Annotated in this window: 45 protein-coding genes and 2 tRNA genes (1 of these 47 running past the window's edge); 32 read left to right on the forward strand and 15 right to left on the reverse strand. The window is 72.0% G+C overall.

Annotated elements, in window-relative coordinates; all coding sequences use genetic code 11:
- Positions 1-173: 173 nt before the first annotated feature.
- A complete protein-coding gene (locus ACZ7JZ_RS02760) occupies positions 174-668 on the reverse strand; it encodes a MarR family winged helix-turn-helix transcriptional regulator (protein WP_470932475.1) in 495 nt (164 codons plus the stop codon).
- Between the two features lie 106 nt (positions 669-774).
- Between ACZ7JZ_RS02760 and ACZ7JZ_RS02765 the strand changes: the two genes are divergently transcribed.
- From ACZ7JZ_RS02765 to ACZ7JZ_RS02780, 4 genes are all read left to right on the forward strand, one after another.
- Positions 775-2,169 carry an MFS transporter gene (locus ACZ7JZ_RS02765; RefSeq protein ID WP_470932477.1) on the forward strand — a complete coding sequence of 465 codons (1,395 nt, stop codon included), beginning with the start codon at positions 775-777 and terminating at the stop codon, positions 2,167-2,169.
- A gap of 47 nt (positions 2,170-2,216) precedes the next feature.
- Positions 2,217-3,152: an EamA family transporter gene (locus ACZ7JZ_RS02770; RefSeq protein ID WP_470932478.1), complete on the forward strand. Its 936-nt coding sequence runs from the start codon at positions 2,217-2,219 to the stop codon at positions 3,150-3,152.
- Positions 3,153-3,214: 62 nt separating this feature from the next.
- The gene (locus tag ACZ7JZ_RS02775) at positions 3,215-4,156 is read left to right on the forward strand and encodes a DMT family transporter (RefSeq protein WP_470932480.1); all 942 of its coding nucleotides are present in this window, start codon (positions 3,215-3,217) and stop codon (positions 4,154-4,156) included.
- A 27-nt stretch (positions 4,157-4,183) separates the two neighbouring features.
- Entirely contained in the window at positions 4,184-5,128 is a 945-nt protein-coding gene (locus ACZ7JZ_RS02780) for a LysR family transcriptional regulator (protein WP_470932482.1), read from the forward strand.
- A 282-nt stretch (positions 5,129-5,410) separates the two neighbouring features.
- On the opposite strand, the gene pepN (ACZ7JZ_RS02785) is transcribed toward ACZ7JZ_RS02780, so the two are convergent.
- On the reverse strand, positions 5,411-8,002 hold the full coding sequence (pepN, locus tag ACZ7JZ_RS02785; RefSeq protein WP_470932484.1) for an aminopeptidase N: 2,592 nt from the start codon (positions 8,000-8,002) through the stop codon (positions 5,411-5,413).
- Positions 8,003-8,205: 203 nt separating this feature from the next.
- The gene (locus ACZ7JZ_RS02790) at positions 8,206-9,234 is read right to left on the reverse strand and encodes an aspartate-semialdehyde dehydrogenase (RefSeq protein WP_470932486.1); all 1,029 of its coding nucleotides are present in this window, start codon (positions 9,232-9,234) and stop codon (positions 8,206-8,208) included.
- Positions 9,235-9,495: 261 nt separating this feature from the next.
- Between ACZ7JZ_RS02790 and ACZ7JZ_RS02795 the strand changes: the two genes are divergently transcribed.
- Positions 9,496-10,977 (forward strand): M28 family metallopeptidase, encoded by a 1,482-nt coding sequence (locus ACZ7JZ_RS02795; RefSeq protein WP_470932487.1) that lies wholly within the window; start codon positions 9,496-9,498, stop codon positions 10,975-10,977.
- Between the two features lie 100 nt (positions 10,978-11,077).
- Here the strand turns inward: ACZ7JZ_RS02795 and ACZ7JZ_RS02800 are convergent, their stop codons facing one another.
- Both ACZ7JZ_RS02800 and ACZ7JZ_RS02805 read right to left on the reverse strand, forming a co-directional pair.
- Positions 11,078-14,392 (reverse strand): S8 family serine peptidase, encoded by a 3,315-nt coding sequence (locus ACZ7JZ_RS02800; RefSeq protein ID WP_470932489.1) that lies wholly within the window; start codon positions 14,390-14,392, stop codon positions 11,078-11,080.
- Positions 14,393-14,598: 206 nt separating this feature from the next.
- Positions 14,599-15,165, reverse strand: a complete 567-nt coding sequence (locus ACZ7JZ_RS02805) for a CGNR zinc finger domain-containing protein (RefSeq protein WP_470932491.1) — start codon at positions 15,163-15,165, stop codon at positions 14,599-14,601.
- Positions 15,166-15,316: 151 nt separating this feature from the next.
- Here ACZ7JZ_RS02805 and ACZ7JZ_RS02810 point away from each other — a divergent pair, with 151 nt between their 5' ends.
- Together ACZ7JZ_RS02810 and ACZ7JZ_RS02815 are read left to right on the forward strand one after the other, a co-directional pair.
- Positions 15,317-15,772, forward strand: coding sequence for a VOC family protein (locus tag ACZ7JZ_RS02810; RefSeq protein ID WP_470932493.1), 456 nt, complete (start codon positions 15,317-15,319; stop codon positions 15,770-15,772).
- Positions 15,773-15,826: 54 nt separating this feature from the next.
- Positions 15,827-16,759 (forward strand): pyridoxamine 5'-phosphate oxidase family protein, encoded by a 933-nt coding sequence (locus ACZ7JZ_RS02815; protein WP_470932494.1) that lies wholly within the window; start codon positions 15,827-15,829, stop codon positions 16,757-16,759.
- On the opposite strand, the gene ACZ7JZ_RS02820 is transcribed toward ACZ7JZ_RS02815, so the two are convergent.
- Positions 16,735-17,736, reverse strand: a complete 1,002-nt coding sequence (locus tag ACZ7JZ_RS02820) for a hypothetical protein (protein WP_470932496.1) — start codon at positions 17,734-17,736, stop codon at positions 16,735-16,737. The genes ACZ7JZ_RS02815 and ACZ7JZ_RS02820 overlap by 25 nt on opposite strands.
- A gap of 248 nt (positions 17,737-17,984) precedes the next feature.
- Positions 17,985-20,540, reverse strand: a complete 2,556-nt coding sequence (gene pepN / locus ACZ7JZ_RS02825) for an aminopeptidase N (RefSeq protein WP_470932498.1) — start codon at positions 20,538-20,540, stop codon at positions 17,985-17,987.
- A gap of 146 nt (positions 20,541-20,686) precedes the next feature.
- On the opposite strand from pepN (ACZ7JZ_RS02825), the gene ACZ7JZ_RS02830 reads away from it, so the two are divergent.
- Positions 20,687-21,334 carry a mycothiol-dependent nitroreductase Rv2466c family protein gene (locus tag ACZ7JZ_RS02830; protein ID WP_470932499.1) on the forward strand — a complete coding sequence of 216 codons (648 nt, stop codon included), beginning with the start codon at positions 20,687-20,689 and terminating at the stop codon, positions 21,332-21,334.
- Positions 21,335-21,495: 161 nt separating this feature from the next.
- Here ACZ7JZ_RS02830 and ACZ7JZ_RS02835 read toward each other — a convergent pair whose 3' ends face one another.
- The 3 genes from ACZ7JZ_RS02835 to ACZ7JZ_RS02845 all read right to left on the reverse strand — a co-directional run bounded on the left by ACZ7JZ_RS02835 (position 21,496) and on the right by ACZ7JZ_RS02845 (position 25,399).
- On the reverse strand, positions 21,496-22,152 hold the full coding sequence (locus ACZ7JZ_RS02835; protein ID WP_470932501.1) for a superoxide dismutase: 657 nt from the start codon (positions 22,150-22,152) through the stop codon (positions 21,496-21,498).
- A gap of 186 nt (positions 22,153-22,338) precedes the next feature.
- Positions 22,339-23,781 (reverse strand): amino acid permease, encoded by a 1,443-nt coding sequence (locus ACZ7JZ_RS02840; protein ID WP_470932503.1) that lies wholly within the window; start codon positions 23,779-23,781, stop codon positions 22,339-22,341.
- Between the two features lie 229 nt (positions 23,782-24,010).
- Positions 24,011-25,399 (reverse strand): amino acid permease, encoded by a 1,389-nt coding sequence (locus ACZ7JZ_RS02845; RefSeq protein WP_470932505.1) that lies wholly within the window; start codon positions 25,397-25,399, stop codon positions 24,011-24,013.
- 275 nt (positions 25,400-25,674) lie between these two features.
- Here ACZ7JZ_RS02845 and ACZ7JZ_RS02850 point away from each other — a divergent pair, with 275 nt between their 5' ends.
- A complete protein-coding gene (locus tag ACZ7JZ_RS02850; protein WP_470932507.1) occupies positions 25,675-26,259 on the forward strand; it encodes a biotin transporter BioY in 585 nt (194 codons plus the stop codon).
- A 116-nt stretch (positions 26,260-26,375) separates the two neighbouring features.
- On the opposite strand, the gene ACZ7JZ_RS02855 is transcribed toward ACZ7JZ_RS02850, so the two are convergent.
- Complete coding sequence (locus ACZ7JZ_RS02855; protein WP_470932509.1) at positions 26,376-27,809, reverse strand: amino acid permease; 1,434 nt, start codon at positions 27,807-27,809, stop codon at positions 26,376-26,378.
- 231 nt (positions 27,810-28,040) lie between these two features.
- Between ACZ7JZ_RS02855 and ACZ7JZ_RS02860 the strand changes: the two genes are divergently transcribed.
- Both ACZ7JZ_RS02860 and ACZ7JZ_RS02865 read left to right on the forward strand, forming a co-directional pair.
- On the forward strand, positions 28,041-28,529 hold the full coding sequence (locus ACZ7JZ_RS02860) for a ribose-5-phosphate isomerase (protein ID WP_470932511.1): 489 nt from the start codon (positions 28,041-28,043) through the stop codon (positions 28,527-28,529).
- A gap of 91 nt (positions 28,530-28,620) precedes the next feature.
- Complete coding sequence (locus ACZ7JZ_RS02865; protein ID WP_470932513.1) at positions 28,621-29,427, forward strand: Fpg/Nei family DNA glycosylase; 807 nt, start codon at positions 28,621-28,623, stop codon at positions 29,425-29,427.
- A 33-nt stretch (positions 29,428-29,460) separates the two neighbouring features.
- Here the strand turns inward: ACZ7JZ_RS02865 and ACZ7JZ_RS02870 are convergent, their stop codons facing one another.
- A complete protein-coding gene (locus ACZ7JZ_RS02870; RefSeq protein WP_470932515.1) occupies positions 29,461-30,693 on the reverse strand; it encodes a GNAT family N-acetyltransferase in 1,233 nt (410 codons plus the stop codon).
- A 163-nt stretch (positions 30,694-30,856) separates the two neighbouring features.
- Here ACZ7JZ_RS02870 and ACZ7JZ_RS02875 point away from each other — a divergent pair, with 163 nt between their 5' ends.
- The 4 genes from ACZ7JZ_RS02875 to ACZ7JZ_RS02890 all read left to right on the forward strand — a co-directional run bounded on the left by ACZ7JZ_RS02875 (position 30,857) and on the right by ACZ7JZ_RS02890 (position 34,383).
- Complete coding sequence (locus ACZ7JZ_RS02875; protein ID WP_470932517.1) at positions 30,857-31,999, forward strand: SpoIIE family protein phosphatase; 1,143 nt, start codon at positions 30,857-30,859, stop codon at positions 31,997-31,999.
- A gap of 136 nt (positions 32,000-32,135) precedes the next feature.
- Positions 32,136-33,533, forward strand: coding sequence for a pyridoxal phosphate-dependent decarboxylase family protein (locus tag ACZ7JZ_RS02880; protein WP_470932519.1), 1,398 nt, complete (start codon positions 32,136-32,138; stop codon positions 33,531-33,533).
- A 14-nt stretch (positions 33,534-33,547) separates the two neighbouring features.
- On the forward strand, positions 33,548-33,991 hold the full coding sequence (locus ACZ7JZ_RS02885; protein ID WP_470933361.1) for an HD domain-containing protein: 444 nt from the start codon (positions 33,548-33,550) through the stop codon (positions 33,989-33,991).
- Between the two features lie 197 nt (positions 33,992-34,188).
- Positions 34,189-34,383: a hypothetical protein gene (locus ACZ7JZ_RS02890; protein ID WP_470932521.1), complete on the forward strand. Its 195-nt coding sequence runs from the start codon at positions 34,189-34,191 to the stop codon at positions 34,381-34,383.
- 70 nt (positions 34,384-34,453) lie between these two features.
- Here the strand turns inward: ACZ7JZ_RS02890 and ACZ7JZ_RS02895 are convergent.
- Positions 34,454-34,527: transfer RNA gene (locus tag ACZ7JZ_RS02895), tRNA-Gly, on the reverse strand.
- A 164-nt stretch (positions 34,528-34,691) separates the two neighbouring features.
- Between ACZ7JZ_RS02895 and ACZ7JZ_RS02900 the strand changes: the two genes are divergently transcribed.
- From ACZ7JZ_RS02900 to clpX, 5 genes are all read left to right on the forward strand, one after another.
- Positions 34,692-34,768, forward strand: a tRNA-Pro gene (locus tag ACZ7JZ_RS02900).
- Positions 34,769-34,976: 208 nt separating this feature from the next.
- Positions 34,977-36,362 carry a trigger factor gene (gene tig, locus ACZ7JZ_RS02905; RefSeq protein ID WP_470932523.1) on the forward strand — a complete coding sequence of 462 codons (1,386 nt, stop codon included), beginning with the start codon at positions 34,977-34,979 and terminating at the stop codon, positions 36,360-36,362.
- Positions 36,363-36,649: 287 nt separating this feature from the next.
- Positions 36,650-37,267, forward strand: coding sequence for an ATP-dependent Clp protease proteolytic subunit (locus ACZ7JZ_RS02910; RefSeq protein ID WP_470932525.1), 618 nt, complete (start codon positions 36,650-36,652; stop codon positions 37,265-37,267).
- 54 nt (positions 37,268-37,321) lie between these two features.
- Entirely contained in the window at positions 37,322-37,990 is a 669-nt protein-coding gene (locus ACZ7JZ_RS02915; RefSeq protein WP_470932527.1) for an ATP-dependent Clp protease proteolytic subunit, read from the forward strand.
- Positions 37,991-38,143: 153 nt separating this feature from the next.
- Positions 38,144-39,430: an ATP-dependent Clp protease ATP-binding subunit ClpX gene (clpX, locus tag ACZ7JZ_RS02920; protein WP_007264060.1), complete on the forward strand. Its 1,287-nt coding sequence runs from the start codon at positions 38,144-38,146 to the stop codon at positions 39,428-39,430.
- 63 nt (positions 39,431-39,493) lie between these two features.
- Here the strand turns inward: clpX and ACZ7JZ_RS02925 are convergent, their stop codons facing one another.
- Positions 39,494-40,513 carry a hypothetical protein gene (locus ACZ7JZ_RS02925; protein ID WP_470932529.1) on the reverse strand — a complete coding sequence of 340 codons (1,020 nt, stop codon included), beginning with the start codon at positions 40,511-40,513 and terminating at the stop codon, positions 39,494-39,496.
- A 127-nt stretch (positions 40,514-40,640) separates the two neighbouring features.
- Here ACZ7JZ_RS02925 and ACZ7JZ_RS02930 point away from each other — a divergent pair, with 127 nt between their 5' ends.
- Entirely contained in the window at positions 40,641-43,262 is a 2,622-nt protein-coding gene (locus ACZ7JZ_RS02930; RefSeq protein ID WP_470932531.1) for a valine--tRNA ligase, read from the forward strand.
- A gap of 245 nt (positions 43,263-43,507) precedes the next feature.
- Positions 43,508-44,656 carry a sensor histidine kinase gene (locus tag ACZ7JZ_RS02935; RefSeq protein WP_470932533.1) on the forward strand — a complete coding sequence of 383 codons (1,149 nt, stop codon included), beginning with the start codon at positions 43,508-43,510 and terminating at the stop codon, positions 44,654-44,656.
- A gap of 12 nt (positions 44,657-44,668) precedes the next feature.
- Here the strand turns inward: ACZ7JZ_RS02935 and ACZ7JZ_RS02940 are convergent, their stop codons facing one another.
- On the reverse strand, positions 44,669-45,718 hold the full coding sequence (locus ACZ7JZ_RS02940; RefSeq protein ID WP_470932535.1) for a rod shape-determining protein: 1,050 nt from the start codon (positions 45,716-45,718) through the stop codon (positions 44,669-44,671).
- Between the two features lie 115 nt (positions 45,719-45,833).
- Between ACZ7JZ_RS02940 and folC the strand changes: the two genes are divergently transcribed.
- The 10 genes from folC to ACZ7JZ_RS02990 form a co-directional block, all read left to right on the forward strand.
- Positions 45,834-47,345 carry a bifunctional tetrahydrofolate synthase/dihydrofolate synthase gene (gene folC / locus ACZ7JZ_RS02945; protein ID WP_470932537.1) on the forward strand — a complete coding sequence of 504 codons (1,512 nt, stop codon included), beginning with the start codon at positions 45,834-45,836 and terminating at the stop codon, positions 47,343-47,345.
- A gap of 4 nt (positions 47,346-47,349) precedes the next feature.
- Complete coding sequence (locus ACZ7JZ_RS02950; RefSeq protein WP_470932539.1) at positions 47,350-47,709, forward strand: DUF4233 domain-containing protein; 360 nt, start codon at positions 47,350-47,352, stop codon at positions 47,707-47,709.
- A 65-nt stretch (positions 47,710-47,774) separates the two neighbouring features.
- A complete protein-coding gene (gene ndk / locus ACZ7JZ_RS02955; protein ID WP_470932541.1) occupies positions 47,775-48,188 on the forward strand; it encodes a nucleoside-diphosphate kinase in 414 nt (137 codons plus the stop codon).
- A gap of 287 nt (positions 48,189-48,475) precedes the next feature.
- Positions 48,476-49,495 (forward strand): rod shape-determining protein, encoded by a 1,020-nt coding sequence (locus ACZ7JZ_RS02960; RefSeq protein WP_125647420.1) that lies wholly within the window; start codon positions 48,476-48,478, stop codon positions 49,493-49,495.
- A gap of 129 nt (positions 49,496-49,624) precedes the next feature.
- Positions 49,625-50,593 carry a rod shape-determining protein MreC gene (mreC, locus tag ACZ7JZ_RS02965; RefSeq protein ID WP_470932542.1) on the forward strand — a complete coding sequence of 323 codons (969 nt, stop codon included), beginning with the start codon at positions 49,625-49,627 and terminating at the stop codon, positions 50,591-50,593.
- A 9-nt stretch (positions 50,594-50,602) separates the two neighbouring features.
- Positions 50,603-51,334 carry a rod shape-determining protein MreD gene (gene mreD / locus ACZ7JZ_RS02970; protein ID WP_470932544.1) on the forward strand — a complete coding sequence of 244 codons (732 nt, stop codon included), beginning with the start codon at positions 50,603-50,605 and terminating at the stop codon, positions 51,332-51,334.
- A gap of 10 nt (positions 51,335-51,344) precedes the next feature.
- On the forward strand, positions 51,345-53,540 hold the full coding sequence (gene mrdA / locus ACZ7JZ_RS02975) for a penicillin-binding protein 2 (protein WP_470932546.1): 2,196 nt from the start codon (positions 51,345-51,347) through the stop codon (positions 53,538-53,540).
- Positions 53,541-53,544: 4 nt separating this feature from the next.
- The gene (gene rodA, locus ACZ7JZ_RS02980) at positions 53,545-54,744 is read left to right on the forward strand and encodes a rod shape-determining protein RodA (RefSeq protein ID WP_470932548.1); all 1,200 of its coding nucleotides are present in this window, start codon (positions 53,545-53,547) and stop codon (positions 54,742-54,744) included.
- Between the two features lie 71 nt (positions 54,745-54,815).
- A complete protein-coding gene (locus tag ACZ7JZ_RS02985; protein WP_470932550.1) occupies positions 54,816-56,336 on the forward strand; it encodes a CYTH and CHAD domain-containing protein in 1,521 nt (506 codons plus the stop codon).
- 105 nt (positions 56,337-56,441) lie between these two features.
- Positions 56,442-57,671, forward strand: partial view of a TIGR03960 family B12-binding radical SAM protein gene (locus tag ACZ7JZ_RS02990; protein WP_470932552.1) — the 5' portion only. The gene runs 699 nt beyond the window's last position; 1,230 of the gene's 1,929 nt are visible here — the first part of the coding sequence; it begins with the start codon at positions 56,442-56,444; its stop codon lies off the right edge, out of view.

Here is a 57,671-nt window from a genome sequence, read left to right on the forward strand (position 1 = left end):
CGTGGGGAAAGGGACGGACGTTCAGCTTTGTCCTCTCCCGCCCCCGTATTGCTGCTGCTGTCCTTCTCCGGGGGACACCCTGGGATTTTACTTTTTTTCCCCCCGCCCCCCTGCCGTATTTCCGGCGGGTCCCGCCGCCCTCCTGACGGGCCGCGCGGTCCCGCCGGGCCGCCTCAGAGTCCGGCGGCCAGCTTGCGCAGCAGGCCGGTGAGGGTCGCGGCCTCCTCGTCCGTGAGCCCGGAGAGCGCCGCCCGCTGCACCTCCAGACCGGCGCCGACCGCCTCGTCGATGAGCGCGAGCCCCCGCTCCGTCAGGGTCACCTGGATGCCGCGCCGGTCGTGCGGATCGGGCGTGCGGGCCAGCAGCCCCGCCTTCTCCAGCTTGTCCAGCCGCCCGGTCATCCCGCCCGTGGTGAGCATCAGCGTCGCCGACAGCTGCCGCGGCGAGAGGGTGTACGGGGCCCCCGAGCGCCGCAGTGTGGCGGCCACGTCGAACTCCCCGCGGGAGATCCCGAAGCGCGCGTACGTGCGCTCCATCTCGTCGCCCATGGTCCGCGCGATCCGGTAGATGCGCCCGAAGACGGCCATCGGGCCGGTCTCCAGGTCGGGCCTGACCGCACCCCACTGGCCGATGATCGCGTCCACCGCGTCTGCGTGCTGCTCGCTCATGGTCCGCAGTATCCGCCGCCCCTCAAGTAGATCGCAAGAAAGTTGCTTGACGGAAAGTAGCTTAGAAGTAAGCTACTTTCTAGCAATCTACTTGAGGGGTGGGGACATGGCGGACACACGGACGGGGACGGGGCGGGCGCGCAGGGCCCGGGCACCGCGCGAGCGCGTCGAGCGGATCGCCGGAGAGCGAGCCCTGCTCGCCGGCGCCGGGATCAGCGCCGTGGGCATCGGCATGTACGTGCCCTTCTCGCTGGTCTTCTTCCACGAGGTCACCGGGCTCTCCTTCGCCGCCGTCGGCATGGTCCTCACCCTCACCGGCCTCGCTGGACTCGCCTTCATGCCGCTGGCCGGCACAGCGGTGGACCGCTACGGGGCCCGCCGGGTCAACCTGGTCCTGTACGCGGTCCGGGTGCTCGGCTTCGCCCTCTACCCGCTCGCCGGCTCCCTGCCCGCCTTCGCCGCGGTCACCCTGGTCACCGCCCTCGCGGACCGCTCCTTCCCGGTGGTCCAGCAGTCCCTGATCGGCGAGGTGGCCCGCGGCTCCGCCCGCGACCGGCTCCAGGCCTCCCTGCGCGCCCTCCAGAACGCCGGCATGGGCGCCGGCGCCCTCCTCGTCTCCGGCGTGCTCGCCCTCGCGGGCCCCGCCGCCTTCGCGTACACCGCCTACGGCAACTCCCTCGCCTTCGCCCTGGCGGGACTGCTCGTCAGCCGGGTCCGCCCGGTCCGCGACCCGCAGGCCCCGGCCGCACCGGCGGCGCGCCGGGCCCAGGCGGGCTACCGGATGGTCCTGCGCGACCGCCCCTTCCTGGGCCTGACCGCCGCCAACTTCCTCGCCGCCCTCGGGTACGCCGCCCTGTCCGTGCTCTTCCCGCTCTACATCGCCACCTGGCTGCGCGGCCCCGACTCCCTGACCGGGGCCGCCTTCACCCTCAACACCGTGCTGTGCGCCGGGGCCGGCGTGCTCGTCGCCGGCCGGGTCCGCCGTACCGGCGCCCGCCGCACCCGCTCCGCCGCCCTCGGCTGCCTGCTCTTCGCCGCCGCCTTCGCCGGACAGGTGCTCCTCGGGACCCTGCGCCCCGGACAGGGCCCGCTGCTCGCCGCCCTGCTGGCCGTCGTGGTCGTCTACACCCTCGGCGAGCTGGTCCACAGCCCCTCCGCCGGCGCCCTGTCCGTCGCCGCCGCCCCCGAGCCCGTCCGCGGCCGCTACCTGGCCGCGTACCAGCTCTCGTACTCGCTGGCCACCGCCCTCGCCCCCTCCCTCTTCACCTCCCTCCTCGCCGTCGACGGCCGCCTGCCCTGGGTCCTGCTGACCGCCACCGCCCTCGGTGCGGCCCTCGCCCTGGTCCGGCTGGAGCGGCACCTCCCGGCGGAGGCCGTGCACCCCTGCGCCGGAAGCGGGGCGGCGGGCGGGTCCGCGAGCGGGCCGGGGGCCGGAGCGCCCGCCCCGGCCGCGCCCGCCCCGGATCAGCCGTCCCGCCGGCCCGCCCCCGCCGCCGTCTGAAGCCGGGTCCCTCCCCGCCCTCCGCCCTCCGCCTGAGGAGTGACGACATGAACCGCCTCGCCACCGTCGTGCTGACCGCCCTCGCGCCCGTCTCCTGGGGCTCGACCTACATCGTCACCAGCGAGCTCCTGCCGCCGGACCGCCCCCTGTTCACCGGCGTCGCGCGGGCCCTGCCGGCCGGGCTGCTGCTGGTCGCCGCCGCCCGCCGGCTGCCGCACGGCGCCTGGTGGTGGAAGTCCGCGGTGCTCGGTGCGCTCAACATCGGGGCCTTCTTCCCGCTGCTCTTCCTCTCCGCCTACCGGCTGCCCGGCGGGGTCGCGGCCGTCCTCGGCTCCTTCGGCCCGCTCGCCGTCATCGGCCTCGCCGCCCTGCTGCTGGGGGAGCGGGCCACCCCCCGTGCCCTCCTCGCCGCCGTGGCCGGGGCCCTCGGGGTCGCCATGGTCGTGCTCACCTCCCAGGCGGCCCTCGACCCGGCGGGCATCGCCGCCGGGATCGCCTCCTCCGCCTCCATGGCCGCCGGCATCGTGCTCACCAAGCGCTGGGGGCGCCCCGACGGGACCGGCCCGCTGGCCATGGCGGGCTGGCAGCTCACCGCGGGCGGGCTCCTGATCCTGCCCGTCGCCGCCCTGGCCGAAGGGGCGCCGCCCGCCCTCGACGGCGGGGCCCTGCTGGGCTACGGCTACATGGCCCTGCTGAACACCGGGGCCGCCTACTGGCTGTGGTTCCGCGGGATCGGGCAGCTCAGCGCCACCTCCGTGACCCTCCTCGGCCCGCTCTCGCCGCTCACCGCCGCCGTCATCGGCTGGGCGGCGCTGGGGCAGGAGCTCTCGCCGGTGCAGGTGGCGGGCATGGCCGTCGCCTTCACGGCCACCGTGGCCGGGCAGCTGCCGTGCCGGCGGCGCAGCCCCGAACCCTTCGAAGAAACTGAACGGAAACATCGGAAAGTTTCGATGGACCTGATGGATGAGCCGGTGCGACGGTAGACCCCGAACGATCCGAGCGCGCAGCCCGCACCGCGCACCGAACCGAGGGGGAGGGGACCGCCGTGTCAGTCCTGGACCGCGTCCGCAGCAACGGCGAAGAGCGGGCGGCCGCGACAGTCCGCCCGGCGGGGAAGCGAGCCGCCCTCGGCGCCGGACTCCTCCTCGCCTTCACCGCCACGGTCGTCTGGTCCGGCAGCTTCGTCGCCACCCGCGGCATGGCCGACAGCGTCCCGCCCGTCCAGGCCGTCTTCTGGCGCTGGCTGATCGCCCTCGCCGCCGTCGCCCCCCTCGCCGTCCGCGAGACCTGGCGCCAGCGCGCCCTGATCCGCCGCCACCTCGGCTTCCTCGCCCTCGCATCCTTCTTCGGCATCGCCCTCTACAACACCCTCGTCCACCAGGCCGGACTGACCACCTCCGCCTCCAACATGGGCATGATCATGGCCGCCTCACCCGTGGTCATGGCGGTCTTCGCCCGGATCGGCGGCGAGCGCCTCGGCGCCGTCCGCACCACCGGGATGCTCATCGCCGCCCTCGGGGTGCTGCTGCTCGTCGGCAAGGGCTCCCTGACCCTCCAGTTCGCCCCCGGCGACCTGTGGATGTTCGGCGCGGCCCTGTCCTTCGCCTCGTACAGCGCCCTCCTCAAGCGCAGGCCCGCGGAGATCACCGGGCTCGCCTTCCTCTTCACCACCTTCCTGGCGGGCGCGCTCATGCTCGCCCCCGCGTACGGGCTCTCCCTCGCCCTCCAGGGCGGATTCGCCGCCACGCCCGGCACGGTCGGCCCGCTCGTGTACGTCGGGGTCTTCTCCTCCGCCGTCGCCTTCTTCGCCTGGAACAAGGCCGTCGCCCTGATCGGCGCGGCCCGCGCCGGGATCGTCTACTACCTTCAGCCGGTCTGCGTCGCCCTGCTCTCCCTGCCCCTCCTCGGCGAGCACACCGGGCCCGCCCAACTGCTGTGCATGGCGCTGATCCTGGGCGGGGTCGCCCTCGGCGCCGCCCGCCGGTAGGCCGGGCCGCGCAGGTAGGTTCGCCCCATGACCGGGACCACCGAGTGGGACATCAGGAAGCTGCGGATCCTGCGGGCGCTCGCCGACCGCGGAACCGTCACCGCGGCCGCCGCAGCCCTCCACATGACCCCCTCGGCCGTATCGCAGCAGCTCACCAACCTCGCCCGGCAGCTCGGCGTACCGCTGCTGGAGGCCGACGGGCGCCGGGTGCGGCTGACCGGGGCCGCGCACCTGGTCCTGCGGCACGCGGAAGGCGTCTTCGCGCAGCTGGAGCGCGCCGACGCAGAGCTGTCCGGCTACCGGGCCGGGGAGGCCGGCGAGGTCCGGATCGGGGCCTTCTCCACGGCCGTGCCGGCGCTGGTGGTCCCGGCGGTGGCCGCCCTGCGGGCCGCGCGGCCGGGGGTGGAGGTGCGGGTGCGGGAGGCCGAGGCGGCGGAGTCGTACGAGCTGCTGTCCGCCGGGGCCGTGGACCTGGCCCTGTCCCTGGCCGCCCAGGCGCCCGCCGGGCCGGATCCGCGCTTCACGAGGATCGCGCTGCTGGAGGACCCGCTGGACGTGGCACTCCCCGCGGACCACCGGCTCGCGGGGGCGGACGGGCTGCGGCTGGCCGACCTGGCCGGGGAGCCGTGGATCTTCGGGGGGTCCGGGGCCTGGTCGGAGATCACGCGGACGGCGTGCGAGGCGGCCGGGTTCGTACCGGAGCAGGCGCATTCGGCGGCCGGGTGGACGGCGATCCTGGCGATGGTCGGGGCCGGTATGGGCGTGGCCCTCGTCCCCCGGATGGCGGCGTCGCCGCGGGCGCCGGGTGGGGTGGGCGGGGGTGGCCGGGGGAGCCGGGGGGTGGTCGTCCGGCCGTTGCCTGCGGACCGGCCGACGCGGCACGTCGTCGCCGCGACGCGGCGCGGGGCGGAGGAGGGCCCCCTCCTGACCCCGCTCCTGGCCGCCCTCCGCACGGCGGCGTCGACCCTGTAACCCCGCTGCGCGGGGCCTGTTCCCCACCCCGCCCCTTCCCGAAACCGGGGGCAGGCCCCCGGACCCCCGGACCGTGCGCTGCGCGCCCGGTGCGCTCAAACGCCGCGCGGGCTGGATTTTGCTGCGGTTCGCTGGAATGTACCGGTCAGCGGCAAAATCCAGCCCCGCCGGCGTTTGAGGCGCGGGGTCTGGGGCGGAGCCCCAGTTCGGGAAGGGGCGGGGTGGGGAAGGGCCCCGCGCAGCGGCCCGGGTGGGGCGGAGCTGCGCGGGGCCCCGCCGGGGTCAGGCGCCGGCGGCTGCGTCCGCCGTCTGGGCGCGGAGGGCGCGCTCGACGCCCGAGCGGGACTCCGAGACCAGCCGCCGCAGCGCAGCGTTCGGCTCGGCGGCCGCCAGCCACGCGTCCGTCGCGTCCAGCGTGTCCTGGGACACCGCCAGCGACGGGTACAGCCCGACCGCGATCTGCTGCGCGATCTCGTGGCTGCGGGTCTCCCAGATCCCCTTGACCGCCGCGAAGTACTTCGCGGCGTACGGCGCGAGCAGCTCCCGCTGGTCGGTCTGGACGAAGCCCCCGATGACGGCTTCCTGCACCGCGTTCGGCAGGTCCGCGGACTCGACGACCGCCGCCCAGGCCTCGGCCTTGGCCTCCGCCGTCGGACGGGCCGCACGGGCCGTGGCCGCGTGCCGCTCGCCCGCCGCGGTCTTGTCCCGCTCCAGCTCGGCCGCGATCTCGGACTCCCCGGCCCGTCCGGTGGCGGCGAGCCGCTCCAGGAGGGCCCAGCGCAGCTCGGTGTCGACGGCCAGGCCCTCGACGGCCTCGGTGCCGTCGAGCAGCCCCGCGAGCAGGTCGAGCTGGGACTCCGTACGGGCGGTGGCCGCGAAGGCCCGCGCCCAGGCGAGCTGGTGGTCGCTGCCGGGGGCGGCCGCGCGCAGGTGCTCCAGCGCGGCGTCCGTCCAGACGGCCAGGCCGGTGTCGCGCCAGGCCGGGTCGGCGTACAGGTCCACGGCCAGCTTCACCTGGCGGTGCAGGGACTGCACCACGCCGATGTCGGACTCCTTGCCGATGCCGGACAGCACCAGCGCGAGGTAGTCGCGCGCCGCCATCTCGCCGTCACGCGTCATGTCCCAGGCGGAGGCCCAGCACAGCGCCCGCGGCAGCGAGGCCTCGAAGTCGCCCAGGTGCGCGGTGACCTTGGCGAGGGAGTGCTCGTCGAGGCGGACCTTGGCGTACGACAGGTCGTCGTCGTTGAGGAGGACCACGTCGGGCCGGGAGTGGCCGACCAGCTCGGCGACCTCGGTCAGCTCGGCCGCCGCGATGTCGAGCTCCAGGCGGCGCTCGCGCAGCAGCTTCCCGCTCTCGTCGTCGAGCGTGTAGAAGCCGATCGCGATGCGGTGCGGGCGCAGTACGGGCTCGCCCTTGGCGCCCGCCGGCAGGGCCGGGGCCTCCTGGCGGACCTTGAACGAGGTGATGACCCCGTGCTCGTCCGTCTCGACCTCGGGGCGCAGGATGTTGATGCCCGCGGTCTCCAGCCAGGCCTTCGACCAGGCGGTCAGGTCGCGGCCGGAGGTCTCCTCCAGGGCGCCCAGCAGGTCGGACAGGCGGGTGTTCCCGAAGGCGTGCGCCTTGAAGTACGCCTGCACGCCCTTGAAGAACTCGTCCTGGCCGACGTAGGCCACGAGCTGCTTGAGCACCGAGGCGCCCTTGGCGTACGTGATCCCGTCGAAGTTGACGAGGACGTCGTCCAGGTCGCGGATGTCGGCCATGATCGGGTGCGTGGACGGCAGCTGGTCCTGCCGGTACGCCCAGGTCTTCATGGAGTTCGCGAAGGTGGTCCACGCGTGCGGCCACTTCGAGCCGGGCGCGTACGCCTGGCAGGCGATGGAGGTGTAGGTGGCGAACGACTCGTTCAGCCACAGGTCGTTCCACCACTCCATGGTGACCAGGTCGCCGAACCACATGTGGGCCAGCTCGTGGAGGATGGTCTCGGCGCGGACCTCGTACGCCGCGTCCGTGACCTTCGAGCGGAAGACGTACTGGTCGCGGATGGTGACCGCACCGGCGTTCTCCATCGCGCCCGCGTTGAACTCCGGCACGAAGAGCTGGTCGTACTTCGCGAACGGGTAGTCGTAGTCGAACTTCTCCTGGAACCAGTCGAAGCCCTGGCGGGTGACCTCGAAGATCGCGTCCGCGTCGAGGAACTCGGCGAGCGAGGGGCGGCAGTAGATGCCGAGCGGGACGGACTGGCCGTCCTTGCCCTCGTACGAGCTGTGCACCGAGTGGTACGGGCCGACGATCAGCGCGGTGATGTACGTCGAGATGCGCGGGGTCGGCTCGAAGACCCAGACGTCGTCCTTGACGTCCGCGGGCGCAGGCGTCGGGGAGTTCGAGATGACCGTCCAGCCCGCGGGGGCCTTCACGGTGAACTGGAAGGTCGCCTTCAGGTCGGGCTGCTCGAAGGACGCGAACACCCGGCGCGCGTCCGGCACCTCGAACTGGGTGTACAGGTAGGCCTGCTCGTCGACCGGGTCCACGAAGCGGTGCAGGCCCTCGCCGGTGTTGGTGTACGCGCAGTCCGCGACGACCTTGAGCTCGTTCGCCCCGGCCGCCAGGTGCTTCAGCGCGATCCGCGAATCGCGGAAGACGGCGGCCACGTCGAGCGACTTGCCGTTCAGGACGACCTCGTGCACGGCCGGCGCGACCAGGTCGATGAAGGTCTCCGCGTTCGCCTCCGCGGAGTCGAAGCGCACCGTGGTCTCGGACCGGTAGGTGCCCCCCTCCTGGGCTCCGCTCAGGTCGAGGTCGATCTCGTACGAGTCGACGGTGAGCAGCTTCGCCCGCTGCTGAGCCTCTTCACGGGTCAGGTTCGTGCCAGGCACGCGTTCATCTCCTTCGATGGTGACGTTGCGCGCCCATCCTTCCACGCCGGGAGGGGCCACCGCTTCGGAGTAATGCCGCGGCGCCCCGGTGACGCCCGGAAGCTCCTGCGGGGCGGTGCGGGCCGCCGGGCGGCCGTCCCCGGATGCGCCGGGGGGCGGCACCCGCCACCGGGTGCCGCCCCTCGTACCGCGTGCGGGCCGGGTCAGCCGCGCAGCTCCTCGGCGACCAGCTCGGCGATCTGCACGGCGTTCAGCGCCGCGCCCTTGCGGAGGTTGTCGTTCGACAGGAACAGCGCGAGGCCGTTGTCGACGGTCTCGTCCACGCGGATGCGGCCCACGTACGAGGCGTCCTTGCCGGCGGCCTGGAGCGGGGTCGGGATGTCGGAGAGCTCGACGCCCGGGGCGTCCGCCAGCAGCTCGTACGCGCGCTCGACGCTGATGGGGCGCGCGAAGCGGGCGTTGACCTGGAGGGAGTGCCCGGAGAAGACCGGGACGCGCACGCAGGTGCCGGAGACCTTCAGCTCCGGGATCTCGAGGATCTTGCGGGACTCCTTGCGGAGCTTCTGCTCCTCGTCGGTCTCGAAGGAGCCGTCGTCCACGATCGAGCCGGCCAGCGGGACCACGTTGTAGGCGATCGGGCGCTTGTAGACGCCCGGCTCGGGGAAGTCCACGGCGCCGCCGTCGAAGGTCAGCTGGTCGGCGGCCTCGGACACGGCGCAGGCCTGGGTCTTCAGCTCGGCGACACCGGCCAGGCCGGAGCCGGAGACGGCCTGGTAGGTCGTGGCGACCAGCGCGGTCAGCCCGGCCTCCTCGTGGAGGGGGCGCAGTACCGGCATCGCGGCCATCGTGGTGCAGTTCGGGTTGGCGATGATGCCCTTCGGGCGGTCCTTGATCGCGTGCGGGTTGACCTCGGAGACGACCAGCGGGACCTCGGGGTCGCCGCGCCAGGCGGAGGAGTTGTCGATGACGACGGCGCCCTGGGAGGCGACCTTCTCGGCGAGGGCGCGGGAGGTGGCGCCGCCCGCGGAGAAGAGCACGATGTCGAGGTCCGCGTAGTCGGCGGCGGAGGCGTCCTCGATGGTGATCTCGCGGCCCTCCCACTCGATCGTCGAGCCGGCCGACCGGGCCGAGGCGAACAGGCGCAGCTCGTCCACCGGGAACTTCCGCTCGGCGAGGATGCGGCGCATGACGCCGCCGACCTGTCCGGTGGCTCCTACGATTCCGACCCTCACGGTGACTCCTTCTGGTGCGTACAGCTCGGTCAAGCCGACTCCATCATGCGGGCGACCCGGGCACGCTTGTCCAATCCATTGTCCGCAGTACGGACCGGGTGCCCGGGGCGGCCGTTTCCGGGCCCGGTATGACAAGTGTGTGGCGGCCTTGTTTCCGGAGCCCAGATCGGGCGTTTGAGGACGCGAAGGGCGGTTACGGTCCGATCTGTCGTGACCGATATCCGGACACGCATTCCAGATAACGAATCGGGGAGATCCGTCGTGCCCGCCCACCGCCACCGGACCATAGCCGCGCTCGCCGCCGCGGCCGTCGCCGCACCCCTCCTGCTCGCCGCCCAGCCGGCCGTCGCCCACGAGCGCCCGGGGCACCCGGGCCACCCGGGCAGGCTCGCGAAGCAGCTGGTGAAGCAGGCCTCCGGCAAGAGCGCCTACCGCCACCTCGTGCAGTTCCAGAAGATCGCCGACGCCCACGGGGGCAACCGCGCGGCCGGCACCCCGGGCTACGACGCCTCGGCGAAGTACGTCCACGACACCCTCAGGAAGGCCGGCTACAAGGTCGCGTACCAGGAGTTCTCGATCTACGACGCGCAGACCCGCACGGAGAAGCTCGCCGTGCTCGGCGCGGGCGCCCGCGAACTGACCACGGCCGCCTTCACCTTCACCCCGTCCACCCCGAAGCAGGGCCTGACCGCCGCGCTGGCCGCGGCCCGGGTGGACGACACCCCCGGCTGCGACGCGGCCGACTACCCGGCCGGCGCCTTCACCGGGAAGATCGCCCTCGTGAAGCGGGGCAGCTGCACCTTCGTGGAGAAGCAGAACGCCGCCGCCGCGGCCGGCGCCCTCGGCGTGGTCGTCTACAACCACAGCGGCACCACCCCGGTCCGCGGCGGGTTCTCCTCGCCCGCCGAGGGCCGGATCCCGAGCGCGGGCATCACCCTGGCCGACGGCGAGGCGCTGGCCGCGGCCGTGGCCCGCGGCGAGGTCAGGGTCCGCCTGGACCTGGACCAGAAGCACATCAAGAAGCAGACCCGCAACGTCATCGCCGAGACCCGCGGCGGCCGCTCCGACCGCGTGGTGGCCGTCGGCGGCCACCTGGACTCGGTGGCGGAGGGCCCGGGCATCAACGACAACGGCTCCGGCTCCGCGGGCCTCCTGGAGGTGGCCCTCAAGCTCGCCGACCAGACCCGCAAGACGGGCCGGCAGCCGGCGAACAAGGTCCGCTTCGCCTGGTGGTCCGGTGAGGAGCTGGGCCTGCTCGGCTCCGACCACTACGTGTCCCGGCTGAGCGCGAAGCAGAAGAAGGACATCGCGCTCTACCTGAACTTCGACATGATCGGCTCCCCGAACCCGGCGCAGTTCGTCTACGACGGCGACGACTCCGACAAGAAGGGCGCCGGGGCCGGCCCGGCCGGCTCGGCGCAGATCGAGCGCCTGATCAACGGCTTCCTCGACCGCAAGGGCAAGCCCCACGAGGGCAGCGACTTCGACGGCCGCTCGGACTACGGCCCGTTCATCGCGAACGGCATCCCGGCCGGCGGCACCTTCACCGGGGCCGAGGGCATCAAGACCCCGGAGCAGGCGGCCCGCTACGGCGGCCGGGCGGGCGTGGCGTACGACCCGAACTACCACGGCGCCGGCGACACCCTGAAGAACATCGACCGTACGGCCTTCGACACGAACGTCGACGTCATCGCCCACGCGGTCGGCACCTACGCCCAGGACCTGCGCGGCCTGAAGGGCTGATCCGGAGCCTCCCGGGGCCGGGGGGCCCGGGAGCACGGAAGGGGCGGGCGTCCGCAGGGACGCCCGCCCCTTCTTCAGGTGCGGATCAGGCTGCCGGGTACTACTCGACGACCTTCTCGATCTGGACGCTGCCGCTGCCCGCCGCGGTGCCGCGGGCGTTGACCAGCGAGACCTCGCCGAAGAACTGACGGCCCGCGGGGGCCGCGCTGCCGACGAGCACGTTGGCGCTGACCGTGGCGGAGGCGCCGTTGGCCAGGTCCACCGTGGCGGTCTCGTCGACCTGGACGGAGCCCAGGGAGTCGGCGAAGAACACGTCGCGGTAGTTGTACGTGGTGGTACCGGCCGGGATCGCGTAGCCGATGACCTTGACGGTGTAGGTGCCGGCGGCCGGGTTGACCAGGCTCACGGCCTCCTCGGAGTCGCCGTCGGCCGCGGAGCCGACCAGCACGCCGTCCCGGTAGACCTCGAGGTCCAGGTCGGCACCGGCGTCGGACACGCCGCCGATGGCGACGTCCAGGCGCTTGGCGCCCGCGCTGATGGTGACCTCGGAGGTCTGGGTCTCACCGTTGGCGATGGAGGGCTTGGCCACCTTCGCGGAGCCGAGCGGGCCGCCCTTGAGCTTGCCCTGCAGGCCCGCCCAGTTGTTGGTGACGTTCCACTGGACCGGCGCCGGGGTGCCGATCTTCGCCTCGGGGATGACCTTGACCGCGGGGTCGAAGGCCGCACCGAGTACGGAGACGTCCAGCTTGTACGGGTTGTCGAGCAGCGGCGACGTACGGCGCGACTCGACCTCGATCTCCCAGACGCCCGGCTGCGGGTTGGTGACCGACCGCAGGTCGGGGCGGCAGGTGTTCGCCGGGTTGTTGTAGTTCGGGTAGCAGTTCGTCGTGGCCGTCGGGTCCACGGCGACACCGTACGGGTGCAGCGAGATGAAGCGGGTCTGGCTGCCCTCGGCGAGACCGCTGAGCGCGACCTCCAGGGACTTGGCGCCGGCCGGCACGTTCACGAAGTAGGACGTGTGGCTGTTGCGCTGGACCGTGCCGGTCTCCGTGAAGCCGAAGGAGGGCTTGGTCAGCTGCTTGGCGACCACGACGGTCGACAGGACCTGCTTGTCGATGCCCTCGGTGGTGGCGTCGTCGAGCTGCAGGATGCCGCTGAAGACACCGCCGGCCTTGGCCTTGGCCTGGACCTTGATGGTGACGGGCTTGTTCAGGGGCAGGGTGACGTAGTCGTAGTCACCGAGCACCTTGAAGGTGCCGTCGTTGTTGCGCCAGGTCAGGTCGTGGCGGATGCCGTACTTCGGGCCCGAGGTGCGGGTGACGACGACGTCGTAGACCTTCTTCTGGCCGGCCTTCAGGCCGCCCTCGCGGTCGTAGATGCCGGTGCCGAAGCCCGGGGTCTTCAGGAACTGGTCGAGCGCGGTGTCGACCGGGGCCTTGACCGTGTAGTCGTGGGCCTTGGCACCGCGCTGGATCGAGTCCCAGGCGGCGACGACGTCGATCAGGCCGGAGCCCTGCTCGTGCGCCTTGTAGCCCTTGATCTTCTTGGCGGTGGTGGTCAGCGCCGTGCGCAGGGCGGCCGGCGGCAGGGCCACCTTCGCCTGCTTGGCGGCCGAGATCAGCAGCGCGCTCGCGCCCGCGGCCTGCGGCGAGGACATCGAGGTGCCCTGCAGCATGCCGTAGCCGGCCGGGAGGGCGTAGCCCGCCTCGGCGACCGGCTGGCCGGCCAGCCAGGTCTGGATGGTGTTGATGGACGCACCGGGGGCGGTGATCGAGGGCACGAAGCCGCCGTCCTCACGCGGACCGCGCGAGGAGAAGGGGAACATCGCGTACTTCTTGTCCACGCCGGAGCCGTAGTTGGCGGCCCACGTGTCCTTGGAGATCGCCGCACCGACGCTGAGGACCTTGTCGGCCAGCGAGGGGTCGCCGATGGTGTTGACGCCCGGGCCCGAGTTGCCGGCCGAGATGACCAGCTGGACGCCGTAGGTGTCGATCAGGCGGGTGTACATCTCGGAACGCGCGTTGTTGCCGTCGTTCAGCGCCGGCAGGCCGCCGATGGACATGTTGACGATGTCCACGCCGCGGTTGACGACGAGGTCGATCATGCCCTCGGTCAGCGCGACGTTGGTGCAGCCGCCGCTCCAGGAGCAGGCGCGCGAGGAGACGAGCTTGGCGCCGGGGGCGGCACCGTTCATCTTGCCGCCGAACAGGCTGTTCGCGGCGGTGATGCCCGCGACGTGGGTGCCGTGCTCGGACTCGATGATGCCGACGTTGACGAAGTCGGCCTTCTTGCCGACCCAGTCCCCGCCCAGCGGGTCCATCGGGACGTCCTTGCGGATCTCGATGACGAACGGGATGCGCTCGGCGACCTCGGTGGCCGGGTTGTCCGTACCGAAGTAGCCGATCTGGAAGCCGTCCTTGTACGCCTTCATCGGCTCGTTGTCCGTGAAGTCGTTGTTCTGGTCGGTGTCCACGCGGACGGTGCCCGCGGCGGCGTCGTAGAGCAGGCCGAACCGGTCGGTGGTGTCCCCGTCCCGGTTGACGTCGCCCTTCATGTCACCGTTGGCGGTGATCGACTCGGAGAAGCGGCTCCACTGGTAGTCGCCCGCCGGGGCCTTCCAGGTGGTGCCCGCCGCGGTGAACTCCGTGCCGGAGACCGGGGTGATCTGGGCGCGCCAGGTGCCGTCGCTGTCCGTGATCGGGTCGGTCGCGGTGACCCAGTCGACGATCTTGCGCTCGCCGGTGGTGGTCTTCTGGAGCGCCGGGTGACCGAGGTCGACGCCGGAGTCCATGATGCCGATGGTCACACCGCGGCCGTCGGCCTGCGGGTTCTGCTTGACGAAGTCCACCGCACCGGTCTCGAAGGACGGGTTGTACGGGTTCTTCGCCGGAGTGCTCTTGCCCGGGGCCGGGTACGAGCCGGGCGCGGGCTTGGCCTTGGCCGCGGCGCTCTCGGCGCCGGCGTCAGGGCGCGGGTCCTCGCGCTTGATCTCGTGCTTGAGGTCGATGCCGACCACGGAGGACAGCTTCGCCGCGGCGTCGAGCGCGGCGCCGGCCTTGTCCGTCGGCAGCGTGGCGCGGACGTAGCCGAGCTTGTCGTACGTCTTGCCCACGGAGGCACCCGGGACGGCGTCGAGCTGGGAGGCCACCTGCTCGGTGGCGCCGGGGGCGGTCGCGACCATCGCGGTGACGGTCTTCGCGCCCTTCGCCTCCGCCTCGGCCAGGAGCTTGGCGTCGTCGGAACCGAGCTTCTCCTCGGCGGACTTGGGTGCGGAGGCAGCCGGGTCATCGGCGGCGAACGCGGCGAAGGCGGGCACGGGCCCCGTGGCCGCGAGCGCGGCCACCAGACCCGCGGCGGCCGCGACGCGGGCGGCGCGTCTTGCCCCGGATATCGAACTGGGGGATTCGAGGGTCATCAGCATCCCTGATACGTGAAAGAAACGGTCCGGATTTCGGTGCCGGATGACCGGTCAGCTTTCCGCAAGTGACAGCCGTTTGGGGAGGGCTGTCGGGTACGGGTGTTCGTCATGGCGGACATCCGCCAGGGCGAGGGATGCGTCAGCGGGCCCGTACCCGGACAGAGGGGTACGAGTCGAAGGGCGGCGAAAGTCGATATGTCGACTCAGTGGTCTTCGCGTGAACGTGCGTAGTGGCGGGACGCTTTGGCCCGGTTTCCGCAGGCCGCCATCGAGCACCAGCGCCGGGTGCCGTTCCGCGAGGTGTCGAAGAAGTGCAGGACACAGGCCTCGTGGGCGCATGCGCGGATCCGGTCGGGCGCGCTGCCCAGCAGGCCGAGGTAGTCGTACGCGGCGGTCCACGCGGGACCCCAGGCGCGGTCCTCGAACTCGGGGGTCTGCCCCGGCCCCGCGGCGGTCAGCGTCGGGCGCAGCCGGCCGTGCCCCAGCACCGCGTCGACGAGGGTGCGCGCCCCCTCGTCCGCGGGGTCCGCGACGGCCCGCGCGAGGGCCTCGCGCGCGGTCAGCAGGTGCACCAGGGCCGCGGGGTCCGCGCGGAAGCGCCCGGCCAGGCCGGCCCCCTCCAGCCACAGGGCCATGCCCTCCATGCGGGTCAGGCCCGCGGCCCCGGCGAACAGGTCCTGCCGCTCGCCGTCCTGCATCCAGCGGGTGTTCAGCAGGTCCAGGGAGACGGGCTCCCCGAGCAGCGGGCGGGGGTCGGTGGCGGCGGTCATCGCGGGTTCCTTCCTCGGCTAACCACTCAAGGGTACGTGAGCGGTTGACGCCCCTGGCTCTAACCCCTAAAGTCCTTTTCAGAGGTTAGAGAAAACGGCAGGAACACCGATACGCCCCTCCTGAAGCACGCCTCCTGAAAGGGATCCCGTCATGACGTCTCCCGGCACGCTCACCACCGGCCACGTGGGCCTCAACGTCACCGCACTCGACCGCTCGCTCGCCTTCTACCGCGACGCGCTCGGCTTCGAGGTCCTCGGCGAGGGGAAGGAGCCCGACCGCCGCTTCGCCTTCCTCGGCCGGGACGGGGTGCTCGCCCTGACCCTGTGGGAGCAGGCGACGGACCCCTTCGCCCCCGCCGCCGCGGGCCTGCACCACCTGGCCCTGTCGGCCGGCTCGATCGAGGAGGTGCGCGGGTACGAGACCCGGCTGCGCGGGCTCGGCGTCGCGTTCGCGTACGACGGGGTGGTCGCGCACGGGGAGGGGGCGGCCTCGGGCGGGATCTTCTTCCACGACCCGGACGGCACCCGCCTGGAGATCTCCGTGCCCACCGGGGCCGAGGGCGCCCCGGCCCCCAGCGACTCCGCGCCGACCTGCGGGTTCTTCTAGGAGCCGCCGCTACCGGCCCGCCGTCCGATCCGAGCGCCGAGGAGTGCGTACGCCATGACAGCAGCCGTCGCGCGGCCCTACCACCGGGGTTCCCGCGCCGTACAGGACCGGGTCGGGGTCCGGGAGCTCGCCGACCACGTGGGCCGCTCCATCGGCCCCGGCATCAAGGAGGTCGCCGCCGCCTTCCTGGCCCTCCAGCCGCAGCTGGTCCTCGGGGCCGCCGACGCCCCGGGTCCCGGTGGCCGGATCTGGGCCTCCCTGCTGACCGGTGCGCCCGGATTCGTCCGGGCCACCGGCCCGCACCGGATCTCCGTCTCCGGCGGGCTCCCGGCGGGCGACCCGCTCGCGGAGGCCCTCGCCGCACCCGGCACCCCCGTCGGCACGATCGCCCTCGACCCGCGCACCCGCCGCCGGATGCGGCTCAACGGCACGGCGTCCCCCACCCCGGGCGGCTTCGCCGTGGAGGCCGACCGGGTCTTCTCCAACTGCCCCAAGTACCTGCAGAAGCGGCACCCGCTGGCCGTGGAGCCCGAGGGTCCCGGAACGGTACGCCGCGCCGCGGCCCTGACCCCCGACTGGCAGCGCGCGGTCCGCACCGCCGACACCTTCTTCGTCGCCACCACCGCCGAGGGAAGGGTGGAAACCAGCCACCGCGGCGGTGCCCCCGGCTTCGCCGAAGTGCTCTCCCCGACCGAACTGGCCTGGCCCGACTACCCCGGCAACGCCATGTTCCTGACCCTCGGCAACCTCGCCGCCGACTCCCGCGCAGGCCTCCTCCTGCCCGACTGGGAGACCGGCGGGGTCCTCCAGCTCACCGGCCGGGCCCGCACCGAGTTCGGCCCCGGCGGCAGCCGGACCGTCCGCTTCACCGTGCAGGAGGCCGTCGGGGCCCTGCACCCCGGCCGGCTGCGCTGGAGCTCCCCCGAGTACTCCCCGGCCAATCCGCCGCTGCCCGGCGGGCCTCACCGCGGCAGCACCACGAGGTAGGCGGCCGGGTCCCGGTCCGCGGAGGCCGTCAGCGCCGTCCGGATCACGGCCGCCTGCTGTTCGGCGTGGTCGCGCAGCTTGCGCGGGGTGAGGTACACGACCGTCAGGCCCAGCCGCTCCAGGGCCTCCCGCTTGCGCGCGTACTGCGACCACTGGTCGTCCCCGCCCTGCCGCGGGGCCCGGGTGTCCAGCTCCACCGCGACCGCCTGGTCGGGCCAGTAGGCGTCCACCCCGCCCAGGTGCGGGCCGCCCGGCACCCGCAGGTCCACGTTCCACAGCGGGTCCGGCAGCCCGGACTCCCGTACGAGCGCGTACAGCCGGTCCTCCGCGATGGCCCGGCCCTCGGCCAGCAGGGAGTCCACGGCGTCGACCACGTGCGGCCGGTTCAGCAGCCGCGCCTGCGTCAGCTCCCGTACCACCGCGGCCGGTTCGCAGTGCCCGCCCCGCACGGCCTCGCTCAGCAGCCGCCGGACCGTGCCCGCGTCGGACAGGTGCGCCACCGCGTCCGCGAGGGCGCGGGCCACGGGCGCCACCGGCAGCCCGGTCACCTGCTGCGCCTCGGGCTGCACCGGGTGCGCCCGTACGATCCGCACCCAGCCCGTGGACCGCAGCCGCCGCGTGGCCGGGACCAGGACGTCGATCCGGTCCAGGGCGGGCAGCGGGGGAGCGGAGGCGAACTGGTACAGGGCCAGGGCGGCGAGCCCCGTGACCATCACGTCGGCGCCCCGGCGGCCCGCGTACAGCAGGGCCGCGTGCAGCCGCTCCTCGCTGGTCGGCAGACCGGGGTGGAGCAGGAAGACCCCCGGGAGCACCTGCTGCCACGGGCCGCCGGGGCGGCAGCGCTGCGCGGTGTCGGAGGGGGTGATGCCGTGCTCGCGGAGCTGGCCGACACCGAGCACGCGGGGGCGCGAACCGCTCAGGTGGTGGAGCGGGCGGGGGGCGGAAACGCCCTGGAAGGCGGGGGTGTTGTGGTTCATGCCGCGGAGATTCCCGCCACCGGGGGCCCTGATAACCGCTGTTACACGCCCGTCGACAAACCCGGACAACCCCGCACTAAAGTACGGGAGTTCGACTGCCGACACTGCGCAGCGGATTCGTACCGCTACTTTCCGTATGCGAAACGGCGGGCGGGGGCGGTGCCGGATCCCTCCGGCACCGCCCCCGCCCGTTCCGTGCCCGGCCGTCAGCCGTCAGCCGTCAGCTGTCAGTCGAAGCCAGCCGTCGGTCAGCCCGCGGCCGCGTCGCAGGCCTGCGCCCGCAGCGCCCGCGCCAGGTCGTCGCGCGCCTCCAGCACCAGGCGCCGCAGCGCCGGGGCCGCGTCCCCGTGCGCGCCCAGCCAGGCGTCCGCCGCGTCCAGCGTGTCCTGGCCGTCCTGGAGCGAGGGGAACAGCCCGCTCACCACGTCCATGCCGATCTGGATCGACCGCTCGGCCCACACCCGCTCGATGGCCTCGAAGTACTTCGGGGCGTACGGGGCCAGCAGTTCGCGCTGCGAGGGCTGCGCGAACCCTGCGATGGTCGCCTCCACCAGGGCGTTCGACAGCGCGTCCGACTCCACGACGGCCGCCCACGCCTGCGCCTTGACGGCGGCCGAGGGCCGCGCGGCCAGGCAGCGCACCGAGTGCCGCTTGCCGGAGGCCGTGTCGTCGCGCGCCAGCTCCGCCCCGATCCGCTGCTCGTCGGCGAGCCCGTGGGCCGCCAGCGGCTCCAGGAGGGCCCAGCGCAGCTCCTGGTCCACGTCGAGGCCGTCGATCACGGCGGATCCGTCCAACAGCCCCTGGAGCAGCTGGAAATCCGCCTCCGCGGCAGCCGACGCGGCGAAGAAGCGGGCCCAGGCCAGCTGGTGCTCCGAACCCGGCTCGGCCTTGCGCAGCTCGCCGAGCGCCCCGGCCGCCAGCTCCCGGGAGCCCTGCTCGCGCCACTGCGGGGCGGCGTAGGAGGTGACGGCGCCGGTGGCCTGCGCGTGCAGCATCTGGAGCACGCCGATGTCGCTCTCGCGGCCTGCGAAGTCCAGCACCAGGGAGACGAACTCGCGGGCGGGCAGCAGCCCGTCGCGGGTCATGTTCCACAGCGCCGACCAGCACAGGGCCCGCGCCAGCGGGTCGCGCAGGTCGCCCAGGCGGGCCCGGAGGGTGTCCAGCGAGCCCGCGTCGAAGCGGATCTTGCAGTAGGTCAGGTCCTCGTCGTTGACGAGCACGAGGTCGGGCTTCTCGGCCCCGGCCAGCTCGGCGACCGCGGTGCGCGGCCCGGCCACGTCGACCTCGGCACGCGCGTAGCGCACCAGCTCCCCGCCGTCGTGCCGGTACAGGCCGACGGCCACCCGGTGCGGGCGCAGCTCGGCGCCGTCCTGGGCCACCGCCAGCTCGGCCACGCGGCCGTCGGCGCCGTAGACCACCTCGGGCGTCAGGGAGTTGACCCCCGCGGTCTGCAGCCAGGCCCGCGACCAGCCGGCCATGTCCCGGCCGGAGACCTCGGCGAGCACCGACAGCAGGTCGTCCAGGGTGGTGTTCCCGTACGCGTGCGCCTTGAAGTAGCGGCGGGCGCCCTCCAGGAAGGCGTCCCGGCCGACGTACGCGACCAGCTGCTTGAGGACCGCCGCGCCCTTGGCGTACGTGATGCCGTCGAAGTTGAGCTTGGCGTCCTCCAGGTCGCGGATGTCGGCCGTGATCGGGTGGGTGGACGGCAGCTGGTCGGCCCGGTAGGCCCAGGCCTTGCGGTTGTTGGCGAAGGTGACCCAGGCCTGGTCGAAGCGGGTGGCCTCGACCAGCGAGAAGGAGCCCATGAAGTCCGCGAAGGACTCCTTCAGCCACAGGTCGTCCCACCACTTCATGGTGACGAGGTCGCCGAACCACATGTGCGCCATCTCGTGCAGGATCGTGTTCGAGCGCCGCTCGTACGAGGCCCGCGTGACCTTGCCGCGGAAGATGTACTCCTCGCGGAAGGTGACCATGCCCGGGTTCTCCATCGCGCCGAGGTTGTACTCGGGGACGAAGGCCTGGTCGTACTTCCCGAAGGGGTACGGGTAGTCGAAGTTGTCGTGGAAGAAGTCGAAGCCCTGCTTGGTGACCAGGAAGACGTCGTCCGCGTCGAAGTGCGGGGCGAGCCCCTTGCGGCACATGGCGCCCAGCGGGACGGTCAGGTCCCCGCGGGTGTAGGTGTCGGTGACGTAGTGGTACGGGCCCGCCACCACGCAGGTGATGTACGTCGAGATGGGCTCGGTGCGCGCGAAGCGCCACTCGCCGCCCTCGCGGGACTCCTCGGCGCCGTTGGACCACACCTGCCAGCCCTCGGGGGCGGTGACCCGGAACTCGTACGGGGCCTTCAGGTCGGGCTGCTCGAAGTTCGCGTACACCCGGCGCGCGTCGGCCGGCTCGTACTGCGTGTAGAGGTAGACCTCGCCGTCCTCCGGGTCGACGAAGCGGTGCATGCCCTCGCCGGTGCGGCTGTAGGCGCAGTTCGCGTCCACGACCAGGGTGTTCTCGGAGGCCAGGGCGTCGAGGCGGATCCGCGCCCCGTCGAAGACCTCGGCCGGGTCCAGAGCCGTCCCGTTGAGGGTGACGGAGTTCACCGAGGGGGCGATCAGGTCCGCGAAGGTCGCGGCGCCGGGCACCGCGGACCGGAAGCGGACGGTGGTCACCGAGCGGAAGGTGCGGGGACCCTCCGGGCCGGCCTCGGCCCCGTCCACCGCCGAGCGGAGGTCGAGAGCGACCTCGTACGCGTCGACGGAGATCAGCTCGGCCCGCTCGCGGGCCTCCTCGCGTGACAGATTCTCACCAGGCACGGGCACTCCTTCGTGCGAGTTCGCCTTCAACTGAGCGAATCCTCCCACGGGGAATGCGCAGGACCGCAGGCTGGTTGCCCTGGTGACCCCTTTGTACGACGCATGGCGTACGAACCCGGCCGAGAGAGAAGGACCCGAGGAACTCGATGTCCGAGACCCAGCTGCGCGAGAAGACCCCCGTCGACTTCTGGTTCGACCCGCTGTGCCCGTGGGCCTGGATGACCTCCCGCTGGATGCTGGAGGTCGAGAAGGTCCGCGAGGTGGAGGTCCGCTGGCACGTGATGAGCCTCGCGGTCCTCAACGAGGACAAGCTGCACGAGCTGCCCGAGGTCTACCGGGACCTGCTCGGCCCCAAGGGCTGGGCCCCGGTGCGGGTGGTCACGGCCGCCCAGCAGAAGCACGGCGACGAGGCGGTCGGCAAGCTCTACACCGCCCTCGGCACCCGCTTCCACAACAACGGCGAGGGCCCCACCCGCGAGGCGATAGCCGGCGCCCTGGCCGACGCGGGCCTGCCCGCGGAGCTGATCGACCACGCCGACTCGGACGAGTACGACGCGGTGCTGCGCGCCTCGCACGCCGACGGCATCGACCGCGTCGGCCAGGAGGTCGGCACGCCCGTCATCTCCGTACCGGGCGCGGACGGCGCCGAGGTCGCCTTCTTCGGCCCGGTGGTCACCCCGACCCCGCGCGGCGAGGCGGCGGCGCGGCTGTGGGACGGCACCCTGCTGGTGGCCTCCACGCCGGGCTTCTACGAGATCAAGCGCACCCGCACGGCCGCCCCGTCCTTCGAGTAGGACTTGGCGGCAGGTCCGGGCAGCCCCCGGGAGCCCCGGCAGGCCCCCGGGAACGGCGGAAGGCCCCCGCGAGTCACGTCCTCGCGGGGGCCTTCCGTTCCACACGTCCGCTGGTGAAGGCTGAGAAGACGATCACGAGGCGGACGGCCGGTGGGTGCCGATCAGCCCTTGGCGGGGATCAGCAGCGGGGTGTTCGCCTTGGCGTCCGCGTAGCGCTTGGACACGTCCTGCCAGTTGACGACGTTCCACATCGCCTCGATGAAGTCCACCTTCTGGTTCTTGTACTGCAGGTAGAAGGCGTGCTCCCAGGCGTCGAACACGAGGATCGGGGTGCTCGCGACACCCACGTTGCCCTGGTGGTCGTAGACCTGCTCGACGACCAGGCGGCCGCTGACGGGCTCGTACGCGAGCACGCCCCAGCCGGAGCCCTGGGTGGCCGAGGAGGCGAAGGTCAGCTGCTTCTTGAACTTCGCGAAGGAGCCGAAGGACTCGGTGATCGCGTCGGCCAGGTCGCCGAGGCCGTCCGCCGCGGTCGGCTCGCCGCCGCCCTCGCCGGTCTTCGGGCTGGCCATGTTGTGCCAGTAGATGCTGTGCAGGATGTGGCCGGAGAGGTGGAAGGCCAGGTTCTTCTCCAGGCCGTTCAGCGCGCCCCAGTTCTCCTTGTCGCGCGCCTCCTCCAGCTGCTCCAGGGTGTTGTTGGCACCCGTGACGTAGGCCGCGTGGTGCTTGTCGTGGTGCAGCTCGATGATCTGCGGGTTGATCACCGGCTCGAGCGCCGAGTACTCGTACGGAAGCTCGGGAAGCGTGTAGATGGCCATGCGTGTTATCCGGTCCCCTCAGCGTGCCAACTGCTATTGCAATCAATGCGCAACTGCACGCTAGCAGTATCTATTCCTCGGCACATGTAAGGCTTACCTCTGTAAAAGCCCAGGTGGGCCCGTGCCATCGCACGGGCCCACCTGGACTGTCGGGGGAGGGGGAGGGCGGTTCAAGGCCCCCGGCGGTCAGTTCCGGACGCGGCCGTCCCGGCTCCGGGCGGCCGCCGACCGCTGCAGCGCGTACCCGGTCAGGGCCAGCGCGGCCGTCAGGCCGCCGGTGAAGACCACCTGCACGCGGGTGTCCGGGTCCCAGGCCATCAGGCCGAGCACCCCGGCCACCCCCGCCAGGGCCACCCAGGTCAGGTACGGGAAGCCCCACATCTTCACGACCAGCCTCCCCGGCGCCTCGCGCTCCATCCGACGGCGCAGCACGAACTGCGAGACCGCGATGAAGCCCCAGACCACGAGGATGACCCCGCCGACCATGTTCAGCAGCCAGGCGAAGAGGGTGTCCGGGTACCAGTAGGACAGCAGGACGGTCACGAAGCCGAAGCCGGAGGAGGCCAGCACCGCCCGGCGCGGCACCCCGCCGCCGGCCCTGCCCAGGGCCCGCGGGCCCTGGCCGCGGGCCACCAGCGAGTACGCCATCCGCGAGGAGCCGTAGATGTTGGCGTTCATCGCCGACAGCAGGGCGATCAGGATGACCACGTTCATGACCTGCCCGGCGCCCGGGATGCCGAGGTGGTCCAGCGCGGCGGCGTACGGGCCCTTGGCGGCGCCCTCGGAGTTCCACGGGATCAGGGTGACGATGACCAGCATCGAGCCGACGTAGACGATCGCGATCCGCCACATGGTGGTGCGCACGGCCTTCGCCACGCCGCGGACCGGGTCGTCCGACTCGGCCGCCGCGATGGTCACGGTCTCCAGCCCGCCGTACGCGACCACCGAGGCGAGCAGGCCGACGAGCAGGCCCTCGACCCCGTTGGGCAGGAAGCCGCCGTCGTGCAGCAGGTTCGCCGCGCCGGGGGAGTCGGTGCCGGGCAGCACCCCCAGGACCGCCAGGGTGCCCAGGGTCAGGAAGAGCCCGATCGCGCCGATCTTCAGCGCGGCGAACCAGAACTCGAACTCGCCGAAGCGGGAGACGGCGGCCAGGTTGCTGCCGCAGAAGACCGCCATGAAGACCAGCACCCACAGCCAGGACGGGGTGCCCGGGAACCAGCCGACCATGATCTGCGCCGCGCCGATGGCCTCGATGGCCACGCCCACGCACAGCAGGGTCCAGAACATCCAGCCCGCGGTGAACCCGGCCCAGGGGCCGATGGCCCGCTCGGCGTGGACGGAGAACGAGCCCGAGGCCGGGTTCGCCGCCGACATCTCGCCGAGCATCCGCATCACGAACATCACCAGCACGCCGGAGGCCGCGTACGCGAGCACGATCGACGGGCCCGCGGCCGCGATGCCCGCGCCCGAGCCGACGAAGAGGCCCGCGCCGATGACCCCGCCGAGGGCGATCATCGAGAGGTGGCGCTGCTTGAGGCCGCCTGCCAGGGGGGATCCGCCGGGGCCCGTGGGGCCGGCCGGCGCTGCCGGGTCCGCCTGCGGCGGCGTGAGGGTGCTGCTCTGGGGCATGGGTCTGGCCTGTCCGGTTGTACGGAGGGACGGGAGGAGGTGCCCCAGTCTGACCCCTGTCCGCTCAGCGGACGTTTGGTGTCCGCTATCCGGACATCCGTTTCACGGGAAGTGATCGTTCCGGCACGCGGGAGCCCCCCGCCCCGGCCCGGACCCGCCCCCGGATACGCGGAGGCCCCCGGCGCGCCACTGCGCACCGGGGGCCTCCGCGTATCCGGCCGGCGGGCCGTCAGCCCGCCGCGGCCCGCCGGCCGCGCAGCTCGCGCAGCCCGGCCACCGCCAGCACCGCGGCCGCCGCACCCGCCGACCACAGCAGCTGCGGCCGCGCCGCATCGTCGAACAGCATCAGCACGAACACCGCCGCCATCCCTGCCAGCGCCGCCCAGGTCAGGTACGGGAACGCCCACATCCGCAGGGTCAGCCGCTCCGGGGCCTCCCGCTCGATCCGGCGCCGCAGCCGCAGCTGCGAGACCGCGATCAGCGCCCACACGAACAGCAGCACCGCACCGACGGCGTTGAGCATGTAGAGGAACACCGTGTCCGGCCACAGCAGGTTCAGCACCACGGAGAAGAAGCCGAAGGCCACCGAGGCCACCACCGCGCGCCGCGGCACCCCGCCCGGGGACACCTTCAGCAGCGACCGCGGCGCCTCGCCCCGCTCGGCCAGCGAGAACACCATCCGGGAGGACCCGTACAGGTTGGCGTTGAGCGCCGACAGCAGCGCCACGAAGACCACGATGTTCATGATCTGCGCGGCCGAGGGGATCCCGATCGAGTCCAGGGCCGCCACGTACGGGCTCTCGCCCGGCTGCAGCGAGTCCCACGGCAGCAGGGTCACGATCACCAGCATCGAGCCGATGTAGAAGAAGAGGATCCGCCACACCGCGCTGCGCACCGCCCGCGCCACCGAGCGCGCCGGGTCCTCGGACTCGGCCGCCGCGATGGTGACCACCTCCAGGCCGCCGAAGGCGAAGACCACCGCGAGCACTCCGGAGACCACCCCGGCCCAGCCGTGGGGCAGGAAGCCCCCGTCCCCCGTCAGGTGGGACAGCCCCACCGGGTCGGTGTCGGGCAGCAGCCCGAAGACCGCCAGGGTGCACAGGACCAGGAAGAGCACGATCGCGGCGACCTTCAGGGCCGCGAACCAGAACTCGAACTCGCCGAAGTTCCGCACGGCGGCCAGGTTGCTCAGCGTGAAGACCACCATGAACACCAGCACCCAGGCCCACTGCGGGACCCCCGGCAGCCAGCCGTTCGCGATCTTCGCCGCCCCGGTGGCCTCCACGGCCAGCACCACGACCAGCAGGAACCAGTACAGCCACCCCACCGAGAACCCGGCCCAGCGGCCCAGTGCCTTCTCCGCGTGCACGGAGAAGGACCCGGAGGCGGGCATCGCGGCCGACATCTCGCCCAGCATCCGCATCACCAGCATCGCGAGCGCGCCCGCGAGCAGATAGGAGACGACGATGCCGGGGCCCGCCAGGGTGATGCCGGCGCCCGAACCGACGAAGAGGCCCGCGCCGATGACCCCGCCGAGTCCCAGCATGGTCAGGTGGCGCTGCTTGAGACCGTGGCCGAGGGGTTCCTCGGCGAGATCCGGCAGAGGTGCTTGTGACATCCGCACAGTGTCCCCGAGCGGGGAGCGGCCGCGCAAAACGGACGGGGGACAACTAAAGAGCGCGTGATCCGTGTCACTTCGGACCTTCCGTACGGGCCCGCCCGGCCCGCGCTTTGTGCACTTCCCACGAAACGGGGCGGCCACGCTTTGTGACCGCGCGACGTGGGGCCGGGCCCCCGGCCGCGGCTAGCGTCGCGGTGTCCCTCCCCGAGGGGGCCGCCCTCCCGCCCCGCGTCCCCTCACGGTCCACTCCCCCCGAGTTCCACGGAGCCCCCATGAGCACCGCTTCCGTCCCCTTCCGCCCCGGCGCCGTCCTCGCCGACCTGATCCCGGCCAGCCGCACCCGCGACGCCGCGCTGGTCCTCGGCGGGGCGGCCCTGATGGGCCTGGCCGCGCAGGTCTCCGTACCGGTCCCCGGACTGGTCGTCCCCGTCACCGGCCAGACCTTCGCCGCCCTGCTCGTCGGCACCTCCCTCGGCGCCCGCCGCGGCTTCCTGTCCCTCGCCCTCTACGCCCTGGTCGGCATGGCGGGCGTGCCGTGGTTCGCGGGCGGCACCTCCGGCGCGGGCGGGGCGACCTTCGGGTACGTGCTCGGGATGCTGCTGGCCGCCACCGTGGTCGGCGCCCTCGCCCGGCGCGGCGCGGACCGCTCGGCGCTGCGCACCGCGGCCGCGATGGCCGTCGGCTCGCTGGTCGTCTACGCCGTCGGGGTCCCGTACCTCGCACTGGCCACCGGGATGTCCCTGTCCGCGGCCGTCGCGGCGGGCATGGTGCCCTTCCTGATCGGCGACGCCCTCAAGGCCGCGCTGGCCATGGGCCTGCTGCCGACCGTGTGGAAGCTCCTGGGCCGCCGCGGCTGAGCCGGTCCCTTCCTGCCCCGGTGCAGAAGGGCACAGGAAAAGGGGAGAACCCCCGGACGCCGTTGTCCGGGGGTTCTCCCCTTGGTACGTGCACGTGCTGTGTGCCCGCCGTCCGCTCAGGGGGTCAGCGAGGTCCTGCGCCGGCGGTCGAGCACCACGCCGATGGCCACGACCACGCCCGCGACCAGGGTGGAGAGGGTCACGACCTCGCGGTTCGCGTCGTCGAAGAACATGTAGCCGATCACGAACATGATCAGGCCGGCGGTGGCCCAGGTCAGCCACGGGAAGAGCCACATCTTGACGGTGAGCTTCTCCGGGTCCTCGGCGAGCAGGATCCCGCGCATCTTCAGCTGGGTGAAGCAGATCACCAGCCAGACGAACAGGGCGATCGCGCCGGAGGAGTTCAGGAGGAAGGTGAAGACCGTGTCGGGGTTGGTGTAATTGAAGACCACCGCGACGAAGCCGAAGACGGTGGAGCCCAGGATGGCCGCGACCGGCACGCCCTTGGCGTTGACCTTGGCGAAGGCCTTGGGGGCGTCGCCGCGCTCGCCGAGCGAGAAGGCCATGCGGGAAGCGGTGTAGAGGCCGGAGTTCAGGCAGGAGAGCACGGCGGTCAGGACGATGACCTCCATGATCGTGCCGGAGTGGGCGATGCCGATCGAGTCCAGGGCGGCGACGTACGAGCCCTTCTCGGTGATCGACTTGTCGTTCCACGGCAGCAGGGTCAGCACCACGAAGATCGAGCCGAGGTAGAAGACGCCGATCCGCCAGATGACGGAGTTGGTGGCCCGGGTGACCGCCTTGCGGGGGTTCTCCGACTCGCCGGCCGCGAGGGTGACGATCTCGCTGCCCATGAAGGAGAAGACGACCATCAGGACGCCGGTGAGGACCGCGCCGTAGCCGTTCGGGAAGAACCCGCCGGTGTCGGTCAGGTGCGCGAAGCCCGCGCCGGGGTTGTCCGAGCCCGGCAGCACGCCGAAGACGGCGAGCATGCCGATCACGACGAAGGCGCCGATGGCGACGACCTTGATGCCCGCGAACCAGAACTCGAACTCGCCGTACGAGGCGACCGAGCCCAGGTTCGTCAGGGTCAGCACGGCCATCACGATCAGGGCCCAGGCCCACTGCGGGACGGACGGGATCCAGCCCTCGAGGATGACCGCGCCCGCGGTCGCCTCGACGGCCAGCACGACCACCCAGAAGAACCAGTACAGCCAGCCGATGGAGAAGCCCGCCCAGCGGCCGAGGGCGCGGTCGGCGTAGGCCGAGAAGGAGCCGGAGTTCGGGCTCGCGGCGGCCATCTCGCCGAGCATCCGCATCACGAAGACGACCATCGTGCCGACGAGGGCGTACGAGATCAGGATGGCGGGGCCGGCCTTGGCGATACCGCCGCCGGAGCCGACGAACAGGCCGGCGCCGATGACACCACCGATGGCGATCATGGACAGGTGGCGGTTCTTGAGACCGGCCTTCAGACCGTCGGAAGGCTGCGGGGCGCCGGGGTTGCCGGAGGAGTCGCCTGCCTTCTGAAGGGTCGTCGTGGAGCTCATGGACGAATCCTTAGGTTCTCGGGTTACGAGCCCGGGCATTCAAACCCGGGATGAACACGGGACGGAAGGCCCGAATCCGGATCGTTGCCGTAGGGCAAAGGTCCGGGCCAATCGTCCCGACCCCCCTCAACTGGGAACTTTGGGATAACTTGAGCTTCCGGTGTGACGTGGGCGACACCGCACCCCCACCCCGTGCGACCCCCGAGGGGGGCTCGTGCCACACTCGGGACCATGCGCGTGTACCTCGGATCCGACCATGCCGGCTACGAACTCAAGAACCACCTCGTGGAGTGGCTCGAGGCCAACGGCCACGAGCCCGTGGACTGCGGCCCCCACATCTACGACGCCGTCGACGACTACCCGCCGTTCTGCCTCCGCGCCGCGGAGAAGACCGCCGCGGACAAGGACAGCCTCGGCATCGTGATCGGCGGCTCCGGCAACGGCGAGCAGATCGCCGCCAACAAGGTCAAGGGCGTCCGCGCCGTACTGGCCTGGAGCGTCGAGACCGCCAAGCTCGGCCGCGAGCACAACAACGCCAACGTCATCTCCGTCGGCGGCCGGATGCACACCCAGGACGAGGCCGTCTCCTTCATCGAGGCCTTCCTCGCCACCCCGTACTCCGGCGAGGAGCGGCACACCCGCCGCATCGACATGCTCTCCGCCTACGAGCTCACCGGCGAACTGCCCCCGATCCCGGCCCACCACCCCCAGGACCGCTAGGCAGGACCAGCAGGACCAGCGGCCGTCCCCCGCGGGGGACGGCCCGGCACGGCGCCCGCCCCGGGCGCCGACCGACCGAGGAGAGTCAGCCGTGCCCGAGGGGCATACGATCCACCGCCTCGCCCAGGACCACACCGAGCGCTTCTGCGGCCGCCCGGTCCGGGTCGGCAGCCCCCAGGGCCGCTTCGCCGAGGGCGCCGCCCTCCTCGACGGCAGGGAACTCGACACCGCCGAGGCCCACGGCAAGCACCTCTTCCTCGGCTTCGGCGAGGACTGGATCCACATCCACCTCGGCCTCTTCGGCAAGTACGGCTTCGGGCCCGCCCCCGCCCCGCCCGCCACGGACACCGTCCGCCTGCGGCTGCGCAACGAGCAGCACTACGCCGATCTGCGCGGCCCCACCGCCTGCGCCCTGATCACCGGCCCGGAGAAGAAGGCCGTGCACGACCGCCTCGGCCCCGACCCGCTGCGCCCCGACGACGACCCGGACCGGGCCTGGGACCGGATCTCCCGCTCCCGCACCACCGTCGCCGCCCTCCTCATGGACCAGAAGGTCGTCGCCGGAGTCGGCAACGTCTACCGCGCCGAGGTGCTCTTCCGGCACGGCATCGACCCGTACCGCACCGGCCGCGACCTCACCCGCGCCGAATGGGACGCCGTCTGGGCCGACCTCGTCCTCCTCATGCGCGAGGGCGTGCGCAACAACCGCATCGACACGGTCCGCCCCGAGCACCTGCCCGAGGCCATGGGCCGCCCGCCGAGGGTGGACGACCACGGCGGCGAGGTGTACGTCTACCGCAGGGCGCAGCTGCCCTGCCACATCTGCGGGGGCGAGATCCGCACCGCCGGTCTCGCCGCCCGCAACCTCTTCTGGTGCCCGGCCTGCCAACAGCGCTGAACCGGCCGGGCCGCTCCCTCGGGGCCGTCCCAGCTAGAACCCGTGCGGCAGCCAGGGCGCCACATCGCCCGCGAAGGCCCGCGAGGCCTCCGCCAGCGCCCCCGGCCGCAGTTCCCGCACGCGGCCCGCGGCCGCCAGCGCGGTCAGCGGCACGCCGCCCAGGTACGCCGAACCCAGCTCGCGCACCGTCAACTCCAGGTCCGCCGGGTCGTCCGTACGGGTACAAGACGCGCCCTTGCCGTCACCCGTGAGCCGCCAGCGGCCCTCGTTCCACGGACAGAACGCGTCCTGCACCCCGAGGACCACGTCCACCGGCGAGCCGTACGTCCGCGCCTCCAGCGCCCCGCCCACCTCCACCAGCCGGACGAACAGCGAGTCCCGCAGCCCCACCCTGCAGCGCCGCACGTCGTCGACGAGGTACTGCCAGGCGTCGTCCACGGGCCGCCGCCGGAGCTCCACCGTGCCCGTCAGGTCGATGCCCCACAGGAAGCGCAGCAGCGCCGCGTACGCCGCCGGATCGAGCGCCTCCAGGTCGCGCACGGCCACCACGCCGTCCGCGCCCTGAGCCGACCACCGCGGCCGGTTGTGGAAGCGCGCGTAGCCCACCACCCGCCCCCCGCGCTCCGCCAGGACGCACTGGAGCGGCGAGCCCCCCTCGCGCAGGGACACCGGGTCCGTGATCCCCTGCCGCTCCCAGCCCGGCTGCCGGGCCGGCATCCCGGGCCGCCCCGGCACCAGCGCCGCGTACACCGCCTCGCACTGCGCCAGCGCGTCCGCCGGCTTCACCAGCCGCAGCCGCACCGCGTCCGTGCCCTCCGGCACCGACAGCCGCACCCGGTCCGTGTCGATCTCCGCCGTGAGCTGGTAGGTCCCGACGCCGTACCCGAAGCGGCCGTAGATCGCCGGCTCCGAGGCCGTCAGCACCGCCAGCGGCTCCCCGGCCGCCCGTACGTCGTCCAGCAGCCGGCGCATCATCGAGCTCAGCACCCCGCGGCGCCGGTGCACGGGCGACACCCCGACCATCGTCACGCCCGCCGTCGGCACCAGGGCCCCGCCCGGCACCGAGAGCCGGAAGCTGAACGCCCCCGCCGACCCGACCCAGGTGTCCCCGTCCTCCCAGACCCCCAGCGAGCGCTCGCACTCGGTCAGGCCGCGGTACAGCTCCCGCTCCTCCGGGGCCTCCGCCACCCCGCCGAAAGCCAGCTCCAGCCCCTCCCACCAGGCATCCCACTCTTCGGGGCGCAACACACGCATTTCGATCGTCATGTCCCATGCCTACCAGGGCAATACGCCCCGGTCGACCGGATTTCGGGCAGGCGCGCGCAGCCGCCGGAGCGCCCCCCGGCGCGCACTCCGGCCCCCGCGCCCGGGCCCCTTCCCGGGGGTACGCGTGCGCGCCCACAGCGAGGATGGATAGGGTCCCGAAGCAATGGCCGGAGCTCGCGTGGAATCGTTCTCGGCCCGGATGCGCAAGGCGGCGCACCGGGTCCGCACAGCCTTGCGGAAATCCGCCGTGGACTACTTCCGCGGCGACGCCTCCGACTGGCTGGCCCTGTCCGGACTGCTGCTGACCGTCCCCGCCATCGCGCTCGGGACGATCACCATGCCCGTCTGGTTCGCCCCCTCCGCCCTCGTCCTGCCCATCGTCGCGGGCGGCCTGCTGCTGCGCCCCGCCAGCCTCCTCGGGCTCTACGCCGCCTCCGCCGCCGCCCTGATCGTCGAATCCGTCGTCCTCGGCCCGTACACCCAGGGGCCCGGCCGGGTCACCCCCGGAACCGTGCTCGTGGTCGCCGCCTGCGGGTTCTTCGGACTCGTCATCGCCCAGTTCCGCAGCCGCGTCGGCGTCCCCTGGCGACGCGGCGGCACCATGCTCTTCGACCTGCGCGAACGCATCCGCGTCCAGAGCAAGCTGCCCGCCCTGCCGCGCGGCTGGCACCGCGAGATGGCCCTGCGCCCCGCGGGCGGCCAGTCCTTCTCCGGCGACTTCGTCGTCGCCGCCCGCACCAACGGCGGCCGCACCCTCGAAGCCGTCCTCACCGACGTCTCCGGCAAGGGCATGGACGCCGGCTCCCGCGCCCTGCTGCTCTCCGGGGCCTTCGGCGGGCTCCTCGGCTCCCTGCCGCCCCCCGCCTTCCTCCCCGCGGCCAACGGCTACCTGCTGCGCCAGGACTGGGACGAGGGCTTCGCCACCTCCATCCACCTGGTCCTCGACCTGGCCACCGGCGACTACGAGCTCTTCTCCGCCGGCCACCTTCCCGCCGTACAGCTGACCGCGGGCACCGGCCGCTGGCAGGAGAAGTCCGGCGAGGGGCCGCTGCTCGGCGTCTACGACGGGGCCGAGTTCACCCCAGCCCGCGGCAACCTGCGCCCCGGCGACGTCCTGATGCTCTTCACCGACGGGCTCGTCGAGACCGCCGACCGCGATATCAGCGAGGGCATCGACCGGCTCACCGGCGAGGCCGACCGGTACGTGTCCTCCGGCTTCGAGGGCGCCACCTGGCACCTCATCGAGAAGGTCGCCAAGGACGTCAACGACGACCGCGCCCTCCTCCTGATCCGCCGCTCGTCCTGACCCGCCGCCGCCCGGCCGACTCGCCGCCGCCCGACCGGCCCGCCTGGTCGCCACCCCCGCCCGCCCCGCCGCCCGCCCGGCCACCCTGTGCGGATTGGCCCGGGTACGGGCCCCCGCGGCGGGCTAGCGTGCGGCCATGGACCCGCAGCTCGCCGCCGACCTGGCCCGCCTCCCCGACCTCCTCGACGCCACCCGCCGCCACGCCGCCGACGTGCTCGCCGGCCTCTCCGACCGGCCCGTCGTACGCCCCGCGGCCGACGGGGGCCCCGGGGCGCCCCCGCCCCCGCCGCTCCCGCTGCCCGGGTCCGGCGCCGGGACCGCGGCCGCCCTCGCGGCCTTCGCGGAGCGCTGGGAGCCCCGCTTCTCCGCCTCCGCGGGCCCCCGCTACCTCGGCTTCGTCACCGGGGGCGCCACCCCCGCCGCCCTCGCCGGGGACTGGCTCACCGCCGTCCACGACCAGAACTCCAACTCCGCCCTCGACGGCGGCGGCCAGGACCTGGAGCGCGAGACCGCCGGCTGGCTGCGCGAGCTCTTCGGCCTCCCCGCCGCCCACACCGGCACCCTCGTCAGCGGCGCGACCATGTCCAACACCACCGGGCTCGCCATCGCCCGCGAATGGCTGGGGGAGCGGCTCGGGGTCTCGCCCGCCGAGGACGGCGCCGCCGCCCTCGGCCCGGTCCGGGTGCTCTCCGGAGCCCCGCACTCCTCCATCGGCAAGGCCCTGTCCGTCCTCGGCCTCGGCCGCAGCTCCCTGGTGCAGGTGCCCACGCTGCCCGGCCGCGAGGCCGTCGACCCCGCCGCCCTCGACCGGGCCCTCGCCGAAGCCCCCGGCCCCTGCATCGTCGTCGCCAACGCCGGCACCGTGAACACCGTCGACTTCGACGACCTCGCCGCGGTCGCCGCGCTCAAGTCCCGCCACGAGTTCTGGCTCCACACCGACGCCGCCTTCGGCGCCTTCGCGGCCCTCTCGCCCGCGCACGCCCACCTCACGGAGGGGCTCGGCGAGGCGGACTCCGTCTGCATCGACCTCCACAAGTGGCTGAACGTCCCCTACGACAGCGCCGTGCAGTTCACCCGCCGCCGCGACCTCCAGGCCCGGGTCTTCCGCAACTCCGCGGCCTACCTGGGCCCCCTCGGCGAGGACCCCGACCTCGTCCACCTCACCCCGGAGAACTCCCGCAGGCTGCGCGCCCTCGCCGCCTGGTTCACCCTCGCCGCGTACGGCCGCAGCGGCCACCGCGAGATCGTCGAGCGCACCGCCGACTGCGCCGCCGCCCTCGGCGCCCTCCTCGACCGGGACCCCGCCTACCGGCTCCTGGCACCCGTCCGGCTCAACGTCGTCTGCTTCACCCTCGCGGGCGACCCGGACCCGGCCCGCCTCGAAGCCCTCCGCGCGGCCGTCTCCCCGGAGGTCTTCCTGACCCCGACCGTCTACGGGGGAACCCCCGCCCTGCGCGCGGCGTTCTCCAACTGGCGGACCACACGGGCCGATGCGGAGCGCATCGCCGAGGCCCTCAGGAAGGAGGCCCCGTGACCCGGGAGCACCGGATGCTGACCCTGGCCGAGGTCGAGGCCCTCGCCCGCGCGGCGCACGAGGGGCAGACCGACAAGGCCGGCCGGCCCTACGCCGAGCACCTGCGCGCGGTGGCCGAGGGCGTGCGCGCCCGCGGCGGCAGCGAGCAGCAGATCGCCGCCGCCTGGCTGCACGACTCCGTGGAGGACGCGGCCCTCGGCCGGGCCGAACTGGACGCGGCCGCACTGCCGCAGTCCGTCAAGGACATGGTCCTCGCCGTCACGAAGCGCGCCGGAGAACCGGTCGAGGAGTACACGGCCCGGATCCTCGCCACACCGGGCGCCCTCCTCGTCAAAGAGGCCGACCTCGCGCACAACGCCGATCCGGCCCGGCTCGCGGTCCTCGACGCCCCGACCAGGGACCGCCTGGCCCTGAAGTACGCCCGCGTAAGGGAGTTGCTCGGCCTCGTGGCCGGCTGACGGCCGGACGGGCCCCGAAGCACGCTGCCGGAGAAGCCCGTTGGCGGGATCCGGACGTCCCGGAATCGGCACCGATTCGCCACCGGGCGGATAGCCGGGGCCCGTTGGTGGCACGATGGTCCATGTGGGGGTGTGCGCGGCCGCGCGCCCCGGGCCTACGAAGGCCGATCAGGGGACGACCGAGGGTGTGATCCGTAGTGGCCATTTCGCTGTCAGTGGTGGTTCTGTTGGCCGTGATCATGGTGATTCTGATCCGCGGCAACCACATCAAGACCGGACCGGCGATCGTCGCCGTGCTCTTCGGCTTCTTCCTGGCCTCCAGCTCGATAGCGCCGGACGTCGAAAAGTTCCTGGAGTCGCTCAGCACGACGATCTCCAACATCGACCTCTGAGGCGGCGCGCGCCGCAGCGCCGCCGACACGCGAAGAGCCGGCCCCGCACTGCGGGACCGGCTCTCCACCGTGGAGCGGGCGACGGGAATCGAACCCGCGTAGCTAGTTTGGAAGACTAGGGCTCTACCATTGAGCTACGCCCGCATACAGCGCACCGCAGGTCAGGAGACCGCGGTACGGACAGCATCCTAGCGGGTCCCCGCGTCGGAGCGCACACCACATTCCGGGCAGTGCCGCGGGCGGCGTTCCAGGCGGCGAAACACGCGTATCCCACACCCCGCGGGCATGTACCCTACGTGTCGCACCGACGGGGTGTGGCGCAGCTTGGTAGCGCGTCCGCTTTGGGAGCGGAAGGTCGTCGGTTCGAATCCGGCCACCCCGACCAGCGCACGCCCGTCCCCTCCGCCCGCCCGGCTCCGGCCAGGCGTTTCGCGATCAAGGCCACCTCTTGATCGCATTGTGGGCGGCCGACCGCTTGCGGCTACTATGCAAGCTGCGTGCCCGTGTGTCTGATGTACCGGGCCCGATCCGCCGGACCGCTGAATACGCAGCATCGGCAGAACCCCAGAAGTCAGCCACAAGGAGACCGAACCGTGAAGAGCGCCGTGGAGACCCTGAACCCGACTCGGGTTCGGCTCACTGTCGAGGTGCCCTTCGAGGAGCTCAAGGACAGCCTCGACGCGGCGTACAAGAAGATCAACCAGCAGGTCACGGTCAAGGGCTTCCGCAAGGGCAAGATCCCGAACCGGGTCATCGACCAGCGCTTCGGCCGCGGTGCGGTGCTGGAGGAGGCCGTCAACGACGCCCTCCCGAAGTTCTACACCGAGGCCGTCAACGAGGCCGAGGTCAACCCGCTGGGCCAGCCCGAGGTCGACATCACGGAGCTGAAGGACGGCGAGCTGCTGGCCTTCACCGCCGAGGTCGACATCCGCCCGACCATCGAGATCCCGGACTACTCCGGCATCGAGGTCGAGGTCGACGCCATCGAGGTCACCGACGAGGACGTCGAGAAGTCCGTCGAGCAGCTGCGCGGCCGCTTCGCCTCCACCAACCCGGTCGAGCGCGCTGCCGAGGACGGCGACGTCGTGACGATCGACCTCGAGGCCAAGGTCGACGGCGAGGTCCTGGAGGACGGCGTCGCGTCCGGCGTCTCCTACACCATCGGTTCCGGCGAGCTGCTCGACGGCATCGACGAGGCCGTGAAGGGCCTGGAGGCCGGTGGCGAGGCCACCTTCGCCTCGCAGCTCAAGGGCGGCTCCGCCGAGGGCAAGGACGCCGAGATCACCGTCAAGGTGACCGCCGTCGCGGCCAAGGAGCTGCCGGAGCTCGACGACGAGTTCGCGCAGATGGCGAGCGAGTTCGACACCCTCGACGAGCTGAAGGCCGACAGCCGCAAGCGCCTCGAGAACATGAAGCAGTTCGACCAGGCCACCCAGGCGCAGGAGCGCGTCCTGGAGAAGCTCCTCGAGCTGGTCGAGGTCCCGATCCCCGAGAAGCTGCTCGAGGACGAGGTCAACACCCGCAAGCACAACCTGGAGCACCACCAGCTCGGCCAGATGGGCCTGACGCTGGAGAAGTACCTCGAGTTCCAGGGCAAGACCGTCGAGGAGTTCGACGCCGAGACCCGCGAGCAGGCGGTCAAGGGCATCAAGACGCAGTTCGTCCTCGACGAGCTCGTCAACAAGGAGAAGCTGAACGTCAACCAGGAGGAGCTGACCGAGCACCTCCTGCGCCGCGCGCAGTCCTCCGGCATGTCGCCCGACCAGTTCGCCCAGGCCGTCGTCGAGGGCGGCCAGGTGCCGATGCTCGTCGGCGAGGTCGCCCGCGGCAAGGCCCTCGCGGTCGTCGTCGAGGCCGCCAAGGTCGTCGACACCAAGGGCGAGGTCGTCGACCTCTCCGACGACGAGGACGAGGTCGAGGAGGCCGCTGCGGTCGTCGAGGCCGCCGTGGACGCCGACGCCGAGGCCGAGGCCAAGTAAGCCCCCGCGGACCGGCTGCGGCCGGCCCGCACCGAAGGGCCCGGACGTGCGCGTCCGGGCCCTTCGGGCATCCCCGGGCGGGCTGCGGGGGGCGCCGGGGGAGTCGGTTTCCGGCCAGATTCCGGGGCTCCGCCGGGGCTCTTCCACCTTGCGCTCCCAGCGAACAGTTCGGGAAGCGGGATGGCGTTGTCCGACCTGCGCGTTAGGGTCCATGAATAGCGAGGGCACTGCCCTCCGAACGAGACGCTGAGACGGCACTTGGCCGTCGGAGACGAGCAGGTGGATACGTGACGAATCTGATGCCTTACGTTGCGGGTGAGCCGTCCATCGGCGGCGGCCTCGGCGACCACGTCTACAACCGGCTGCTCAACGAGCGCATCATCTTTCTGGGCCAGCAGGTCGACGACGAGATCGCCAACAAGATCACGGCCCAGCTCCTCCTCCTGGCAGCAGACCCGGAGAAGGACATCTTCCTGTACATCAACAGCCCCGGCGGCTCGGTGACGGCCGGCATGGCGATCTACGACACCATGCAGTACATCCCGAACGACGTGGTCACCATCGGTATGGGAATGGCGGCCTCCATGGGCCAGTTCCTGCTCACCGGCGGTACCCCGGGCAAGCGCTTCGCGCTCCCGAACACCGACATCCTGATGCACCAGGGCTCCGCCGGCATCGGCGGCACCGCGTCGGACATCAAGATCCAGGCCCAGTACCTGCTGCGGACCAAGCAGCGCATGGCCGAGATCACGGCCCACCACTCCGGCCAGACCGTCGAGGCGATCATCCGCGACGGTGACCGCGACCGCTGGTTCACCGCCGAGGAGGCCAAGGGCTACGGCCTCATCGACGAGATCATCTCGGCCGCGTCCAACGTTCCGGGCGGCGGCGGCACCGGGGCCTGAGCCCCGGCCCGGTACCCGTACACGGACAGCCCCAGCCCGCAGAACGCCACCAGGATGGTGAACACCCAGATGCAGAACAACCTCTCCGCGAGCGGTCTCTACACCGGCGCGCAGGTGGACAACCGCTACGTCGTCCCGCGCTTCGTCGAGCGCACCTCGCAGGGCGTGCGTGAGTACGACCCGTACGCGAAGCTCTTCGAGGAGCGCGTGATCTTCCTCGGCGTGCAGATCGACGACGCCTCCGCCAACGACGTCATGGCGCAGCTGCTGTGCCTGGAGTCGATGGACCCGGACCGCGACATCTCGATCTACATCAACAGCCCCGGCGGCTCCTTCACCGCGCTGACGGCCATCTACGACACGATGCAGTTCGTGAAGCCCGACATCCAGACGGTCTGCATGGGCCAGGCGGCCTCCGCCGCCGCGGTCCTGCTGGCGGCCGGCACCCCGGGCAAGCGCATGGCCCTGCCGAACGCGCGCGTCCTGATCCACCAGCCGTCCGGCGGCACCGGCCGCGAGCAGCTCTCCGACCTGGAGATCGCGGCCAACGAGATCCTGCGCATGCGCGACCAGCTGGAGTCCATGCTGGCCAAGCACTCGTCCACGCCGATCGACAAGATCCGCGAGGACATCGAGCGCGACAAGATCCTCACGGCCGAGGACGCGCTGGCCTACGGCCTGATCGACCAGATCATCTCCACCCGCAAGATGAACAACATCTGATCCTTGCGGCCCCTTGGCGTGGCCGTATCGCCACGAACGGCGATGTGAACCACGTCAAGGGGGCCCCGTGATGGGGTCCCGGCAAGGTACCGTCGGATATGAGGCACCAGGAGCGCTGAACCAGGCGTCTCCCAGGCGAAGGGGAAGCACCTCGTGGCACGCATCGGTGACGGCGGCGATCTGCTCAAGTGCTCGTTCTGCGGAAAGAGCCAGAAGCAGGTGAAGAAGCTCATCGCAGGTCCCGGTGTGTACATCTGCGACGAGTGCATCGACCTCTGCAACGAGATCATCGAAGAGGAGCTCGCGGAGACCAGCGAGGTGCGGTGGGAGGAACTCCCCAAGCCCCGCGAGATCTACGAGTTCCTGGAGAGCTACGTCGTCGGCCAGGAGCCGGCGAAGAAGGCGCTCTCCGTAGCGGTCTACAACCACTACAAGCGCGTCCAGGCCGGCGAGAACGGCGGGGCGCAGGGCCGTGACGACGCGATCGAGCTTGCGAAGTCCAACATCCTGCTGCTGGGGCCCACGGGTTCCGGCAAGACCCTGCTGGCGCAGACGCTGGCGCGCATGCTCAACGTCCCCTTCGCCATCGCGGACGCGACGGCGCTGACGGAGGCCGGCTACGTCGGCGAGGACGTCGAGAACATCCTGCTCAAGCTGATCCAGGCGGCCGACTACGACGTCAAGAAGGCCGAGACCGGGATCATCTACATCGACGAGATCGACAAGGTCGCCCGCAAGAGCGAGAACCCGTCGATCACCCGCGACGTGAGCGGCGAGGGCGTCCAGCAGGCCCTCCTGAAGATCCTGGAGGGCACGACGGCCTCGGTGCCGCCGCAGGGCGGACGCAAGCACCCGCACCAGGAGTTCATCCAGATCGACACGACGAACGTGCTCTTCATCGTGGGCGGCGCCTTCGCCGGCCTGGAGAAGATCATCGAGTCGCGCGCGGGCGCCAAGGGCATCGGCTTCGGTGCGACCATCCGCTCCAAGCGGGAGATCGAGGCGAGCGACCAGTTCCAGGAGGTCATGCCGGAGGACCTGGTGAAGTTCGGGATGATCCCCGAGTTCATCGGCCGCCTCCCGGTCATCACCTCGGTGCACAACCTGGACCGGGAGGCCCTCCTCCAGATCCTCGTCGAGCCGCGCAACGCGCTGGTGAAGCAGTACCAGCGCCTGTTCGAACTCGACGGCGTGGAGCTGGACTTCGAGCGCGAGGCCCTCGAGGCCATCGCGGACCAGGCCATCCTCCGCCAGACCGGCGCGCGCGGCCTGCGCGCCATCATGGAAGAGGTCCTGATGTCGGTGATGTACGAGGTCCCGTCCCGCAAGGACGTGGCCCGCGTGGTCATCACCGCCGACGTGGTCCGCTCCAACGTCAACCCGACCCTCGTCCCCCGCATCGTCCCCAAGGACCAGGGCCCGCACGAGAAGTCGGCCTGACCCCGAGCAGCACGAAGGGGCGCCCCGCCAACAGGCGGGGCGCCCCTTTCCGTTCACGTGCGGCTACTTCTTCACACGGGCCGTGTTGTAGAGCTTCGCGGCGTACTCCGCGGTCTGGTCGAGGGTGTAGCCCGGCTTGCCGGTGAAGAGGGCGCCGAGGTCGATGGCCGAGGTCATGGCCACGGTGCTGTAGTCGCCCCAGATGCACACCGGGAAGACCATGGTCTTCGGGGTGGGGATCTCCGAACTCTGCTCCTTGGAGGTGAACTTGATCTCCTGGCACTTCAGCACGGCGCCGTCGAAGCCGGCGGGCTTGATGCTCTTGGGGGAGCCGACGAATTCCGCGGTGCCGTTCTTCTGGTCCTTGGCCGCATCGGCCTTCGCCATCATGAAGAGCGCGTCCACGGCCTTCTCGGGGTCCGAGACCTCGCCGAAGTAGCCGTTGAAGCTGAGGCCCTTGCCCGCCAGCGGGTTGGAGGCCCCGCCGCCCGCCTCGTAGTCCTGGTTCACCTTCTCGGGGTTCTTCACCCCGGCGGCCTCGATCTCGGCCTTGTCCTTGGCGGTGAACGCGTCGGGCTTGTCCTTGCCCTTCTTGAACTCCGCGACCGCCGCCGGCGGGACCAGCTTGTAGCCCTTCGTGGCCTCGGAGATGTCGCTGCCGCCGCCGGGGCCGTTGCCGCTGAGGATCATGTACGCGCCGACGCCGACCACCGCGAGGCCGGCGAGGGCCGCGGCCACGATGAGGCCCGTCTTCTTCGGCTTGGCCGGGGGCTCGGTGCCGTAGAGGGGGACCGGCTGCGGGCCGGGGGCGCCGTACGGGGGCTGCGGGGGCGCGGGGGGCTGGCCGTACGGGTTCGGCTGCGGGGGCTGGCCGGGCTGCTGCGGGTAGCCGTAGCCCTGCGGGGGGACGCCCTGCGGGGCCTGCTGCGGGTAGCCGTAGCCCGGCTGCGGGGCCGGCTGGCCGCCGTAGGGGCCGGGCTGGGGCTGGCCGGGCTGCCCGTACGGGTTGGGCTGGCCGGGCTGGCCGTACGGACCCGGCTGCTGCGGCGGGCCGCCGTACGGGCCCGGCTGGTTGTAGCTCATCTGCTGCGTCCCCCTGGGGAGTCTCGTGTGTCCCCGACATCCTGGCGGAAGCCCGTGCCGCGGTGGGGGCCCGGGGCCCCCGTTACCGGTTTCAGTACCGGACCGTTACGCCTCTAAACTGTGCCCCGTGACCGAGAACACGCAGACACCCAGCAGCCCCGACTCCGAACTGCCGACGACCTACGCGCCGGCCGAGGTAGAGGGGAAGCTCTACGAGCGCTGGGTAGAGCGTGGTTACTTCACTGCCGACCCGGCCAGCGACAAGCCCCCGTACACCATCGTCATCCCGCCGCCGAACGTCACCGGCTCCCTCCACCTGGGGCACGCCTTCCAGCACACGCTGATGGACGCCCTGACCCGCCGCAAGCGCATGCAGGGCTACGAGGCCCTGTGGCTGCCCGGCATGGACCACGCCGGCATCGCCACCCAGAACAAGGTCGAGCAGCAGCTCGCCGAGGAGGGCAAGTCCCGCCACGACCTGGGCCGCGAGGAGTTCGTCGAGCGGGTGTGGCGCTGGAAGGAGGAGTACGGCGGCAGGATCCTCGGCCAGATGCGCCGCCTCGGCGACGGGGTCGACTGGTCGCGCGAGCGCTTCACCATGGACGAGGGCCTGTCCCGCGCCGTCCAGACCATCTTCAAGAAGCTGTACGAAGACGAGCTCATCTACCGCGCCGAGCGCATCATCAACTGGTGCCCGCGCTGCCTGACCGCCATCTCCGACATCGAGGTGGAGTACCAGGACGACGCCGGCGAGCTGGTCTCGATCCGCTACGGCGAGGGCGAGGACTCGCTGGTCGTCGCCACCACCCGCGCCGAGACGATGCTGGGCGACACCGCGGTCGCCGTCCACCCGGACGACGAGCGCTACAAGCACCTGGTCGGCCGGCAGATCAAGCTGCCCCTGACGGACCGCACCATCCCGGTGGTCGCGGACACGCACGTCGACCCGGAGTTCGGCACGGGTGCCGTCAAGGTCACCCCGGCGCACGACCCGAACGACTTCGCCATCGGCCAGCGCCACGACCTGCCCGCCATGACGATCATGGACGAGCACGGCATCATCACCGTCCACGGCCCCTTCCTGGGCCTGGACCGGTTCGACGCCCGCTCCGCGGTCGTCGGCGCCCTGCGCGAGCAGGGCCGGATCGTCGCCGAGAAGCGCCCGTACCAGCACTCGGTCGGCCACTGCTCGCGCTGCCGGACCACGGTCGAGCCGCGCCTGTCGATGCAGTGGTGGGTCAACGTCAAGCCGCTGGCCAAGGCCGCGGGCGACGCGGTCCGCGACGGCCGGGTCGAGATCCACCCCGCCGACATGTCGAAGCGCTACTTCGACTGGGTCGACAACATGAACGACTGGTGCATCTCGCGCCAGCTGTGGTGGGGCCACCGGATCCCGATCTGGTACGGCCCGGACGGGGAGATCGTCTGCGTCGGCCCCGACGAGCAGCCGCCCTCCGGCGAGGGCTGGACCCAGGACACCGACGTCCTCGACACCTGGTTCTCCTCGGGCCTGTGGCCCTTCTCCACCCTCGGCTGGCCGGAGAAGACCCCGGACCTGGAGAAGTTCTACTCGACCGACGTGCTGCTCACGGGCCACGACATCATCTTCTTCTGGGTCGCCCGGATGATGATGTTCGGCCTGTACGCCATGGACGGCGAGGTCCCGTTCAAGACGATCGCGCTGACCGGCCTGGTCCGCGACGAGCGCGGCAAGAAGATGTCGAAGTCCTTCGGCAACGTGGTCGACCCGCTGGACTGGATGGACGCGTACGGCTCCGACGCCGTCCGCTTCACCCTGGCCAAGGGTGCCAACCCGGGCACCGACGTCCCGATCGGCGAGGACTGGGTCCAGGCCTCCCGGAACTTCGCCAACAAGATCTGGAACGCCACGCGCTTCGCGCTGATGAACGGCGCCACCATCGAGGGCGGGCTGCCCCCGGCGGAGCAGATGTCGGCCACCGACCGGTGGATCCTGTCGCGCCTCAACAAGACCGTCGCCGAGGTGGACGCCTTCTACGAGGACTACCAGTTCTCGAAGCTGTCGGACACCCTGTACCACTTCGCGTGGGACGAGGTCTTCAGCTGGTACGTCGAGTTGTCGAAGACCACGTTCTTCGCGGGCGGCGAGCAGGCGAAGGTCTCCGGCCGGGTCCTCGGCGAGGTCCTCGACGTCATGCTGCGGCTGCTGCACCCGGTGGTCCCCTTCGTCACCGAGACCCTGTGGACCACGCTGACCGGGCGCGAGTCCCTGGTGATCGCCGAGTGGCCGGCGGACAGCGGCTTCCGCGACGAGGCCGCCGAGGCCGAGATCGAGCAGGTCAAGGCCGTGGTCACGGAGGTCCGCCGGTTCCGCAAGGAGCAGGGCCTGCAGGACGGCCAGAAGGTCCCGGCCCGTCTGGACCTGAGCGGCACCGCGCTGGCCGCCCACGAGGCCGCCATCCGCCAGCTGCTGCGCCTGCAGCCGGAGGGCGAGGCCTTCAGCGCCACCGCCACCCTCCCGGTCGCGGGGGCCACCGTGGCCCTCGACCTCTCCGGCACCATCGACGTGGCGGCCGAGCGCAAGCGGCTCGCCAAGGACCTCGCCGCCGCCGAGAAGGAGAAGCAGCAGGCGGAGGCGAAGCTCGGGAACGAGGCCTTCCTGGCCAAGGCCCCCGACAACGTCGTGGACAAGATCAAGGGCCGGCTGGCCAAGGCCGAGGCGGACATCGCCCGGATCGAGTCCCAGCTGGCCGCGCTGCCGGCCGCCTAGCCGGCAGGCGTACGGCCGCACGGTCGTACGGCAGTACGAAGGCGGAGGCCCCCCGCACCGGACCGGTGCGGGGGGCCTCCGCCGTGTGCGGACGGCTTCCGGCGCTACGGAGCGGATCCGGGCGGGGACAGGGCGGAAGGCCCGCCGCGGGAAGGGCCGTACGACCCTTCCTAAGTGCCCTAAATCACGCAATGCGGGCGCCTTCCGGGCCGGATCCGCGGGGGCGGCCTTGGATGATGGAGGACATGCGCACGCAGCAGCTCGCCCCGGTGGTCCGGGGGATCGCGGACCGGGGCCGCCGCCTCACCCGCAGCCGTGCGCACACCCCGCGGGCCGTGGACCTGCTGACCGCGCTGAGCTGCTTCGCCCTGATGCTCCTCGACGTGCCGGGGCTGGCCGCCGCGGACAACTCGCTCAACGGGGCCACCGCCGTCCTGGTCCTGGCCGCGGGTGCGGCCACCGTGCTGCTGCGCCGCCGCGCGCCCTGGCTCCCGTACCTCACCGCCCTGGTGTTCATCGGCTGGCTGCACGAGCTGACGCTGATCCAGTTCGCCCTGTACTCCCTCGGGCGCTTCCGGGGCCGCCGCGCCGCGGTGCTCGCGACCGCGGCCTACATCGGGTACGCCTGCCTGCTCTTCACCCTGCCCGGCTGGCCCTACCACCAGGCCGGGACCCTCAGCGGACTCCTCAGCGTGGTCGTCCCCATCGGGGTGCTCGCCGCGGCCGTCGGCGTCGCCGCCTACCGGCACGACCTGGTCCGGGAGCTGGACTCCCGGCGCGCCGAGTCCGCCGTGCTCCAGGCCGTCCAGCAGGAGCGCACCGCCGTCGCGCGCGACGTGCACGATTTCGTGGGGCGGGAGCTGACCCTGCTGACCGTCCGCTCCGAGGTGCTCGCGATGCGGTCCCGCGGCCAGGCGTACGGGAAGGACTTCGACGAGCTCGCCGAGACCGCCCGCCGGGCCCACCTCGTGCTCAACGAGATCATCGTCCAGCGCGGGGAACGGGCCTCCACCCCCGGGGTCGACGGGCTGCCGGGCCTCGCGGAGGAGAGCGGCCGGGCCGGCTCACCCGTACGGCTGAACGTGGACGAGGCGAGCTTCGGGCTGTCCCCGCTGCGGCAGGCCGCCGTCTACCGGGTGGTCCAGGAGTGCCTGACCAACGCGGCCAAGCACGCGGCCGGCGAGACCGTCGAGGTGTCGGTGTCCGCCGAGGGGCCCCAGCTGCGGATCGCCGTCAGCAACGCCCTGCCCGCCCGGGGGCCCGCGCGGGCCCCCGTCTCGGCCGGCTCGGGGACCGCGAGCATGTCCGAGCGGGTCCGCAGCCTCGGCGGCACCCTCACCGCCGGCCGCCGCGGCGGCGCGTACGAGGTCGTCGCCCTGCTGCCCCGCGGCTGACGGCTCCCGCGCTCAGGCCCGGGCCGGGGCCAGCAGGGAGTTCAGGGTGTCCAGGTCCTCCACGCAGCGGCCCGAGCCCAGGGCCACGCAGTCCAGCGGATCGTCCGCCACGAAGACGGGGATGCCGGTGGCCGAGGCCATCCGCAGGTCCAGCCCGGGCAGCAGCGCCCCGCCGCCCGTCAGCACGATGCCGTGCTCCATCACGTCCCCGGACAGCTCGGGCGGGCACTCCTCCAGGGTGGTCCGGACGGCCGCGATGATCGCCTCCACCGGCTCGTCGAGCGCGCTGCGCACGTCGGGGGCGCCGAGCTCCAGGGTCTTGGGCATCCCGCCGACCTTCTCGCGCCCGCGCACGGTGTACACCGCGGACTCCAGTTCGGGCCGGTCCGGGACCGGCCAGGCCGAGCCGATGGCCACCTTCACGTCCTCGGCGGTCCGCTCGCCGATCAGGAGCGCGTGCTCCTTGCGGACCCAGTCGGTGATCGCGGTGTCGAGGCGGTCGCCGCCCACCCGCAGGGACTGCGAGGTGACGATCCCGCCGAGGGAGATCACCGCCACCTCCGTGGTGCCGCCGCCGATGTCCACGACCATCGAGCCCCGCGGCTCGGACACCGGCAGCCCGGCCCCGATCGCGGCGGCCATCGGCTCCTCGATCAGGTGCACGCTGCGGGCCCCCGCCCGGGTGGAGGCGTGCACGATGGCCCGCCGCTCCACGGGGGTGACCCCGGAGGGGACGCACACGACCATGCGGGTACGGCTGCGGCGGCCCGGCACGGCCTTGCGCACGAAGTGCCGGATCATCTCCTCCGCGGCCTCGTAGTCGCAGATCACCCCGTCCTTCAGGGGGCGGATCGCGGTGATGGAGCCGGGGGTGCGGCCGATGGTCTCCTTGGCCTCCGCCCCCACGGCCAGCGCGGTGGTCGTGCCCGCCTTCACCGCTACCACGGACGGCTCATTGAGGACGATCCCGTGACCGCGCGCGTAGACGAGGGTGTTCGCGGTCCCCAGGTCTATTCCGATATCGCGGCTCGAAGCAGTCTTGTTGGCGCTGGCCTGCGGCATTTGTTCCCCTATCTCCCTGCGGCAAGGCTTGCATAACGATCAGGCGGCCCTTTCCGCCGAAGGTCCCGAAACAGCCGGGCCGAAAGTCCCGAGGCGCCGTCCGTAGACTGGCCCTGTGAGTGAGCAGCAGCCCGAGAGCGCCGACCGGTCCGACGAATTCGATGAGATCGTCGCCGAGGAGACCGACCGCGACCCCGATCTGGCCGTGATCGAGGCCGGAAGCCGCACCCTGCGGGCCCAGACCGGGCCGCCGCAGGGCGACGCCGTACCCGCCCGCCCCGCCGACCCGGAGGTGGACAAGGCGCTGCGCGAGGTGGAGCAGGAGCTCGCCGGGCGCTGGGGCGAGACCAAGCTGGAGCCCTCGGTCTCCCGCATCTCCGCCCTCATGGACGTGCTCGGCGAACCGCAGCGCGCCTACCCCTCCATCCACGTCACGGGCACCAACGGCAAGACCAGCACCGCCCGCATGATCGAGGCCCTGCTCAACGCCTTCGAACTGCGCACCGGCCGCTACACCAGCCCGCACGTCCAGTCGATCACCGAGCGCATCAGCCTCGACGGCGCCCCCATCGACCCCGAGCGCTTCATCGAGACGTACCGGGACGTGCAGCCGTACGTCGAGATGGTCGACGCGGCGCAGGAGTACCGGCTCTCCTTCTTCGAGGTGCTCACCGGGATGGCCTACGCGGCCTTCGCGGACGCCCCCGTGGACGCGGCCGTGGTCGAGGTCGGCATGGGCGGCACCTGGGACGCCACCAACGTCATCGACGGCTCGGTCGCGGTGGTCACCCCGATCAGCCTGGACCACACGGACCGGCTCGGCTCCACGCCCGGCGAGATCGCCCAGGAGAAGGGCGGGATCATCAAGCAGGGCGCGACGGTCATCATGGCCCAGCAGCCCGTGGACGCCGCGCAGGTCCTGCTGAAGAAGGCCGTCGGGGTCGACGCGACCGTGGCCCGCGAGGGCATGGAGTTCGGCGTGGTCTCCCGCGAGGTCGCGGTCGGCGGCCAGCAGCTGAAGCTGCGCGGGCTCGGCGGCGAGTACGACGACATCTTCCTGCCGCTGTACGGCGCCCACATGGCGCACAACGCGGCCGTGGCCCTCGCGGCCGTCGAGGCCTTCTTCGGGATCGGCGCCGAACACGCCCGCCTCCTGGACCAGGCGACGGTCCGCCGGGCCTTCGCCACGGTGACCTCCCCGGGCCGCATGGAGGTGGTCCGGCGCAGCCCCACGGTGGTGCTGGACGCCGCGCACAACCCGGCCGGCGCCCGCGTGACCGCCGAGGCGATCACCGAGGCCTTCGGCTTCAGCCGGCTGATCGGCGTGGTCGGCACCAGCGAGGGCAAGGACGTCCGCGGGGTCCTGGAGGCCTTCGAGCCGATCCTCGCCGAGGTCGTCATCACCGAGAACTCCACCTACCGCGCCCAGTCCGCGGACGAGCTGGCGGCCGTCGCGGTCGAGGTGTTCGGGCCCGACCGGGTGGTCGTGGAGCCCCGGCTCGACGACGCCCTGGAGGCGGCCATCACCCTTGCGGAGGAAGAGGCCGAGTACGGAGGGGCCGGCGTCCTGGTGACCGGCTCCGTGATCACGGTGGGCGAGGCCCGCCTGCTGCTGAAGAGGGGCTGAGCGGATGCGCACGCTCTGCGCGAGCACGTTGATCGGCGAGTTCTTCGTGATCGGTTTCGCGGGACTGGTCGCCATGAAGGACCCGGACCTGGGCCAGGCCACGGTGTGGACCGTGTGCGGGGTCGCGATGCTGCTGTCCGTACTGCTGTGCGGAATGCTGTCGCGGCCCGGCGCGGTGCAGATCGGCTGGGCCCTGCAGATCGGTCTGATCGCCAGCGGGTTCGTGGTCCCGACCATGTTCTTCCTGGGTGCGGTCTTCGCCGGACTGTGGTGGTGCTCGGTCCACTACGGCCGCAAGGTCGACGAGGCCAAGGCCCGCTGGGCGGCCCAGGCGGAGGCCGCCCCCGCACCTGACGCTGCGTGACGGTGCCGGGCCCCGGCCCTGTAGCCTCGTAGCACCGCACCCGTATGCCGCAAGGAGTCCACACCATGTCCCAGCGCACGCTCGTCATCCTCAAGCCCGACGCGGTCCGTCGCGGCCTGGTGGGCGAGATCATCGGCCGTATCGAGCGCAAGGCCGGCTGGACCGTCCCCGCGATGGAGCTGCGCACGCTGGACCAGGAGACCCTGGAGTCGCACTACGGCGAGCACAAGGGCAAGGTGTTCTACGAGCCCCTCATGGGCTTCATGGCCTCCGGCCCGGTCGTCGTGCTCGTGGTCGAGGGCGAGCGGGCCATCGAGGGCGTGCGCGCGCTGGCCGGCCCGACCGACCCGATCGCCGCCGCGCCCGGCTCCATCCGGGGCGACTTCGGCACCATCACCCGGGAGAACCTGATCCACGCGTCGGATTCCGAGGAGTCCGCCGAGCGCGAGCTCAAGCTGTTCTTCCCGAACCTCGCCTGACGCCCGCTCAGCCGAATAGCGCTCTCCACCTGGGGCGACCGAAGTAATTTCGGTCGCCCTTCGGTATTTCCGCACCGGACCAGGGAACGCATGGCGCGGACACGACGTCACCAAGAGCGGGGGCGGGTATCCGATCCGGCGGGAAAGCCGGAGTCCCGTCGCGCGGTCTCCGTACTTGCGGCACTACGATGGGGCCTCCACCCACACACCCACCTCGCCGACTCCTGACAGCAGCAGCTTTCAACCGGGAAGGCCAGACGCTCCTCATGGGGAACAAGGGGAACTCAATGTCGTTCATCGGCCGTGACATGGCTGTCGACCTCGGGACCGCCAACACGCTGGTGTACGTGAGGGGCCGGGGGATCGTCCTGAACGAGCCTTCCGTCGTCGCCATCAACACGAACACCGGCGGCATTCTCGCGGTGGGCTCCGAGGCGAAGAAGATGATCGGCCGGACGCCCGGCAACATCGTCGCCGTACGCCCCCTCAAGGACGGCGTGATCGCCGACTTCGAGATCACCGAGCGCATGCTCCGGTACTTCATCCTCAAGATCCACAAGCGCCGCTACCTGGCCCGTCCCCGCGTCGTGGTGTGCGTGCCCTCGGGTATCACCGGGGTCGAGCGCCGCGCCGTGATCGAGGCCTCCACCCAGGCCGGTGCGCGGCAGGTCCACATCATCGAGGAGCCGATGGCGGCCGCGATCGGCTCGGGCCTGCCGGTCCACGAGGCCACCGGGAACATGGTCGTGGACATCGGCGGCGGCACCACCGAGGTCGCGGTCATCTCCCTCGGCGGAATCGTCACGGCGCAGTCCATCCGGGTGGCCGGCGACGAGCTCGACAACGCGATCATCCAGCACATCAAGAAGGAGTACTCCCTCCTCCTGGGCGAGCGGACCGCCGAGCAGATCAAGATCACCATCGGTTCGGCGTACGACCTCGACAAGGACGAGCACACCGAGATCCGCGGCCGCGACCTCGTCTCCGGACTGCCCAAGACCGTGGTCATCTCCGCCGCCGAGGTCCGCAAGGCCATCGAGGAGCCGGTCAACGCCATCGTCGACGCCGTCAAGACCACCCTCGACAAGTGCCCGCCCGAGCTCTCCGGCGACATCATGGACCGCGGCATCGTCCTGACCGGCGGCGGCGCCCTGCTGCGCGGGCTCGACGAGCGGCTGCGCCGCGAGACCGGCATGCCGATCCACATCGCCGAGGACCCGCTCGACTCCGTCGCCCTCGGCTCCGGCAAGTGCGTCGAGGAGTTCGAGGCCCTCCAGCAGGTCCTGGACGCCCAGCCCCGGCGCTGACACACCCCCCTCGCAGGGGACGATGCGGAACACACAGATCCGCCGTACGGGTGCTACCGGACCCGTGCGGCGGATCGTTGATATACAGGCAAGCAGAGAATTCCGACGAGGAAGGCACGGCCGCCGCACGTGAGGGACACACGAGAGAGCCGGCTGCTCCTGGTACTGCTGGTCGCCATCGCGTTCGCACTGATCACGGTGGACATCCGGGCAGGCGAGGAGTCGCCGGTCGACGGTGCCCGGCAGGCCGCCGCCGCGGTCTTCGGACCGGTCGAAGAAGGGGTCGCCGACGCGGTCGACCCGGTCGCCAACGCCATAGGAGCCGTACGGGACTCCGGGGAGCGCCACAACCGGATCACCCTGCTGGAGCGGGAGAACGCGGCCCTCAAGGCCAGCCTCGGCAGCGACGACCGCAACCGCAGCCGCAGCCGCGAACTCGACGACATGCTGAAGAAGGCGGGCGCCGGCCAGTACGCCATCAAGGGCGCCGAGGTCATCGCCATAGGAGCGGCCCAGGGCTTCTCCTGGACCGTCACCATCGACGCCGGCACCAAGGACGGCATCCAGCGGGACATGACCGTGCTCAACGGCGACGGACTCGTCGGCCGGGTCACCACCGTCGGCCCCGACACCGCCACCGTCCTGCTCGCCAGCGACCCCGACTTCACCGTCGGCACCCGCCTGGAGAAGACCGGCGAACTGGGCTTCGCCACCGGCCAGGGCAACGGCCCGCTGTCCGTCCAGATGCTCAACGGCCGCGCCAAGGTGGCCCCGGGGGACCGGCTCGTCACCTTCGGCTCCCGCGGCAGCAAGCCCTTCGTGCCCGGGGTCCCGCTCGGCGAGGTGGTCCGCGTCGACCCCTCCCGCGGGGACCTGACCCGCACCATCTGGATCCGCCCGTACGTCGGCTTCTCCCGGCTCGACATCGTCGGCGTGGTCGTCGTACCGCCGCGCACCGACCCGCGGGACGCGGTGCTGCCGCCGAAGCCCGCCGCCCCCAAGCCCGTACCGACGGTCACCGTCACGGTGACCCCGTCCGCGAGCCCGCTCGCCGACGGGGCCGCCCAGCCGCCCGCCGCCCTGCCGGCCGACGAGTAGGAGACCGCCATGCGCATCAACCGGATCCTGCTCGCGTCCTCGCTGGTCGTGGTCGCCCTCGTCGTGCAGGTCACCATCCTCGGACGGCTCCAGCTCCCCGGGGCCGTACCCGACCTGGTGCTCCTGACCGTCATCGCCCTCGCCCTGGTGTACGGGCACGTCAGCGGGGCCCTCATCGGCTTCGGCGCGGGCCTGCTCACCGACCTTGCGCCCCCCGCCGACCACGCCGCCGGGCGGTACGCGCTCGTGCTGTGCGTCATCGGGTACGCCGCCGGGCTCGCCCGCCCCGACGGCGGGCGCTTCCGCTCCGCCTGGGGCCCCATGCTCACCGTCGTGGCCGCAGCCCTCGGCTCCACGCTGCTCTACGCCGGGGTCGGCGCCCTGGTCGGCGACACCGCCGCCCGCCATGTCGGGCTGACCGGGCTGCTGTTCACCGCGGCCCTCTACGACCTGCTCCTCGCCCCCTTCACCGTGCCGTTCATCATGGCCCTCGCCCGCCGGGCGGAGAACGACCCGATGGCCGTCGAGGCCAACGGCGGCCCGCCGCAGGGCACCGACGTCTCCTCCGGCTGGCTTTCTGGCGGCACCGGGCTGCGGATCGGCGGCCAGCGCGGCGGCCTGCGGATGCGCACCGCCCGCAACCGGGCCGGGAAGGCCGGCCGCATAAGGGGGGTGACCACGCTGGGCGGGGCCAAGGGCCTCAAGGGCGTGAAGGCCGTCAAGAGCGCCAAGAAGCTCTGAGGGGGAGCACGTGACCAACATTCCCGAGACCGGCCGCACCCCCCGGGTGCAGATCCGGCTCGTCATCATCCAGGTGATCGTCTTCTCGCTGCTGTTCACCCTCGGCGGCCGGCTCTGGTACCTCCAGATCCGCAACGGCGACGAGTACACCGACGAGGCCCGCAGCAACCACGTCCAGCGCGTGGTGCAGCCCGCCGTCCGCGGTTCCATCCTCGACGCGCGCGGGGTCCCCCTCGCCGACAACGAGACCCGCCTCGTCGTCTCCGCCAGTCGCACCGAGCTGATGAAGATGAAGGACCGCGGGAAGACCGTGATGACCCGGCTCGCCGGAGTCCTCGACATGACCCCCAAGGAGGTCATGGACAAAGTCCGGCTCTGCGACTCCGAAACCCCCAAGCCCTGCTGGAACGGCTCCCCCTACCAGCCGATCCCGGTCACCCTCGAAGCCACCACCCAGCAGGCCCTGACCATCCGCGAGCGCCCCGAGGACTTCCCCGGCATCACCGCCGAGCCCACCGCCGTCCGCCGCTACCCGGCCCTCGGCCGGGCCCGCACCTCGCAGGTGCTCGGCTACCTCTCCCCGGTCACCGACGAGGAGATCCAGAAGGCCAAGGACTCCGACTCCCCGCACCTGCGCTCCGACCAGGTCGGCCGCTCCGGCATCGAGCGCACGTACGACAAGCAGCTGCGCGGCAGGGCCGGCGTGACCTCCTACGAGGTGGACAACCTCGGCCGGGTCATGGGCCAGGCCGCCTCCGACCCCGGGGTCGCCGGCTCCACCCTGGTCACCAGCATCGACGCCCGGGTCCAGGCCGTGGCCGAGTACGAGCTCGCCGACGCGATGAAGAAGGTCCGCGACGAGACCGACAAGATCACCGGCCGCAAGTACGAGGCGGACGCCGGAGCCGTCGTCGTCATGGAGTCCCGTACCGGCCGCATCGTCGCCATGGCCTCCCAGCCCGACTACGACCCCAACGTCTGGGTCGGCGGCATCTCCGCCAAGGACTACGCCAAGCTGACCAGCAAGGACTCCAACTACCCGCTGCTCAACCGGGCCATCCAGGGCCAGGCGGCCGCCGGCTCCATCTTCAAGGTGGTCTCCGTCAGCGCCGCCGTCCGGGCCGGGTACCCCTTCGACAACCGCTACAACTGCAGCAGCTCGTACAGCCTGGGCGGCCGCAGCTTCGCCAACTTCGAGTCCAAGGGCCACGGCCCCATCGACCTCGGCGAGGCGCTCAAGTTCTCCTGCAACACCGTCTTCTACGCCCTCGGCCACAAGGAGTGGCAGCGCGACGGCGGCCTCAAGCCGAAGAAGAACGCCCACGACTGGTTCTACCGGACCGCCCGCGAGTTCGGGCTCGGCTCCGAGACCGGAGTGGACCTGCCCAACGAGGTCCGCGGCCGGATCCCCGACCGGCAGTGGAAGAAGAGCTTCTGGGAGGCCAACAAGGACTCCTGGTGCAAGCAGGGCAAGAAGGGCGGCACGTACGTCGAGCAGATCGCGTACGAGAGCTGCCTGGAGGGCAACCAGCTCAAGGCCTTCGACAGCATCAACTTCGCCATCGGCCAGGGCGACGTGCTCGTCACCCCCATCCAGATGGCCACCGCGTACTCCGCGATCAGCAACGGCGGCACCCTCTTCAACCCCACCGTCGGCAAGGCCGTCATCAGCCCCGACGGCAAGAAGGTCGAGATGATCCAGCCGAAGGCGCACGGCAGGCTGCCCGTCGGCGCCCAGACCGTCCGCGACCTCGACCGCGGACTGCGCTCGGTGGTCGAGCCCGGCGGCACCGCCGCCTGGCGCTTCGGCGGCTGGCCCCAGGACAAGATCCCCATGCGCGCCAAGACCGGCACCGCCCAGGTCTACGGCAAGCAGACCACCTCCTGGCTGGCCACCTACACCGACGACTTCACCATCATCATGACCATCTCCCAGGGCGGCACCGGCTCCGGCGCCTCCGGCCCCGCCGTGCGCAACATCTACGACGCCCTCTACGGCCTCGACGACGCGGGCAACCAGGACCTCAAGCGGGCCCTGCTGCCCAAGCCGCAGAAGGCCCTCCCCAAGATCCAGCCCGACGGCACGATCGAGGCCCCCGACATCGAGCCCTACGACCCCGCAGCACAGCAGGTCGATCCCGCCAAGGCGGGCGCGGGCGCCGCCACCCCCCCGCTCGCGGGCCCGCCGCCGGTCTGGAGGGACTGATCCGATGACCGCACCCCACGGGTTCTCCGTCTCCCGGTACGCACCCGAACGCGGCCCGCTCGCCCGGCTGACCGCCCGCGACTCGCTGCTGCGCCGCCTCGACTGGCCGATCCTGCTGTCCTGCCTCGCCCTGTCGCTGATCGGCGCGGCCCTGGTCTGGTCCGCGACCCGCGGCCGTACGGAGCTCAACAACGGCGACCCGTACTACTTCCTCTTCCGCCACCTGCTCAACACCGGCATCGGCTTCGCCCTGATGATCGGGACCGTCTGGCTCGGCCACCGCACCCTGCGCGGCGCGGTGCCGGTCCTGTACGGCATCTCGATCGTGCTGATCCTCGCCGTGCTCACCCCGCTCGGCGCCACCATCAACGGCGCGCACGCGTGGATCGTGGTCGGCGGCGGCTTCTCCCTCCAGCCCAGCGAGTTCGTCAAGATCACGATCATCCTGGTGATGGCGATGCTGCTGGCCGCCCGGGTCGACGCCGGGGACCAGCCCCACCCGGACCACCGGGTGGTCGCCAAGGCCCTGCTGCTCGCCGCGCTCCCCATGGGCATCGTCATGCTGATGCCGGACCTCGGCTCCGTCATGGTCATGGTGGTGATCGTGCTCGGCGTGCTCCTGGCCTCCGGCGCCTCCAACCGCTGGGTGCTCGGGCTGATCCTCACCGGGGCCGTCGGCGCCGTCCTCGTCGCCGCCCTCGGGGTGCTCGACGAGTACCAGATCAACCGGTTCGCCGCCTTCGCCAACCCCGAGCTCGACCCCTCCGGCGTCGGCTACAACACCAACCAGGCCCGCATCGCCATCGGATCGGGCGGGCTGTACGGCGCGGGGCTGACCAACGGCCACCAGACCAGCGGGCAGTTCGTGCCCGAACAGCAGACCGACTTCATCTTCACGGTGGCCGGCGAGGAGCTCGGCTTCGTCGGAGCCGGGGGGATCCTGGTCCTGCTGGGCGTCGTCCTGTGGCGGGCCTGCGTGATCGCCCGCGAGACCACCGAGCTGTACGGGACCGTCGTCGCGGCCGGCATCATCGCCTGGTTCGCCTTCCAGTCCTTCGAGAACATCGGCATGACCCTCGGGATCATGCCCGTGGCGGGCCTGCCGCTGCCGTTCGTCTCGTACGGGGGCTCGTCGATGTTCGCGGTCTGGGTCGCGGTGGGGCTGCTCCAGTCGATCAAGGTGGAACGGCCGATGTCGGCCTGAACCCGCCGGTCCCGGCGCGCTGCTTTCCCGTAACCGCGGCGAACCGGTCCGTACGGGTCTAAGTTCGGTCCATGGCGGACACGAAGCGCGAAATCGAGCGGAAATTCGAGTTCACGACAGCCAAGGCCGGCAAGCGGGGCGTACCCGACCTGACGGGGACGGCGGACATCGCCGCCGTCCTCGACCGGGGCACCGCCTCCCTCGACGCCGTCTACTACGACACCCCCGACCGCAGGCTCGCCGCCGACGGGCTCACCCTGCGCCGCCGCACCGGCGGCGGGGACGCCGGCTGGCACCTCAAGCTCCCCGTCGCCCCCGGGATCCGCGACGAGGTGCACGCCCCCCTCGGCGACACCGTCCCGCAGGCCCTCGCCGCCCTCGTGCACTCCCGCGTCCGCGGAGCCGCCCTCGAACCGCAGGTCCGCCTGCTGTCCGACCGCCGCACCGCCCACCTCCTCGACGCCGGCGGCGCCCTCCTCGCCGAACTCAGCACCGACGCCGTCACCGCCGAGGCCGCCGACACCACCGCCCACTGGACCGAGGTCGAGGTCGAACTCGCCGACGGCGCCGACCCGGCCCTCCTCGACGCCGTCGAGAAGGCCTTCCGCAAAGCCGGACTCCGCGTCTCCGACGCCCCCTCCAAACTCGCCCGCGCCCTCGCCGAGACCGGCACCGAACCCCCGCCCCGCCCCGACCCCGGCCCGCCCGCCGGCACCGCGGGCGCCCGCATCCTCACCCACCTGCGCACCCACGCCGACGCCCTCGTCGCCCAGGACCCCGCCGTCCGCCGCGACCTGCCCGACGCCGTCCACCAGATGCGCGTCGCCACCCGCCGGCTGCGCAGCGCCTTCAAGACGTACCGCAAGGTCCTCGACCGAGCCGCCACCGACCCCCTCGGCGCGGAACTGCGCTGGCTCGCCGCCGAACTGGGCGCCGACCGCGACCGCGAGGTCCTCCTCGCCCGGCTGCGCGACCACCTCGACGGACTCCCGCGCACCCTGCGCGCCGGACCGGCCCGCGGCCGGCTGCGCACCTGGAACTCCGCCCGCCGCACCGGCTCCCGCCGCCGCGCCCTCGCCGCCCTCGACAGCCCCCGCTACACCGCCCTCCTCGACCGCCTCGAGGCCCTGCTCGCCGACCCGCCGCTGCTGCCCGCGGCCGCCCGCCCGGCCGCGAAGGTGCTCCCCGGGGCCGTCCTGCGCGACTACGCCCGCCTCGCCGCCCGGATCGACAGCTGCCTGGCCATGGACCCCGGCCCGGAGCGCGACCTCGCCCTCCACGAGGCCCGCAAGGCCGCCAAGCGGGCCCGGTACGCCGCCGATGCCGCCGAACCCGACCTCGGCAAACCGGCCAGGAGGCTGGCCAAGGCCCTGAAGAAGGTGCAGACCCTGCTCGGCGACCACCAGGACAGCGTGGTCGCCCGCGAGGCCCTGCACGCGATCGCCCTCCAGGCGCAGGCCGCGGGCGAACCCTCCTTCACCTGGGGGCTGCTCTACGCCCGCGAAGAGGCCCTCGCCGCGCGCCGCGAGGCGGAGCTCCCCGGGGCATGGGCCAAGGCCTCCGCCCCGGCCCTGCGCGAGGACCTCGGCTGAGCGGATCCGGACCGCCCGAACCCCTGAACTGATCATGGCGGGCAGGGGGATCCGCGCCTCAAGGTACGCTTGAGAGTCGCCCCCTGCCCGCTTCCCGAAAGTCGCGTGATGTCCGAGTCGGTCTTCCCACAGCTCGAAGCTCTGCTCCCGCATGTGCAGAAGCCCATCCAGTACGTCGGTGGTGAGCTCAACTCCACGGTGAAGCCCTGGGAGTCCTGCGACGTCCGCTGGGCCCTCATGTACCCGGACGCCTACGAGGTCGGACTGCCCAACCAGGGCGTCATGATCCTGTACGAGGTACTGAACGAGCGCGAGGGCGTCCTCGCCGAGCGCACGTACAGCGTGTGGCCCGACCTGGAGGCCCTGATGCGCGAGCACGGGGTGCCCCAGTTCACCGTGGACTCGCACCGCCCCGTCTCGTCCTTCGACGTGTTCGGCCTGTCCTTCTCCACGGAGCTGGGCTACACGAACATGCTCACGGCCCTGGACCTCGCGGGCATCCCGCTGGAGGCCAGGGACCGTACGGTCGACCACCCGATCGTCCTCGCGGGCGGGCACGCGGCCTTCAACCCCGAGCCGATCGCGGACTTCATCGACGCCGCCGTCATCGGCGACGGCGAGCAGGCCGTGCTCGACATGACGGAGATCATCCGCGCCTGGAAGGCCGAGGGGCGCCCGGGCGGCCGCGAGGAGGTCCTCTTCCGCCTCGCCAGGACCGGCAACGTGTACGTCCCGCGCTTCTACGACGTGGAGTACCTGCCGGACGGCCGCATCGGCCGCGTGGTCCCGAACCGCTCGGGCGTGCCGTGGCGGGTGTCCAAGCACACCGTCATGGACCTCGACGAGTGGCCCTACCCCAAGCAGCCGCTGGTCCCGCTCGCGGAGACGGTCCACGAGCGGATGTCCGTAGAGATCTTCCGCGGCTGCACCCGCGGCTGCCGCTTCTGCCAGGCCGGCATGATCACGCGCCCCGTGCGGGAGCGAAGCATCACCGGCATCGGCGAGATGGTGGAGAAGGGTCTGAAGGCCACCGGCTTCGAGGAGGTCGGCCTGCTGTCGCTGTCCTCCGCCGACCACACGGAGATCGGCGAGATCGCCAAGGGCCTCGCGGACCGCTACACCGAGGACAAGGTGGGCCTGTCCCTCCCCTCCACCCGCGTGGACGCCTTCAACGTCGACCTCGCCAACGAGCTGACCCGCAACGGCCGCCGCTCCGGTCTGACCTTCGCCCCCGAAGGCGGCTCCGAGCGGATGCGCAAGGTCATCAACAAGATGGTCTCCGAAGAGGACCTGATCCGGACCGTCGCCACCGCGTACGGCAACGGCTGGCGCCAG

This window comes from Streptomyces sp. NPDC038213 (assembly GCF_055600495.1).

Coding starts and splice junctions, on each gene's coding strand:
- ACZ7JZ_RS02810 (WP_470932493.1), top strand. CDS start 15,317: ATGACGTCTCCCGGCACGCTCACCACCGGCCACGTGGGCCTCAACGTC.
- ACZ7JZ_RS02800 (WP_470932489.1), bottom strand. CDS start 14,392: ATGACCCTCGAATCCCCCAGTTCGATATCCGGGGCAAGACGCGCCGCC.
- ACZ7JZ_RS02915 (WP_470932527.1), top strand. CDS start 37,322: ATGGTGAACACCCAGATGCAGAACAACCTCTCCGCGAGCGGTCTCTAC.
- ACZ7JZ_RS02815 (WP_470932494.1), top strand. CDS start 15,827: ATGACAGCAGCCGTCGCGCGGCCCTACCACCGGGGTTCCCGCGCCGTA.
- ACZ7JZ_RS02840 (WP_470932503.1), bottom strand. CDS start 23,781: ATGCCCCAGAGCAGCACCCTCACGCCGCCGCAGGCGGACCCGGCAGCG.
- ACZ7JZ_RS02885 (WP_470933361.1), top strand. CDS start 33,548: ATGCTGACCCTGGCCGAGGTCGAGGCCCTCGCCCGCGCGGCGCACGAG.
- ACZ7JZ_RS02835 (WP_470932501.1), bottom strand. CDS start 22,152: ATGGCCATCTACACGCTTCCCGAGCTTCCGTACGAGTACTCGGCGCTC.
- rodA (WP_470932548.1), top strand. CDS start 53,545: ATGACCGCACCCCACGGGTTCTCCGTCTCCCGGTACGCACCCGAACGC.
- ACZ7JZ_RS02950 (WP_470932539.1), top strand. CDS start 47,350: ATGCGCACGCTCTGCGCGAGCACGTTGATCGGCGAGTTCTTCGTGATC.
- ACZ7JZ_RS02925 (WP_470932529.1), bottom strand. CDS start 40,513: ATGAGCTACAACCAGCCGGGCCCGTACGGCGGCCCGCCGCAGCAGCCG.
- ACZ7JZ_RS02780 (WP_470932482.1), top strand. CDS start 4,184: ATGACCGGGACCACCGAGTGGGACATCAGGAAGCTGCGGATCCTGCGG.
- ACZ7JZ_RS02830 (WP_470932499.1), top strand. CDS start 20,687: ATGTCCGAGACCCAGCTGCGCGAGAAGACCCCCGTCGACTTCTGGTTC.
- ACZ7JZ_RS02760 (WP_470932475.1), bottom strand. CDS start 668: ATGAGCGAGCAGCACGCAGACGCGGTGGACGCGATCATCGGCCAGTGG.
- ACZ7JZ_RS02875 (WP_470932517.1), top strand. CDS start 30,857: ATGGCCGGAGCTCGCGTGGAATCGTTCTCGGCCCGGATGCGCAAGGCG.
- ACZ7JZ_RS02805 (WP_470932491.1), bottom strand. CDS start 15,165: ATGACCGCCGCCACCGACCCCCGCCCGCTGCTCGGGGAGCCCGTCTCC.
- ACZ7JZ_RS02850 (WP_470932507.1), top strand. CDS start 25,675: ATGAGCACCGCTTCCGTCCCCTTCCGCCCCGGCGCCGTCCTCGCCGAC.
- ACZ7JZ_RS02860 (WP_470932511.1), top strand. CDS start 28,041: ATGCGCGTGTACCTCGGATCCGACCATGCCGGCTACGAACTCAAGAAC.
- ACZ7JZ_RS02820 (WP_470932496.1), bottom strand. CDS start 17,736: ATGAACCACAACACCCCCGCCTTCCAGGGCGTTTCCGCCCCCCGCCCG.
- ACZ7JZ_RS02770 (WP_470932478.1), top strand. CDS start 2,217: ATGAACCGCCTCGCCACCGTCGTGCTGACCGCCCTCGCGCCCGTCTCC.
- ACZ7JZ_RS02985 (WP_470932550.1), top strand. CDS start 54,816: ATGGCGGACACGAAGCGCGAAATCGAGCGGAAATTCGAGTTCACGACA.
- ACZ7JZ_RS02940 (WP_470932535.1), bottom strand. CDS start 45,718: ATGCCGCAGGCCAGCGCCAACAAGACTGCTTCGAGCCGCGATATCGGA.
- mreD (WP_470932544.1), top strand. CDS start 50,603: ATGCGCATCAACCGGATCCTGCTCGCGTCCTCGCTGGTCGTGGTCGCC.
- ACZ7JZ_RS02845 (WP_470932505.1), bottom strand. CDS start 25,399: ATGTCACAAGCACCTCTGCCGGATCTCGCCGAGGAACCCCTCGGCCAC.
- ACZ7JZ_RS02935 (WP_470932533.1), top strand. CDS start 43,508: ATGCGCACGCAGCAGCTCGCCCCGGTGGTCCGGGGGATCGCGGACCGG.
- ACZ7JZ_RS02765 (WP_470932477.1), top strand. CDS start 775: ATGGCGGACACACGGACGGGGACGGGGCGGGCGCGCAGGGCCCGGGCA.
- ACZ7JZ_RS02870 (WP_470932515.1), bottom strand. CDS start 30,693: ATGACGATCGAAATGCGTGTGTTGCGCCCCGAAGAGTGGGATGCCTGG.
- ACZ7JZ_RS02960 (WP_125647420.1), top strand. CDS start 48,476: ATGTCGTTCATCGGCCGTGACATGGCTGTCGACCTCGGGACCGCCAAC.
- ndk (WP_470932541.1), top strand. CDS start 47,775: ATGTCCCAGCGCACGCTCGTCATCCTCAAGCCCGACGCGGTCCGTCGC.
- ACZ7JZ_RS02880 (WP_470932519.1), top strand. CDS start 32,136: ATGGACCCGCAGCTCGCCGCCGACCTGGCCCGCCTCCCCGACCTCCTC.
- ACZ7JZ_RS02855 (WP_470932509.1), bottom strand. CDS start 27,809: ATGAGCTCCACGACGACCCTTCAGAAGGCAGGCGACTCCTCCGGCAAC.